This window comes from Candidatus Marinarcus aquaticus (assembly GCF_004116335.1).
GTDB lineage: Bacteria > Campylobacterota > Campylobacteria > Campylobacterales > Arcobacteraceae > Marinarcus > Marinarcus aquaticus.
Map to the genome: position 1 here is coordinate 402,748 of NZ_PDKN01000001.1, position 57,671 is coordinate 460,418.

Genomic DNA, 57,671 nt, shown 5'->3' on the forward strand with positions numbered 1-57,671 from the left:
AACTTTTTGTTTAAATAGGCTTCTCTTAAAAGCTGTGATTGCAAAGCAAACACCGCAGCACCTGTAAAGACTTTTTCACTCTCTCCATCAATTTTTACACAGTAGTGGTTTTGCTCTTTTATAATATGTTTCCCCTTGACCATTACACCTTCTGGAAAAATCATCCAATCTTTTCTTGCAGTTAAAATATCACTTAAAATAATATTGTTTCTGTTGGGTGTGGATTTGGGCAAAGCTCCCAAATCTTTTAAAATATCACCAAAATATTCAAAAATAGAATCATCGGCAATGACTCCCACTTTTTTTTTGGTTAAGTGATACAAAGCATACGGGACAATAAGTGCTTCAACGCGGGTAAAGTGATTGGCCACAAAGATTTTTGGGTTATTCATAGGAATATTCTCAATCCCTTTTATCTCTATATTGGTTGAGAGAATTTTCTCAACCAATTTGAGCATATACCCACCCGAATCTATGAGCAGATCATTCTCTTCTTCACGCATGGCTATTTTTGGTTTTTATAATCTTGGGCATCAAAGGCATCCACATTGATGACCTCTTGTTTGGCTTCATAAGCAACGCTGAGTTGTTCAAACTCCTCTTGAGAAATCAGTTCTTTATCTAAAGCTTCTTGCAGTACCATTTCAAAAGGAGCATGTTTTAACTCTCCTTTTTTAAGCGCTGTTTTCACCTTTTTAAACAGAGCTTGAGCGTGTTTGTTCAGTTGTACGGCATTGAGCAGTTTATACATGATGTCATCTCGGTTATTTGATACAAAAAGTCCACTGCACAGTGAATCAAGAATGCTTTCATCTTGAAGTTTTTCAACGATTTTTGCATTCAAAGCATCTTGTGGTTCCGCTGAAAAAGGGTTGACTTTAATCACAGGCAATAAGTATTTAAACAGTGGCATATTGCTTACAATATGCTCTTTAGCTGTTTGAATTTGTGAAAACCCATAATCACACACATACTCAACAAGCTCTTTGTGTGATGAGTTTGGATTTTTATCATACTCACGAAGTGTTGCTGTGATTAAATAACACCATGAAAGAATATCTCCAAAACGTGCACTCATGCTCTCTTTTTTCTTAATATTCGCACCAAACAGTGCTAAAGAGAGGTTACTTAAAAATGTAAAGTCACTGCTTACCCACAATAGTTTTTGCTTTTGTCGTTTAAAATGCCCCGTTGGTTGTGCAATATATCCTCGAGTTAAATAATATGCCATCTTTTTTAAAAAGGCTTTTAAAACCAAACCTATGTGTGAAAAGAATAAGTCATCGAACTCTTTGGTGTTGTCACTTTGCAATGCTTGGACTTGTTTATATAAATAAGGGTGGCACTTGATTAATCCTTGTCCAAACTGCATCAAGTTACGAGTAAGGATATTGGCACCTTCGACTGTGATTGAAATAGGTACGGCCATGTAAGCATGTGCTAAAAGGTTTTTTTCACCACGAATAATGCCTGCACCCCCTAAAATATCCATGGCATCATTAATCACTTCTCTGAATTTTTCTGTGGCATGGTACTTCATGATAGAGTTGACTACTGCTGGTTTTTGCCCATTGTCAATGGCATCAAGCGTGAAGTTTCGTGCGGCATTTTGTAGATACGTCAATGCTGCAATTTTGGCAATTTTTTCTTCTACTCCTTCAAAAGAGGCGATGTTTAAACCAAACTGCTCTCTTAGTTGTGTATATGAAGCTACGGTTTGAAGAGCTAATTTACTGCCACCCAGACTCACACTCGGAAGTGAGATACCTCGACCAATAGAGAGTGACTCAACAAGCATTTGCCAGCCATGACCAATGCCTGCTTCTCCACCAATGATATCCTCAATTGAAATTACCACATCTTTTCCATACAGCGGTGAGTTGATAAATGGGATGCCTAATGGGTCATGACGTTTTGAGTTGTCCACACTTTTGAGTTTGGCATTGACCAAAGCAAATGTGATACCCAAATCCTCTTTTTCTCCTAAGATGTGTTCAGGGTCTTTGAGTTGAAATGCTAAACCAAGCAGTGTTGCAATGTTTCCTAAAGTGATGTATCGTTTCTCAAAATTGAGTTTGATTTTTACTTTGCCTGATTTATCTTTAAACAGTGTTCCATAAGAGGTGATTGAGGTTGCATCACTGCCCGCATTGGGTTCAGTCAATGCAAAACAAGGCACCTCTTTTCCTACTGCTAGGTTTTTAAGATATTTCTCTTTTTGTTTGTCTGTACCGTGTTTTAAAATCAGCTCTGCAGGTCCCAATGAGTTTGGCACCATGACAGTTATGGCCAATACTTGTGAACGAGAAACCAGTTTTTCAATCACTTTTGAGTGTGCTGTGGCACTGAAACCTAAACCACCAAACTCTTTTGGAATGATCATACCAAAGAATTTTTTGCTTTTAATATATTCCCACACCTTTTCACTTAAATCACGGTTTTGGAAGATTTCCCAATCAGTGGTCATGTTGCACAGTGTTTCAACTTCATTGTCTAAAAAGGCTTGCTCTTCATCTGTAAGTTGTGTTACTTTTTCGTCGTTGATACGTTTAAAGTCCACGGTGGCGTTAAAAAAGTTTGACTCTACCCATGAAGTCCCTGCTTGAAGTGCTTGTTCTTCAGTGGGTGAGATTTTAGGTAAAAGACCTCTCTTTTTGACCATATCGACCAGTTTTTGAGTGATGAGCCGTACTCGAATCTCTTTGTTTAAAAGCACAAAGGCAATGGCAATAAATGGTATAAAGAAAAGAATGCCAGCATCAAAAAAGAAGAAGCTGTATAAACCAATGATAATGACCCATCCAATAAGAGGAAGGGTTGTAAATGCCAAGGCAAAAAGTATGAGTATAAAAATCAGTGTTTCCATAATGCTTCTCCTGTGTAAAATGTTTTTTTATTTTTCTGTAAATCTAAAAGCAGTTGACTTGGTCTGAATCGTTCACCATGTCGTTTTTCAAACTCTAAAAGTTTAGAGACAATGTAATCGATCCCGAGTTCATCGGCGTATTTGAGCAATCCACCTCTGAATGCAGGGAAGCCTGTTCCTGCAATCATTGCATAATCTAAATAGGCCACATTATCAATGATCCCTTCTTCTAAACAACGGCTTGCTTCATTGACCATGATTAAAATGGCTCGATCAATCATATCTGAACTGGTGACAACTTTGATGGACTTTTGTGTGTTTTCAAGGGTATGATTCACACGCATGGACTCTTTGGTATGAATGTAAAATCCGATACCAGTTTTTTTACCCAGCAGTTTTTTGTTATAAATTTCTGTTAAAAGTTCGCACACTTTCATTCTGCTTCCATATGACTCTTCTAAAATAGTAGCCACTTTATACCCCACATCAATTCCCACCGTATCAGCCAATTCAAAAGCCCCCATAGGAAGACCAAACTCTTTGAGTGTTTTATCAATTTTTTCGATGCCATTGCCCTCTTGAAGCATGAAGCCTGCTTCATTGATAAATGGAAGCAACACACGATTGACCAAGAAACCAGCACAATCATGTACGAGTACAGGCGTTTTGCCGCACTGTTTTAAAAATGCAAAGACTCTTTCAATGCTCTCTTGTGAAGTTTTTGAGTTGGGAATGACTTCTACTAATGGCATCTTATTGACGGGATTAAAGAAGTGTACCCCTAAAAAGTTCTTTTTATTTTTGACTTTTGCTGAGAGTGTTTCAATGGAGATCGAAGAGGTGTTGGTTGCTAATATGGCTTGCTCATTGAGCTCTTTTTCAAGCTCTTTATAGGTTTTGATTTTTTCCTCTTTATTTTCAATGATGGCTTCCAATGCAAAATCAATGAGTTTAAAGCCTTTATACTCTTGGGTATAACTCAAACGGTTGAGTTTGAAATCAACCTGTTTCTTTGTCATTTTATGGGTTTTAATAAAGTAGTCATAGAGGTTGCTCACCCCTTGAAGGATCTCTTGGGTTTGGTCAAGTCGTCGCAGTTTAATACGCACCCCTTTAGCAAATTTACTAAAAAGCCAAATAATGCCTTTACCCATTACGCCACTTCCAACCACGGCTGTTTGTTCAATAGCAGGCAATTCATGCTCTGTTTTATACTCTTTTTTCAATGCTTGTTGCGTGAAGAAAAGATTAATAAGATGTTTAGACTCTTTGGTTACGGCCACTTCACTGAATGTTTGAGCTTCTACTTTAATACCAATATGATGTCTGCTTTTATAAGTGTGTCGTATGACATCTAAAGCTCTATAAGGTCCAAAATATTTAGGATGTACTTTTTTCTCTAAATTTTCAAATGCTTTATTGTAAATATACTCTTGAGTTACTTTAAAATACTCCATGAGGTTAAAGCGTTTTTTATTTTTCACTTTTTTCTTGATTGCTTTTTGTATGAATGCTTCAACTCTGTCTTTACTTTGTCCTTGTGCAAAAAACTCATTGACCAAACCTAATTTGTATGCTTTTTTTGCATCAATGGTTTTGCCTGTAAGAATCAAATCCAAAGAAGGAATGAGTCCAATGAGTTTTGGAAGTCTTTGTGTACCTCCAAATCCTGGAAAGAAACCCAGTTTCACTTCAGGAAATGCAATTTTAGTTGCCTCTTCACTGGTTGCTATACGGTAAGAGCACGCTAAAGCTAACTCTAAACCACCTCCCATACACGAACCATTGATATACGCAATAGAAGGAAACTTCAGACGTTCAAGTTTTAAAAAGATCTCATTGACTCTCATTAAATAATCAAAGATGACTTTCTCATCGTTCATGGGTTCAATCTCTTTAATGTTTGCACCTGCTATGAAAATAGAGGGTTTCGCACTTTGTATGAGCAGTGCTTGAATACCACTTTGCTGTTTAAGCTCGTCCAATTTTTTATCAAACTCTTCTAAAACTTCACTGCCAAGGGTATTGGCATTGGAATCTTTCATATCAAAAGTAAGCGTGGCAATGTTATTGTTAATATCCAGTTTTATATGGTTTGTTTTCATACTAGTTGGCCTCCAATACAAAAGATGCACCTTGACCACCACCTACACATAAGGTTGCTAAGGCTGTCTGTTTTTTACGTCTTTTTAACTCTTTAAGTGCTGCTAAAACAATACGTGCACCACTCATCCCTACAGGATGTCCTAATGCAATTGCTCCACCATTGACATTAAGAATATTTTGGTTTATTTCACCTAAGGGTTCAGAATTAAATGTTTTTTTACAAAACTCTTTTGAGTTAAAGGCTTTAATGTTGGCTAAAACTTGTGCTGCAAATGCTTCATTCATTTCAATCAAATCAAACTCTTTTAAACTCATGCCTGTTTTGTCAAAAAGTTTTTTAGTTGCATATATAGGACCTAATCCCATTCTATGTGCTTCAAGTCCGGCATAGGCAAACTCTTTGATGTATCCTAATGGTTTGATCCCTATGCTTTTTGCATAAGTTTCAGAACATACTGCAAGCATACAAGCCCCATCGGAGATTTGTGAAGAGTTTCCAGCGGTTACTGTACCATTTTGTTTATCAAAGAATGGATGTAGTTTCTCTAAGGCTTTCATATTTTGATTGTAACGAATACCGTCATCGTCATACATGATGGACTCATTGCTTGTTACTATAGGATAAATTTCGTCCTTTAAAAGGCCTTTTTCAATTGCTGCTTGTGCACGTTTGTGAGACAGCAGTGCATACTCATCTTGTTCATATCGTGTGATTTTAAATTCGTTGGCTAAAATTTCAGCCGTTAATCCCATGATTTGACCACTGATAGGATCGGTTAGTCCAGAGACCAAACCAATCACGGGTTTTAAAAAGTTGGGTCGAAAGTTTTTTAATACGGTGAGTTTTTGTAACAGTGTTTTACTGTTGTTCACACTGATCATTAAATCACGAAGGTTATCACTGTATAAAATAGGAATATTACTCATGGATTCTACTCCACCTACTAAGTAAAGCTGTCCTTCATTGGAACGTATAGAAGCCATTGCAGAACTGATTGCTTGCATACCTGAGGCACAGTTTCGGTGTACTGTGTATGCAGGTGTGGAGATAGGGAAACCAGCTCGTGAGGCTAAGACACGTGCCATATTCGCTGCATTAGTCGGCTGGGCTACGTTTCCAATGATGACTTCATTGTACTGTTTGTAATCAATTCCAATTTGTAAAATCAGCTCTTTTGCAATGATTGAACCTAAAGTATCTGCTTGGATATGTTTAAGTTTACCGTATGCTTTGGCAACGGGGCTTCTTAGTCCATCTATAATTGCAATTCGTTCACTCATGTGGATCCTTTAATTGGATTTATTTATACATATTATCTATAATCTTCTTATATTTGCTCTCAATTTCATTTCGTCGTATTTTCATTGATGGCGTAAGCTCTCCTCCATCAATGGAGATTTTATTCGTTATAATAGCGTATTTTACCACTTTTTCCCATTGGTCTAAAGTGGCATTCACTCTTTTAATGTGTGCAATGATTTGACTTTTTATATCACTTTGTTTATAAAATGTCTCTGCATTTATATCTTTTGGTACTAATTCTGGGTTCATAAAAAGCAATGCGGTGACAAATTGTCGGTCATTACCAACGACAATGGCGTAATCAATATATTTGCTTTGTGTAATGGCTTGTTCAATTGCCACTGCACTGATGTATTTGCCTGTAGAGGTTTTTAACAGCTCTTTTTTTCTGCTTTGAATGGTAATATAACCTTCTTCATCAATGCTTGCTAAATCTCCTGTGTGTAACCAACCATCTTGGTCAATGGTCTCTTGCGTCATGCCTTCTTGGTTACGGTATCCTCTCATGACATGTTGCCCTTTAGTAAGCAGTTCATTATCTTTATTGAGTTTCACTTTCACATTTGGAAGCGGTTTCCCACAGGTTCCTGCTTTATTGTTGCCTGGATAATTCACACTGATCACAGGAGAGGTCTCTGTTAAGCCATACCCTTGATATAAAGGCAATCCAATATTTAAAAAGAAGTTATATAACTCTTTATCTAAATTGGCGCCACCGCTGACAAGCACTTCTAATTCACCACCAAAACTCTCCAAAAATTTGTTATACACCAGTTTTGAAAAGAGTTTGTCAATAAGGGTAGGCTTACTGTATTTTTTTTGCCGAGCTCGTTGAAATGCTAAGCGTGCAACCAAACCTTCAAAGCCCTTCTTCTCATACACTTTCTCTTCAATTTTTAGATATATTTTTTCCAAAAGACGAGGCACGACTGTCATGATATTGGGTTTAACTTTTTTCATCAGAGGTGCCACATTGTGCACATCATCTACAAAATAAATACTGATACCACAACTGAGATAATAACTCATGACTGTACGTTCAAAAATGTGTGCCAATGGAAGCAACGTCAATGCTTTAGCACCTTTTTTTAAAGGATAGAGTTGATGTATTGCATGCAATTGTGAAACAATATTACTTTGTGTAAGCTCCACCCCTTTTGGAATACCGGTATTCCCACTGGTATAGACCACACTGAAAAGGTAATCGGGACCTACTGAGTGAATCATATTTTCTATTTCATCAGATTTGGTTTTATACAGAAGTTTTCCTCTCTCCATGAGTTCGGATACCGTGATAAACTTTTTGTTTTTGGCCACAATATTACAGCCAATGATGGTGATTTCATCATCAATGTCGTAAATGTATTTGGTGTGATCCGTAAAGATATATTTGATTTGCGAGTCATGCAGTTCAAAATCCAAATTTTTTTGAGATATATCTTCAAAAATGGGCACAGATACTGCTTTTACAAGTTGCAAGGCAAAGTCAAAAATAAGCCAACAAGGACTGGGTTTAGCAAAGAGTGCAACACTGTCATACTCTTTGACGCCAAACTCTTCTAAAGCAAGAGCTAAATAAGAGACACGCTGTTTAAAATCAGCAGTACTGATAGATTCATATTCACCATCTTTTAAGTAGTTTAAAAAAGTAGGATTATCATAATGGGTGGTAATATACTTAAACAGTTGTGTGTATGTGTCAAAGCTATAGGCATCCATCTTAATCCTTACTTTATAGTTTAAGTATTAATTATACCATTAAAAGATAAAAAGATAAGGTTATTTTTTTATATCTGTTTTTTTATTCTATAAAAGCTCTCCTAATTTATACAGTTTTTAAAAAAGGTAAAAATTATTTTTCTTAAAAAGTTGTCTGTTGTGAAAATTTATTGTAAGATAAAACAACAGAATTTATGAGGAGTGAATGATGCAATATCGAATGGAACATGACACGATGGGTGAAGTTCAAGTAGAGAATTCTAAACTGTGGGCAGCACAAACCCAACGAAGTTTGGAAAACTTTAAAATAGGCATTGAAAAGATGCCCAAAGAACTTATACATGCATTTGCACATTTAAAATCTGCATGCGCCAAAGCCAACTGTGATTTAGGAAAACTCTCAAATGAGAAAGCCATCGCAATACAAAAGGCATGTGAAGATATACTAAAAGGTAAATACCCTCATGAATTTCCACTTTCAGTTTGGCAAACAGGAAGTGGGACTCAAAGTAATATGAATTTAAATGAGGTTATCTCTTCCATTGCTACGGTATATTTAGGTGAAGATTTCAGAGTGAATCGATTGATTCATCCCAATGATGATGTGAACATGTCTCAAAGTTCCAATGATACTTTCCCAACAGCCATGCGCATTGCATTTTTACTTCAAGTACAAAATGAACTATTGCCCAGTATTGACAAACTACATGACACGCTTCAATCAAAATCAAAAACGTTTGAAAGTGTTGTAAAAATTGGTCGAACTCATTTGCAAGATGCTACACCGTTGAGTTTGGGACAAGAGTTCAGTGGTTATGTGGAGATGCTTAAAAAAAGTAAAGAGCAGATTTTAGATGCATTAAAATATATTAAAGAGCTCGCCATTGGCGGAACGGCAGTGGGTACAGGGATCAATTGCCATTGTGAATTTTCAAACAGAGTATGTGCTGTTTTAAATGATGCAACCAAAACAGGTATACCCTTCGTCTCTCATCCCAATAAATTTCATGGTCTGACCTCTCATGATGCAGAGGTCTTTTTAAGTGGGGCATTGAATGGCTTGGCAGCAAATGCCATGAAAATAGCCAATGACATTCGTTGGTTAAGCAGTGGACCAAGGTGTGGAATAGGGGAGTTAACCATACCTGCCAATGAACCAGGAAGTTCTATTATGCCAGGGAAAGTCAATCCCACACAATCTGAAGCATTGACCATGGTAGCTGTTCAAGTCATGGGTAACCATGCTACAATAGGTATAGCTGCCAGTCAAGGAAACTTTGAACTTAATGTTTTTAAACCTGTGATTGCTTATAACCTTATACAATCAATACAACTCTTAGCCGATGCAATTCGTTCATTTAATGAGCATTGTGCGGTCGGAATTGAGGCAAATGAAACAAAAATCAATGAGTATTTAAATGACTCTTTGATGCTTGTAACGGCACTCAATCCTTATATTGGATATGAAAAAGCCGCACTCATTGCTAAAGAAGCGTACAAAAATTGTACAACACTCAAAGAAGAAGCACAAAAATTGGGCATTTTGTCCAGTGAAGATTTTGATAAATTTGTACAGCCTCTCAATATGATATATCCCGAAAAATGACAAATCAGGCTCTTTTAACTCTATAAAGAGCCTGATTTTGTAACCAATTTAAACATCAAAAAAAACTTGTGCAACTTTTACAAGAATTGTACATCTATAATAATGTCAATATGCTATACTACAAAGACTTAAAATAAACAGGAGATATATATGAGTTTACTAGCTGATTATAGAGCACATACTGAAGAGAGAGCGAAAGAGGGTAACTTACCTCCGTTAGCTTTAACAGCTGAACAAACTGCACAATTAGTAGAGTTATTAAAAGCTTCTACTGTTGAAGATGCAGAGTATGCATTAGAATTATTCAAAAACAAAGTTAACCCTGGTGTTGACGATGCAGCATATGTTAAAGCAGCATTTTTAAATGATGTCGTTCAAGGTAACGTATCATGTTCTGTAATTTCTAAAATCGAAGCAATCGAAATTTTAGGAACAATGATGGGTGGATTCAATGTAACACCATTGGTTGAGGCTCTTAAAATTGATGAAGTGGCTGAAGCTGCAGCAAAACAATTAAAAAACACTATTTTAGTTTACGATTCATTCAATGACGTAAAAGAGTTAGCAGATGGTGGAAATGTAAAAGCAAAAGAAGTGATTGAGTCTTGGGCAAATGCTGAATGGTTTACAAATAAACCCGCTTTAGAAGAAGAGATTACTTTAACAGTATATAAAATCCCTGGTGAAACAAATACAGATGATTTATCTCCTGCAACAGTAGCATTTACAAGAGCAGATATTCCATTACATGCAACTGCAATGTTACAATCAAGAATGGAAGATCCATTAAATACAATGGATAAATTGAAAGAAAAAGGTCATCCTTTAGCATACGTTGGTGATGTTGTGGGTACAGGAAGTTCTCGAAAATCAGGGATCAACTCTGTTCAATGGCACATGGGTAGAGATATTCCAGGTGTACCAAATAAAAGAACAGGTGGAGTTGTTATTGGTTCAATCATTGCTCCAATTTTCTTCAACACTGCTGAAGATTCAGGATGTTTACCAATCCAAGCGCCAGTTGATGAGTTAGAAACGGGTGATGTTATTGTTCTTAAACCATATGCGGGTGTAATTGAAAAGAATGGTTCAGTTGTTTCTGAATTTAATCTTGCTCCAAACACTTTAACAGATGAAATGAGAGCAGGTGGACGAATTCCATTAATCATTGGTAAAGGTTTAACTGCAAAAGCAAGAGAGGCTTTAGGATTAGGTGCATCTGATATTTTTATTGCTCCAACTCAACCAGAAGATAATGGTAAAGGGTATACTCAAGCACAAAAAATGGTGGGTAGAGCGTGTGGTCTTGAAGGTGTTAAACCAGGTATGTATGTTGAGCCAGTTTGTACAACTGTTGGTTCCCAAGATACAACAGGACCTATGACAAGAGATGAGATTAAAGAGCTTGCAGCACTTAGCTTTGGTGCAGATATGGTAATGCAATCATTCTGTCACACTGCTGCTTATCCAAAACCAGCAGACATCAACTTACAACACACATTGCCAGAGTTCATTACTTCAAGAAGTGGTGTTACTTTAAGACCAGGTGACGGTGTTATTCACTCGTGGTTAAACAGACTTTGTTTACCAGATACAGTTGGTACGGGTGGAGATTCACACACAAGATTCCCAATTGGTATCTCTTTCCCTGCAGGTTCTGGACTTGTAGCATTCGCAGGTGTTACTGGTATGATGCCTTTAACTATGCCTGAATCAGTTCACGTTAAATTTACAGGTGAATTACAACCAGGTATCACTTTAAGAGACTTAGTTAATGCTATTCCTTACCAAGCGATTAAAGATGGTCTTTTAACAGTTCCTAAGAAAAACAAAAAGAATATCTTTGCTGGTAACGTAATTGAGATTTCTGGTCTTCCACAACTTAAAGTTGAACAAGCATTTGAGCTTTCAGATGCAGCAGCAGAGAGATCAGCAGCAGCTTGTTCTGTTCAATTAGATAAAGAACCAATCATTGAGTACTTATCTTCTAACATCGCTTTAATTGAGAAAATGATTGAAGAGGGTTATCAAGATGCTAGAACGCTTCAAAGAAGAGCGGATAAAATGAAAGAGTGGATTGCTAATCCTGAGTTATTAACTCCAGATGCAGACGCAGAGTATTTAGCAACTATCGAAATCAACTTAAATGAAATCACTGAGCCATTATTAGCTTGTCCTAACGATCCAGATGATGTTGATACATTATCAAACATCTTAGCTGATCCAAACAGACCAACTGAGAAAATTGACGAAGTATTTGTTGGTTCTTGTATGACAAATATCGGTCTATTTAGAGCTTTAGGTGAAGTTCTTAAAGGTGAAGGTCCAGTTCCAGCTAAATTATGGATTGCTCCTCCAACAAAAATGGATCAACAACAATTAACTGAAGAGGGTTACTATGCAGTATTTGGTGCTGCTGGTGCACGACTTGAAATCCCAGGATGTTCTTTATGTATGGGTAACCAAGCAAACGTTGGTCAAGGTGCAGTTGTATTCTCAACAAGTACTAGAAACTTTGACAACAGACTTGGTAAAGACTCTAAAGTTTACTTAGGTTCTGCAGAAGTTGCAGCGCTTGCAGCTTTACTTGGACGACTTCCAACTAAAGAAGAGTACTTAAACATGGTACCTAAGAAAATCACTCCTGAAAAAAGAGATGATATTTATAAATACTTAAACTTCCACACTATCAGTGATGCGGAATTAACAAACCTAGTACACTCTTAATAGTAACACTTAAGCCCATTTTATGGGCTTAAGCTCTATTTCTTCTCTCTTTTTAATCTCTCTTAAAAATTTTTTCATTATAATGTGGGTAATTTTAAATATAAGGTAAGACCTTGTCAGCTAAAGAGACAAAAAAAATTTCAATTATCGAAAAATCACTTAAACTTTTTTCTAAAAAAGGGTTTTACAATACCACTATTCCGGACATTGCTAAAGCAATGAAGATGAGTGTGGGAAATATGTACAACTATTTTCCTTCTAAAGAAGAGCTTGCAAAATGTGCCATTAAATATTCTACCAATGTATTAGCACAAGATTTACGTGAAGTGAACAATATGGACATTTCTTCAAAAGAGAAAATTTATGAATTTACACGAAAATATTTTAAACGCGTTAAAAAAACACCTGAAATCATAGAGTATTTTTTACGAGTCTACCTCTCAAACAGAGAGGTATTTAACCAAGGATGCGAAGGTTTTCTTTGCGTTGGAGAGTTTGTAACAGAAGTGATGATTCTGCTTGATGAGGGTGCGGCTAAAAAAGAGTTTCGAGACCAAGACTTCTTTGCTGCCTTTGGTATGTTTATGGGAAGCTTAGGTGGTTTTGCATTTTTAAGCGGTGAAAAAGTACTGGAAAAAGACCTCTTAGATTACAGCGATTTGATTGCTGAAAACATCTATCGAGCACTGAAGTATGAGGAATAAACCAAAAGTTGTTTGGATTCAAGCCCTTACATGTAATGGCAATACACAATCACTTTTAAGTTCAAACGCCTCGCGTTTTGAACAGTTCCTTAATCAGTTTGAGCTTGTTTATCACCCCAGCTTAACACACCATACAACTTTAAATGATGTTCTTCAATCCAATGCCTCGTATGATTTTTTACTCATAGAGGGTGCTTTAACTTCAAATACTCAATTTTTAACCTTAAGTGACCAAAGCAGTACGGCAATTGTAGAAAAACTCATCAAACGTTCACATTATGTGATTGCAGTGGGAAGTTGTGCGTCATACGGAGGGGTGCATGCCAAGTTTGAACACAATGATGACGTGGTAGGTGTTCAGTCTGTTGTGGGTAAAAAAAGTGCATGTAAATCGGGTCACGATACGATTAACCTTACAGGTTGCCCTGTACATCCAGAGTGGATTTTACAAACACTTTATACGCTTAAAGCAAAAGGGAACATTGCTTTAGATGATGAGCAACGTCCCATTGAACTATACTCTCATTTAGCGCACCATGGGTGTACGAGAAATGAGTATTTTGAATGGAAAGTAGAGAGCAAAAGTTTTGGTTTAAAAGAGGGGTGTCTGTTTTATGAACAAGGGTGTCGAGGGCCCATGACACACAGCAGTTGTAATAAAATATTGTGGAATGATACCAGCTCAAAAACCCGAGTGGGCATGCCTTGTATTGGCTGTACTGAAACAGACTTTCCTCGTGAAAATATGCTTGAAACGAAGAAAAATATAGGTATTCCTGCAGAGGTGCCATTGGGTATCTCTAAACGTGCCTATCTTTCACTTACAGGGATTGCAAAAACTTTTAAAATAGAACGATTAATAGGAAAACTCATAGATGAAAACCGTTGATATAATTGAAAGAATAGAAGGCGAAGCAAAACTTAATCTCCATTGGAAAAATAACAGAGTCAATGATGCCTATATTGAATTTCTCAATTTCAGAGGTTTTGAGTATATGTTGGAAGGAAAAGCACCTTTGGACGCTCTTGTGTATACCCCAAGAATGTGTGGTATTTGCGGACAAGCGCATCTGCTTGCTACTGTGAATGCTTTGGAGGATTGTTATAAAAATGCCAACATAGAATTGCACGTCACTGCAAAAGCAAAAATTTTAAGAGAGTTGGGATTGATTATTGAAATTGTACAAAGCCATATTAAATGGTTTTACTTTTTTATTATGCCAGATATCAATGCTGCATCAATGACTCCACGAAAAGAGTTTGAACCTTTAAAAGGTCAACAGTGGTTAAAAGCTCAACGTGCCAGCAGTGAGATCACAAAAGCCTTGGCTCTTTTTGCTGGACAGTGGCCACATACATCCTATATGGTTCCAGGAGGAGTGATGTGTGATCCAACGCACATGGATATGATTTTAGTTGAAAACTATATTGACCAAACCATTGCATACTTTGAAAAAGAGCTGGTGGGAATGGAGATGCAAAACTATCTTACTCTTTCACAAACAGATGATTTAAAGCTTTTAAAAGGGGATATAAAATCTTTTCTTAAGATGAGTTTTGAACAATCTTTAGAAAAAATAGGTCAAAGCTATAATCGATTTTTTGTAATATCGGATGCGTGTGGTTTTCATAAAGGAAAAATCAGACTAAAAAATGTCAGTAAATTTGAGATGAATAAAATCAAAGAACATGATGATTTTACGTTTGAACTCAACAGTAAAATACAAAAAAAAGAGAAGTATGGTTGGGCAAAAACGGTGAAATATGATAACCTTTTTTATGAAACGGGACCCTTAGCAAGAGCCATGACCCAAAACAGACGTTTTATTAAGCAACTTCATAAAACCTATGATGACTCGGTGTTAACTCGCGTGATGGCCAGAGTCGATGAGATTGCTTATTTACTTCAAACAGCAAAAACAATGTTGCACACTTTGGACATTTCAGAAGAGTCTTATATCGCTCCTAAAACGGCACTTAAGGAGATAAACTCAACCTTTGGTACGGGTTTTATTGAAGCTACTAGAGGGGCACTTAAACATGAACTTATCATACACGAAGGTAAAATAAAATCTTATGATGTGGTTACTCCAACAGTATGGAATTTAGGACCTGGAGAAAAGCCTGATTATGGTGTAGCACAAAAGGCTTTAATTGGATTAAATTCACTGCAAGAAGCAACCATCGTTTTACGAAGCTTCGACGTTTGTTCTGTATGCACGACTCATTAGTCGTGTAAAATTGAAACACTTTAACAAATTTTTCAAAAAAAAACATATTTGTTACATAATTGACGCGTCTGTTAAATTTTTTTTATTGAACAAAAAATAGAAAATGAATATTCATTTACTGAATAACTATTCAATCGGAGTTTTCTTCAGTTTTTGATTTTTATACAATAAATGTGATAAACTAATTAGTTACATTATTGTTATTCCAATGCTATGTTAATGCTATGTATTATGGTGAATCAATATTCATTCTTAAGTTTCGTATAAGTGTTATGTAGGTACTTTTTTAAAAGTTAATGAACATTCTGTATAGGAGGGAAAGATGGTTGCAGATTCGCAAGAGATGGTAAAAAAGATGTTTACACAAAAATCGGCGCGTGTAGAGACGAATAAGGGTGAAGAGTATTACAATAACCTTTATTCAAAAATGAGAGCCAGATTGGATTCATTAAAAGCTCAACCAAAGCTTAAAGAGATGGATATGATGGAAATCATTGAGAGTGAAGGCGTGAACAGACGGGATTTTATGAAGTGGGTCAGTGCTACGACGGCAACACTTATGCTTCCTCCTATGTTTGCTCCATTGGTCGCTGAAGCAACAGAATTAATGAACAGAGTACCTGTTATTTGGATTGAGTTACAAGATTGTGCTGGTAACTCAGAAGCACTTTTACGAAGCAGTGCTCCTACAGTAGATGATTTACTTTTTGATGTATTAAGTCTGGAATTCCACGAAACAATCATGGCAGCATCAGGGCATCAAGCAGATGCACAACTTGAAGATGCAATGCATCACTTTAAAGGGAAATATTTACTGTTTGTTGAAGGAGCCATTCCAACAGCAATGAATGGTCAATATGGAACGATTGGTGCAAGCGGTGAGACATTTAAAGAGCATTTAGAGAGATTAGCAAAAGATTCAGCTGCAGTTGTTGCAGTTGGTACCTGTGCTACCTTTGGTGGTATTCCTGCAGCTGCTCCAAATCCAACAGGTGCCGTTGGTGTTATGGACATTGTTAAAGGAAAACCACTGATTAATATTCCAGCCTGTCCAGCAAATCCAGCAAACATGGTGGGTGTTGTTTTACACTTTATTTTAAGCGGTCAAGTACCAGAGTTAGACTCATTATTACGACCAAAATTCGCATTTGGTTATAGAATCCACGATAACTGTGAAAGAAGAGCTCACTTCGATGCTGGTGAGTTCGTAGAAGAGTGGGGTGATGAAGGTGCTAAAAACAACTGGTGTTTATATAAAGTGGGTTGTAAAGGTCCTATGACATTTAATAACTGTTCTATTATTCGATACAACGAAGGGACAAACTGGCCTATTGGTGTTGGTCGAGGATGTATTGGATGTAGTGAGCCAGACTTCTGGGATAAATATGCATACGAAAGACCAATGGCAGATGCTAATATTAAAGCACCTACTGGTGGAGTTGAAAAAACAGTTGATGAGTTCGGTTTAGGACTATTAACAGCAACAACAGTTGGTATTGCAGCACACGCAGTTGTAAGTGCAGTAGCAGGTAAAAAATCAGAGCATGGAGAAGATAATGAGTAAGAAACATTTAGTCATTGACCCAATTACGAGAATTGAAGGTCACTTAAGAATCGAGGCAGTGATTGATGAGAACAATGTTATCACAGATGCATACAGTTCATCAACAATGTTCAGAGGGATTGAAGAGATTTTAAAAGGAAGAGACCCTAGAGACTGTGGTCTACTTGCAATGAGAATCTGTGGAGTTTGTACAGGTACACATTATCAAAGAAGTATTGAAGCGGTTGAGCATGCATTTGGTGTAACGATTCCTAAAAATGCAAGATTGGTTCGAAACTTAATGCAAGGTGGATTGTATGTACATGACCACATTGTTCATTTCTATCACCTGCATGCACTTGATTTTGTTGATATCACTAAAGCATTAGAAGCAGATCCTAAAAAAGCTGTAGCTGAAGCACACAAATGGGCAGAAATTGCTAAAACTAATCCTTGGAATGCAAGTGAAAGTGTGTATAAACAAGTTCAAGAAAGAGTGACTAAATATGTAAAACAAGGTCGACTTGGAATCTTCGGTAATGCTTACTGGGGAAGCAAAGCATATAAACTCACACCTGAGCAAAACTTGATTGCACTTTCTCACTATTTAGATGCATTAGAGTTACAAAGAGAGTTAGCTAAAGCATTGGCAATCTTTGGTGGTAAAAACCCACACCCGCAATCATTAGTTGTTGGTGGTGTAACGTGTGTTCAGGATATTAAAAATCCTTCACGAATTGCAGAGTATAAACAAATCATGAAAAAAGCTCAAAAGTTTACTAAAGAGGCTTATTTACCAGATGTTTACATGGCAGGAACAATGTATGCGGATGAAGCACTTGCTGGTGTTGGTGGTGGTTTAGGTAACTTCATGTCTTATGGGGACTTTAACTTAGATGACTTACCATTCTATGACTCTAAAAAACTTTTTCCTTCAGGGGTTGTTTTAAATAAAGATATCTCTAAAGTGTTTGAATTAGATCAGTCTAAGATTACTGAAGACGTTACTCACGCTTGGTATGAGGGAACAACAAACCTTCACCCATATGATGGTGTAACCAACCCTAACTATACAGGATTTGGTAAAAAAGAGGATGGAATTGCATATTTAGATACGAAGAAAAAATACTCTTGGATTAAATCTCCACTGTACGATGATGAGAGAATGGAAGTGGGGCCATTAGCAAGAATGGTGATTGGTGTTGCTAAAGGGGATGAACTTATCAGCAAATATGTTACTACATTCTTGAAGAACGGTAACTTACCAACTAAAGTTCTTTTCTCAACCATTGGACGAACAGCTGCAAGAGCTATTGAGACTGAACTAATGGCAGACAAATGTATCGAGTGGTCTGATGAGTTAGCTGTAAACGTAGCAAACGGTGATTTATCAACATGGACTGAGTTTGATTTTGACAAAGTAGCTAAAGATGCAAAAGGTTATGGTATGGCTGAAGCTCCACGTGGAGGTTTGGGTCACTGGGTTAAAATCAAAGACGGTAAAGTAGAAAACTATCAAGCGGTTGTTCCATCAACATGGAATGCAGCGCCAAGAGATTACAAAGAGCGATTAGGAGCTTATGAAGCCTCTTTAGTGGGAACTAAAGTGGTGAATCCTGATGAGCCTTTAGAAATCATCCGAACAGTTCACAGCTTCGACCCTTGTATTGCTTGTGCGGTTCACATTGTAGATACAAACGGTAAAGAGCTGAGTGTTTATAAAGTAGATCCACTAGGAGCAAGCCGTGCCTAAATATAAAAAGGTTGAGCGTATGACGCCAATCATGCGAACCATTCACTGGGTGAATGCGATTTGCATGGTTGCAGCAGTCGCAACCGGGTTATACATAGGTCATCCATATTATCAAACATTTATTGCAGACCCTGCAGTGGATAAATATGTGATGGCATGGAATAGATGGGGGCACTTTATTGTAGCCATCATCTTTGATGTAACAGCAATCTTAATTGGGTATTTATACCTATTTTCAAGATTTGAAAAACCATACAAAAAGATTTTGCCAACGAAGAAAAATTTTGTTGAGTTTTGTGAAGTCTTCTTTAACTTAATTACCTTTAACCGAAGAAAGAAGTTTGATTCAACGCACAGTGACAGTTATAACATCATGTTCTTTACGCTGTTTCACATTCTTTTAGTGTTCATGTTATTAACAGGACTTCAACTCTATGTACATGGTTTAGCTTCAGGACAGAGTTCAATTGGAGCTTGGTGGCCATGGCTACTTCACTTTTCTACAGATTGGACATTGAGCCTCTTTGGTGGAAACATGGGTGTAAGAATTGCTCACCACACTGCAATGTACTTGATTTTAATGTGGGTGATGTCTCATATTTATTATCAAATTTGGAGAACCATCTTCTGGCAAGAGGGTGATATTAACATTGTTTTAGGTGGATATAAATTTGCACCAAAACAGAAAAAAGAGCAAGAGTAATCATTTAGATTACCTCTTTTTAATTGAATATAAAAGGGTTGTAGTATAAACTCTACAACCCTTTTTTAGTTTAAAAGCAGTGTAAAGAGCAAGAGACTTTTTTCAGTGCTTTTATGGTGAAAGCTTCAAGGGAGAATAGAATGAAAAATATTGTAGTGGGTGTTGGTAATTTACTCTTTAAAGATGAGGGTATAGGAATCTATGCTGCAAAATATATAGAAGAGAACTATACGTTTGAACCAGAAATTGAAATCATTGATGGGGGAACACTGGGGTTTAAACTCATGAGTTATTTTCAAGAGTATGATAATGTCATTATCTTAGACACCGTTTCCATAGAGGACAAAGCAGGTGAGATTTTCAGACTGCCATCTGATGTTTTACTTGGATTAGGAAACTATCGAAAAACAGCGCATGAAGTTGAGATTGTAGAGATGCTGGAAATTTGTTCAGTGTTGGATAAACATGCTGCAGTTACTATTATGGGAATCATTCCTGAAGACATTGAAAAAGTAGAAATTGGTTTAACTCAAAGCATTGAAAACAGATTTGAAGAGTATATTGCACATGTGATTAAAGAGATTGAATCAATTGGATGCAGTGCTAACAAGAAAAATGATAAAACCATCAAACAAATTGCACAAGAACTTATTGGAAGTTACAACGGCGAACACTTAAGCAGAATACCAAATGAGGAAGATACGACATGGAATTAATCTATAAAATTGATTTTAAGACGACTAATTTTTATTATGTCAATATCATCAATCGCTTAATCAGTGAATTTAAAATCACAGCAACTGCAAAGTTGTATCGAGGGTTTATTCTTTTAAGAGTGGATGATGATGCACAAGTGATTGAAGAGTTTTTTAAATATCTTGAAAATAAACTTCCTATTTCTGTATTTGTGGGTGAGAGTCAAGTTCTGAACAGTTTTGATGAAAGTATCATACCTTTGGAAGATAAAGGAGTGGAAGTATCGGTTTCATGCACCAACGAAGCCATTTTAGAGCTTTTAAAAGAGCAGAAAAAAGAGGTTGCACTCAATGAGGGTCAAATTGTCATTGAGAACCGACTCTATACTTCACAAAGCAAAGAGGAAGAAGAGGTCCTTCTTATGACCGATATCATGAAAATCAGTGAGTACTTCTCTTTAAATCAAAAACAGATGCAACTGCTAAGTGCCATTGAACGCCCTTTTATCAAACTGCAAATCAACTTTGCACACAACAGAAACAATGAATTTGGAAACAGACGCTCAATTTATGTTCGGTTTGCGAAAACCAAAGAGGAGATTTTAATAACTCATGCATTAAAAGAGCAGGGCATAGATTACCTCTTTACACAAGATTCTCCTGAACTTTTAAAAATGACGTATAATGAAAATGAGAATATCATTTTAAGTGGAGAAGAGGGAGTTTATCCACGATACGATTATGAATTGGATAAAACTTTCTATCACTTCAGTGAGTATATTCAAGAAGTTGGCTCACTCTTTAAAGCCTGTATCATTGAAAAGAACAAACGAACCACACCTGTTATTGGTGTGAATTTCTTTAAAAAAGGTTCTAACAATGATATTGCAGTGTATATGCCAACTTCAGGTGTAAAATCAATTATTAAAGTTCCAAATATCCATCTTGATTTAGAACATATGTTTGAAGAAATAGCTGAAATCGATGAGAATTGCGCACGATTGATTGGAAACTATCAAAAGAAATTCAGCATTGAAAACCGAGTATTAAGAGAGTGCAATGGTTTTGAAGCAATCTTTGCGATGATTGCGTTGATTATTGGACTTAAAAGTGCCAAAGCGCTTGAAGAGTTGGCATTGTCTGCTAACGTTCAAAGTGGATTAAAAATTGATATGGTGGTTGAAAAAATTGATGGGGTGAACTATTTGGATTATCGACGTATCGTTCAATCTATCATGAGTTATAAAATGGCCGATGTGGATAACAGTATGTTGTGCTTTTCACTCTATGAATCACTGGTTGATTTAGTTACTGAAAATATCACTAAAATAGAAAATGATGTCAAAACAAAAGAGGTGGTCATTACAGGAGATTTTTGGGAAAATAAAATTTACTGCGATAAACTCAAAAAAGCACTTAAGAACTACAATATTCTTATTTCAAACTCAAACCCAATTTCTTTATAACGATTATAAGAAGAGAACTCTTCTTATAATTAACACAAAAATCACATAAGTACTACATATAATTAACATAATTTGAGAAAATTCAAAAATTCCTTAAATAAGTAAAATAGTTTTAACTATTAATATACTACAATTTCTAATAATAAATGAATACTCATTCAGATAAGGAATAAAATTGAAAGATAATAACCTTTATGAAAAGCTGAGTTTACGACTATTAGAGCTCGAAAAACTTCCAGGCTTAAAAAATAATGAAAATATAAAAAGTCATTTAGATAAAAATGGTGTCTCAAGAAGAGATTTTATGAAGTGGGCAGGAGCAATGACAGCAACATTGGGTTTATCTGCAAATTTTACTCCTCTGGTTGCAAAAGCGGCGACACTCAGCGATAAGTTACCTATTATTTGGTTGCATATGGCAGAGTGTACAGGCTGTTCTGAATCACTTCTTAGAACAGATGCACCCACCATTGACTCTTTAATCTTTGATTACATCAGTTTAGAGTATCACGAAACGTTAATGGCAGCAGCAGGTTGGCAAGCAGAACACAATCTTGAACATGCCATTGAAACACACAAAGGCAAATATATCCTTATGGTTGAAGGTGGGATTCCAAGTGGCAATAACAGCTTTTACCTTACTGTAGGTGGTCATGGAAATACAGGTGAAACGATTGCTCAAAATGCCAGTGAACATGCAGCTGCTATTTTTGCAATTGGTACGTGTTCTGCATTTGGTGGTGTACAAGCAGCTCATCCGAATCCTACTGGAGCAGTGGCACTTTCAAAAGTTACGAATAAAACAGTGATTAACGTACCAGGGTGCCCTCCAAGTGAAAAGAATATTGTGGGAACTTTGTTCCACTATATTTTATATGGAACACTTCCAGCTTTAGATGCTTATAATCGACCCAAATGGGCATATGGACTTCGAGTACATGATTTATGTGAACGAAGAGGACGATTTGATGCAGGTGAATTTGTGGAAGAGTTTGGAGATGAAGGTGCTAAAAAAGGGTATTGCTTATATAAAGTAGGGTGTAAAGGACCTTATACATTTAATAATTGTGGTAAAAACCGATTTAACTCTCATACGTCATGGCCAATTCAAGCAGGTCATGGGTGCATTGGGTGCAGTGAACCTGACTTTTGGGACAAAATGGGACCCTTTGAAGAACCCGTTGCAAACAGACTCTTTAACACACCATTTAATGGCTTAGGAGCAGATGCCACAGCAGATAAAATTGGTGTGGGACTGTTGACTGCTACGGGAATTGGTATTGCAGCACACGCAATGATTTCAAAATTTAAAAACCCAAAAAGTGATGAGGAGTAGGCATGGCAAATAAAAGAGTAGTAATTGATCCTATTACAAGAATAGAAGGACACTTGCGTATTGAAGTTGAAGTGGATGATAACAATGTCATTCAAAAAGCTTACTCAACGGCAACACTTTGGAGAGGGTTAGAGACCATTGTTAAAAACAGAGACCCAAGAGATGCAGGATTTTTAATGCAACGTATTTGTGGGGTATGTACTTTTTCTCACTATCGAGCAGGGATTGAAGCAGTTGAAGATGCCTTGGGTATCATTCCTCCTTTAAATGCTAAACTCACGCGAACACTGATGAACCAAGCTCTGTTTATGCATGACCATGTGGTGCACTTTTACCATCTTCATGGATTGGATTGGGTGGATGTGGTGAGTGCATTGGATGCCAATCCTGCTAAAGCCAGCAAAGAGGCATTTAAATACACTGACCTGCCAATTGCAACGGGTGAAGATGAACTTAAAGCGGTGAAAACAAGAGTAAAAGAGTTTGTCCAAAGAGGACAACTTGGGCCTTTTGCCAATGCTTATTGGGGACATAAAACTTATCGATTCACTCCTGAACAAAATTTAATTTTGTTAAGCCACTACTTAAAAGCTTTAGAGGTTCAACGAGATTTAGCCAAACTGATGGCACTTTTTGGTGGAAAACAACCGCACCCACAAAGTTTAACTGTGGGTGGTGTAACGTGTGTGATGGACTTGTTAGATCCTTCACGAATGGGTGAGTATTTGACACTCTTTAAAAAAGGGGCAGAGTTTATAGAACGTGCTTATAGTGCAGATGTATTGATGGCAGCAGATGTTTATAAAGATGAAGCCAGTGTTACAAGTAAAGCGGCAGTTATGAACTTTATGTCTCACCAAAGCATGCAATTAGGAAGAAATGAGCACCTATTTGATGCAGGGATTATTTTAAATGGAGATTTAACTCAAGTGCATGAGGTGAATGAGGATTTAATTACTGAGGAAGCAACACATGCTTGGTACAGTGATAATGAACCGCTTCATCCATATGATGGAAAAACAAATCCAAATTATACAGGCATGAAAGCAATGAAAACTGTAGGTGCCAATGGTGAGATGGTGGATTCAAAAGTCATTGATGAAAAAGGAAAATATACGTGGATTAAATCCCCACGTTATGACGGTAAAGCCATGGAAGTGGGACCTCTTTCATCCATCTTGATTTCATATGCAAAAGGGAACAAACGTATTGTTCCTTTAGTGGATGCATTCTTAAAAAAATCAGGGCTTCCATTAGAAGCACTCTTCTCAACTTTAGGAAGAACAGCCGCTCGTATGATTCAAGCGCAAGCCATTGCAAAGCATGGACTGGAAACGTTTAATAACTTGATTGAAAACCTCAAAGTTGACCAAGAGACCTACAGTTCATATAAAATCGACCAAGACAAAGAGTACAAAGGGCGATTTATTGGGGATGTTCCAAGAGGGATGCTTTCTCACTGGATTCGTATTAAAAATGGAGTTGTGGAGAACTATCAAGCGGTGGTTCCTTCAACTTGGAATGCAGGACCTGTGGATGCCAATGGGGTGTATGGTCCATATGAAGCCAACTTGGTAGGATTAAAAGTTCAAGATATTTCACAACCACTGGAAATCATACGTGTGATTCACAGTTTTGACCCATGTATTGCGTGTGCAGTTCATGTAATGGACACAAAAGGGAATGACTTAGGTACATACAAGGTAGAACACAGCTTTAGAAAAGTGTGTTAGGAGGAAATCATGATTAAGAAACATTATGAGTTTTCAGTGTGGCTTCGAATCACTCACTGGGTGAGAGCCTTGGCCATTGTTATATTGACTTTTACAGGGTTTTATTTGGGGTATCCTTTTATTGCACCTGCATTAAATATGGGTGAACCCACCAATTTTTTTAATGCACTGATGAGAAGTTGGCATCAGATTTTTGGATTTTTATTGATTTGTGTGACCATTGGAAAATCTTATCTTTTTATTCTTGATAAAGAGAGTAAAATTGAGCGCGTCTCTGTCAAAGACTTTTTAAGTTTGAAAATATGGATTAACCAAATTAAATATTATCTGTTTATAGGGAAACACCCACACTTAAAAGGGGTCTATAACCCACTGCAATTTGTTGCTTACGTGGGAGTGTATGCTGCACTTTTTGTGATTTGTCTGACAGGTGTGATTCTTTATGTACATGTATATCATGAAGGGTTAGGTGGTTTGCTTTATCCTTTGATGCGACCAATTGAGGTTCTTCTAGGTGGTTTAGCAATGGTTCGAGAGATTCACCATATTGCCATGTGGTTCTTTATCATCTTCTTACCAATTCATATCTATTTGGCCGTGTTTAACTCTATTTTTGGAGAAGAGGGTTCAATGGATTCAATTATATCAGGTTACAAATGGGAAAAAGAGGATTAAATGTCCTTCTTCTTGGAATTGGGAATATCCTTTTTCAAGATGAAGGTATGGGCGCACACTTTATTCACTATATGGATGAGAAGTTTGAGTTCAGAAGCAAAGAGAACAACACCTTGAGTATTGTCGATGGTGGAACCTTGGCACAAAGGCTTATTCCAGAGATTGTCAAGTATGATGAAGTGATTATTGTGGATTGTGTGGATGCCATTAACTCAAAACCAGGAGATGTCTATTTCTTTGATTATAACAATACGCCTTTGGAAGTGAACTGGCAAGGCAGTGCACATGAAGTGGAGATGCTACAAACGTTAAACATGATTGATATGAGTAGAGATTTGCCTTCTACCAATGTGTTAGGCATCATACCAAAACGGGTGGCGGATGATACCACTTTTGAATTGAGTACTGAAATCATTGATGCGGTTGAAACCATGCAAAATTGTGTGATTGAACACTTAAAAAAATTGGGCATTGAATCACATGTGCGAAATGAGCACATTACGATTAAACAAATGGCACAGATGTCTTACAAAAGAGAGATAATAAACAATCCTGTAGTATAATAAGGTATGATTACAAAAAAGATAACAGTGCACGGAGTGGTGCAAGGAGTAGGGTTTCGTCCCTACGTCTACCAATTAGCGACACAACACAATCTATATGGTTGGGTGAACAATGATGACCAAGGGGTGAATATTGTCCTTACCACCACACCTGAGAAACATGAAACGTTTCTTTATGCATTACAAGAAAACCCACCCCCACTCTCTAAAATCAGTAATATTACGATTCATGAGTTAGCACTGGAATCTTTCTCAAACTTTCAAATTCTACACAGTCATGAAAGTGGCAGTAAAAGTACCCTTATCTCTGCAGATATTGGCATATGTGAAGCTTGTATAGAAGATATTCAAAATACACAAGACAGACGCTATAAATATGCTTTTACGAACTGCACAAACTGTGGGCCTCGATACACGATTATAAAAACAGTACCTTATGACAGAGCGCATACTTCAATGAAAAACTTTACGATGTGTAAAGAGTGTAAAACAGAGTATGAAGACCCGATGAACCGACGATATCACGCGCAACCTATTTGTTGTCCCAATTGTGGACCAACCATCACTTTATATGATAATAAAAACAGTGAAATTGCTCAAGGGAAAAAAGCGTTAGAGAAAGTGACTCAATCTCTTCAATTGGGAGATATTGTTGCCATAAAAGGCTTAGGTGGTTTTCACTTGGTGTGTGATGCTACAAGCAATTATGCGGTTAAAAAACTGAGACAACGAAAAAACAGACCCTCTAAACCTTTTGCTGTGATGTGTAAGGACAGTGTACAAGCTCAAAGCATTGCTTTAATGAATGAAGAGGAGCATCGGGTCTTAAACTCAAAAGAGAAACCTATTGTATTGCTTCATAAAGAAAAAATAAACATGCTTGCAGACGCAGTGGCTCCCAACATTGACAGAATTGGTCTGTTTTTACCCTATACTCCTTTACACCTTTTACTCTTTGAACATTTTGATAAGCCTATCGTGGCAACCAGTGCGAACTTAAGTGATGAACCCATTATTCGAAAAAAAGATGAACTCATGCGTAAGTTGGGCTTTGTGGCAGATTATGTTTTGGATTTTGACCGTGAGATTATCAATGCGTGTGATGACAGTGTGGTACAAGTTTGTAATAACCAACTTTTTAAACTGCGAAACGCAAGAGGGTATGCACCTACAGCTATAACACATAAGAAAGAGAAACCCAAAGCCATTTTGGCCATTGGTGCCAATCAAAAAAACAGTATTGCCTTGGCATTAGATAAGGACATCTTGCTCTCGCCTCATATTGGAGATTTAAACTCCATTGAGGCCATGGAGTATTTTGACCGTACGGTAGAGACCTTTTGTCGTTTTTATGATTTTAAACCTGAATTGATTGTGTGTGATAAACACCCCAATTATGAAACCACTAAGTGGGCAAAATCTCAAGAGATACCAGTGGTGCAAATACAACACCATTATGCACATGTGCTTTCATGTATGGCTGAGTATGGTTTAGATGAAAAGGTTTTGGCCTTTGCTTTTGATGGTACAGGCTATGGTGATGATGGAAATATTTGGGGTGGAGAGGTATTTATTGCCTCTAAAAAAGAGTATATACGAATTAAGCACTTTAAATATTTTAAACTCTTAGGCGGTGAGATTGCCATTAAACAAATTAAACGGTTGGGACTTTCACTGCTGTTTGATAACTACACACTTGAAGAGTTGGTTTGTATGGATAATCCTACACTTAAAGCGTTCAGTTCCAAAGAGATCGAGTTGTTGCACACGGTTTGGAACAATGGTTTAAATGCGGCATTGACCTCTTCAGTGGGGCGTCTTTTTGACGCGGTGTGCTCTTTAGCTGGTATTGAACAACATGTCAGTTATGAAGGAGAAGCAGGATTACTGATTGAACAAGCGTATGATGCTTCTAGCAAAGAGTATTTTGAGTTTGATATTTCGCACAATGAGATAGATATACATAAAGCCATTCAAGCCATGGTTAAAGAGAGAAGTGCTCAAGTGATTTGTACAAAGTTTATCAATATGCTTGTAGAGGTTATTATCACCATTTCTCAAAAGAACTCAACGCTTCCAGTGGTATTAACGGGTGGGGTATTTCAAAACAAAACATTGCTTGAAGCAGTAACGAAACGGTTGGATGAATTACAAAGACAATACTACTACTCAAAAGAGGTGCCTTTAAATGATGCAGGTATTGCAGTGGGACAACTCTACTCTCAACTATAATCACAATAAAGTAATAATTTAGAGTTCTTTTTTTATAATACACCATCATATATTAAAGGAAAAAGAATGATGGAAAAGAAAGGAGTATATTTAGTTGCAGTGTTGAGCCTCTTCTTTCTAAGTGGTTGTGCATTTAATGTGGCTAATATTAATAATATATCCAAAAAAAAAGAGTATAAAACATTGGATGAAGTATCGATTATTGGAGCTTACAAAGAGACAAAAATTCAGTATCGTAAAGGAATGGTTCTTCCCCAGTGTCAAAATCGATATAAAAAAATTTCAAATGCAGTGATGAAGGTACCTAACCTAGTTGAAGAATTAAAAAGACGAAATATTCAAATTAAATACATAGAAGACAAGAGTTTACCTATTAAACGACAACTTGTAGTTAAGCCTATTTTCTTCGATTGTATTGGCAATACTGTAAATGTAGAAGTCTCTTTATACGATATAGAAGAGATTTCACAAGATTGGTTTAAAAAAGAAAAAAAAGAGATAATTAAAGAGTTAACTGCTTTATGCGAGAGTCAATTGATTTATAGAAAAATATTGACATTGAATTATTTTGATGTCTATAAATATAAAGCAGATAAGAAGATAGAAGATGTGACTGAAGAGTTAACGCCAATGATTATAGATGATTTGGATTCAGTCTTATCTTTACCTCCAATAACCAGAGACTTAAAAACAGTACAACAAGAAGAGTCATTGCGATGGGTTAATATCTGTGAAAAACAGAGTAAAGTATTTGGCTTATGGGTAAATAACAATAAGGTATTATGCGTGGGTAAAGTTGGTCTTGAAAAAGCGACTGCAAAGGTGGCAGTTAAATCACTCAATATTTTAAATGCCAGTACTGGAACAACGGACTATACTTTGGAAAATAGTAGTTGTCGTAACTTAAAAGTATCGTTTGCTCAAGCTGAAAAAAATGATACTTCTGCAGAGTTTAAATATACATTTAAAAAGCAAGTACTCTCTTATTATGATAATCAGTGTAAGGTATCTCAATTTGATGATATTAATTTGATAGATTGTACTAAAAATGGTAAGCATGAGTATTATATTGAAAACTCTAAAGTTAATGATAACAGAGTGTATGAAAAAAACTTAGTACAAATGGATAACGTATGTTTCGAACAGTTTAAGAAAACATATCAAGATAAACAAAAAGATCAGCTTTGGCAGACAGTACACGGTGCTAATAGACTTGGCTGGGATAGTTTTGGTTTTAACCATATTACACAAAGTAAGTATGATACAAAAGGTTTTGATATTGAAGGCTGGAATAAAGAAGGAATTCATAAAGCTACAGGTACTAAATATAACCCCGATGGTTTTACTGTAACAGGAGAAAATAAAGATGGTATTGATTCTGATGGATGGAATCCAAAACTAAAAAAATTTGTCAAAGTAAAAAAAGGCAAAATAAACAGTGCTCCTTCTTTTGTTGCTCGAGAATATAAAACAAGAGCAGTTGATGAGCTTTTTAATAGAGATAACTATGATAAAGTTTCTTATATAAAAGAGAAGGATGGATTTAAACTTTTAGCTGAGAAACGAAATAAAAACACAATAAAAAAATACTACTTTAAATCAAAAGAGGGTGTTTTACTTGATTTTGATCAACCTAAAAAGTCTGTTATTAAACCTATTGAATTGGAAAGAACAGAAACAGTGAATATAAAATAATCTGTTGGTTATATCTTTCAATAAATTCTAAAGTGTACAAACAATCAATATAAGTAAAAGTTAAACAGCTTGACTTATATTGATGATACGCTGTTTATTTAATTTTGGTAATTCTCCATGAATATTGATAAAAGAGTTGAGCAATAACATTTCATAACTTTTGCAGTCTTTTATTTTCAAATACCTGAAATAGATTTGATGAGCATTATCTTGTAAAAACTTTTTCATATTGGGCGTATGCCCTTTTTGTGTTGTATACGTTGAGAGTCTTTTTTTGATATTGTTTGAAGAGCCAATGTACAGTATTTTATTTTTTGCATAAGGATAGTGTTCTAAAGTATTTAATGAAAGTTCATAAATACCTTCAATATTTTTTTCTACGGATTTAATATTGTCTTTATTGAGTTTTTGTTTATAACCATACTGTTTATCAAGACAATAAAAAATACTTCGGTCTTGTCTTTTATAAGAAGTAGAAATCAAGTATTTTTTTCTGATATAACAGACATTGCGTCTGGATATTTTAATATTATATTTCTCTTCTAAATAAGCGGCAATATGCGTATCTCCTTTAATCTTACCTTGCGGTCTGTACTCATTGATAATTTTGTGAATATAAAATGAACAGACATAGTTTTTATTGGGCAACAGATAGTTTAATGTATTAATTTGCCTATTACTTAATAACGTAATGTGGTTGAGTATTTTTGAGAGTATGGAACTGTCCAAATAGGAGTTATACGTATGAATATATTCTAAGATAAACTCTTTTCTTTCCACAATATTAATATCATCATAGTTCTTTGTTTCAAGAAATGTTTTTTGAATTTTAAGCAATAAAGAGGCCACTTTAAAGACTGTTTCATTTTTTATATTGATATTGAGTAGTTTTAAATGATTATTATCGGGCAGTGTTTCACAGGTAAAATAGAGTGACATAGGCTTATATAAAAAGAGTTGTTGGTTTTTATAATATAAATAGGGTGTTTTAGACGATTTTGTATAAATGTTTTTTTGTAAGGTACGTAACTGTTACTTTCTTCTCTTTACACGCTTTTTTAAACCATGTTTGAGAAAGGACAGAATAGATATGTTTACGATAATTGTGTGTACTTAAAATATACAAATCATTGGTCAGTTTATAAAAAAGTTTATTTCTCATGGACAAGCGTATCATACAAATATAAAAATAAAATGAAAATTAAATGGCTGATTAATTGTAAGATAAGATAAGATAAGATAAGCACATTTGAGTGATAATAAAATAATATTTTTGATGATAACATGAGTTTAAATAAATGAGTAATCAAATATCTTATAAAGTAAAAATTTTAAATTTAGAAGTTACAACTGTGCAACCACATATAAACAAAAATAATATTTTGCAAAATATATACTATCTTTTATATCTTTTTAATACAAGCATCTATTATAACTTTACGTAAAACTTTAATCATAATAAAACAGATTGAAAAAGATTAAATACAGATCAGTTTATTAATATAAAGTAGTTGTATATGCAATTAAATAGAGTTTAATATTATTTAAATACCAACGAGGAGGTTCCCTACATATATGAACAATAAGAAATAAGTTGTGTGATAAAGCAATTCGTATCACATTGTTTGATAAAAATTAAAGGAAAAAAGATGTTGAAAAAATTAACAATAAAAATGAAATTGATATTGTCATTTTCTATTATGGTCGTTTTGATTCTCTTCCTTGCTGTTTACAGTATTCATGGGATTGATAAATCAAGTGATGGCTTTTCAAACTACAGAACAATGGCAAAAAATAGCCTTATAGCAAGTCGTGTTCAAGCCAATGTTTTAACGATGAGACTCAATGTATTAAATTATCTTAATCAAAAATCTCAACAAGATATTGATGGGTTTAATACATATTATGAAAGAAGTTTGGAGTTTGTTGAAACAGCAAAAAAGGATATTTTTGACACTCAACAACAAGCAAATTTATTAAAAATAGAAAAAGACTTAAATGTTTATCGAGATAACTTTGCTAAAGTGGTTGAGTATATGAAACAAAGAGACGAACTCAAAGAGAATATTTTAGATGTTGAAGGCAAACAAATCGAACAAAATTTAACCTCTATTGTTAAAAGTGCTCAACAAAGTAATCAGCTTGCATCAGGCTTAAAGGTGGCAGAGTCGCTTAGAACCTTTTTGCTTACACGATTATATACGATGAAATTTTTAGAATCCAACGATAAAATCGATTATGAGCGTGTGCATGAAGAGTTTAAAATATTGCATGATGAGCTTTTAACAGTAGAAAAAATGCTTGTTTCAAAAGAACATAAAACAATGATACAGGAGTCTATGAATAGCATTAAAACCTATCAAAAAGCAGTTCAATCAATTTATGAAACGATTAATGCACGCAATAAAATCATTGATGAATCATTGTCTGTCATTGGTACGACAATAGCTGACTTAAGTGAAGATATAAAACTCTCTATTAAAAAAGAACAAGATCAAATTGGGCCACAAATAGCCAAAGATAATGCTCAATTAGAGTTGCTTATTATGATTATTTCTGTGATTGTATTGCTCTTTGCTGTTACCTTATCAATTGCATTACCTCGCAATATATCGCATTTATTAAGTACATTTCAAAATGGATTAATGAACTTCTTCAAATATTTAAATCGTGAAAATGCAACTGCTGAAATGATTCCTCTTGAAGGAGAGGATGAGTTCAGTAAAATGTCAGCTGTTGTTAATGAGAACATAGAAAAAACAAAAAAAGGTATTGAAGAGGACAGAAAACTGATTGATGAAACCATTGCGGTGTTATCTGAGTTTGAACAAGGGGATCTGTGTCAGCGACTGAATTTAAGTGTTGCGAATCCTGCCTTGATGCAACTTAAAGATGTGTTGAATAAGATGGCCGATAATTTAGAGAATAATATTGAGAATGTACTGAATATTCTAGAACAGTATTCACAATACAACTATCTAAATAAGATATCAACCGGTCATTTAAAAGAACACCTATTAAAATTGGCAAGTGGGGTGAACTCTTTAGGAGACTCTATTACACAAATGCTTGTTGAAAACAAACAAAATGGATTGACGTTGGATGACAGTTCGCATGTTTTATTAAGCAATGTGGATAAACTCAACGCCAGTTCCAATGAGGCCGCTTCTTCACTTGAAGAGACGGCAGCTGCTCTTGAACAAATTACAAGTAATGTTCGTTTAAATACAGAAAACATCGCACAAATGTCAACACTCTCTGAAGGTGTGACCTCGTCTGCAAAACAGGGTGAAAAATTGGCTAACCAAACCAATACTTCAATGGATGAAATCAATGAGCAAGTTGAATTGATTAATGAAGCGATATCGGTCATAGATCAAATCGCATTTCAAACCAATATTCTCTCGCTTAATGCAGCCGTTGAAGCAGCCACTGCAGGTGAAGCAGGAAAAGGGTTTGCAGTGGTTGCACAAGAGGTTCGTAATCTTGCTTCAAGAAGTGCTGAAGCTGCTGATGAAATTAAATCACTTGTAGAGAGTGCTACTTCAAAAGCAAATCATGGTAAGAGCATGGCGGGAAATATGATTGAAGGGTATAAAACACTCAATGATAATATCATGAAAACCATTGGTTTAATCTCTGATATTGAAAATGCTTCTAAAGAGCAACTTGCAGGTATTGAACAAATCAATGATGCCGTTAATGAGTTGGATCAACAAACACAACAAAATGCGATGGTCGCTTCACAAACCAGAGATATTGCGGTATTAACCGATGAGATTGCAAAACTCATTGTTAATGATGCTAATGCCAAAGAGTTTGGTGGAAAAAATGAAGTGAAAGCTCGATCCATTCAAAAAAACAATGAACAACTAGAGTCCCAGAAAAGTCAACCTGAACAACGACAAACCAATAGTGAGAAACTTGAGAGTAAAAAAGTCTCTTCTGGCTCAAAAGAGGAATGGGAGAGCTTTTAAAGCTCTTCTGTTTAGAACTATTGTATCTGATACTATCTATTACTTATTTGTAATCAAACTGTCTCTTAACTGACTCTTTTTTGTAACTATCACACTTTATGATTTCATGCAAATAGATCAAAAGGAAAAAGATGGCAAAAAGAGTATTCATCATTGAGTATGCAAAAGGGAGTGATAAAGGCTTTGATGGTTTTAGACCAGATAGCAAACCAATATTGCAAGCAATTGAACAAGAGACGAAGTATAAAACGGAGATTGTTTTTTACAAACCCAATAAGAAGTATGAATTGCTTGATTACTTAAAAGAGAATGCTCACTCAGTAATAAGCCGTATTAATCCAGGTAACTTAAAAGAGGTAGACGAGTACTTTCAGTTTTTAAAAGCATTAGGGAACTATGGCGTGATTGTACATACGCACCCTGATGTGATGATCAATTTAGACTTTAAAGATATATTAGCCAAACTCAAAGATACGAAGTTGGGAGATAAACAAACAGAGTTCTATCATACGTATGGTGAGTTTGTTACACGTTTTCCTTCATTGTTAAAAGAGTATGGTATACGTGTATTAAAAACAAACTATGGTTCAACAGGAGAAGGCGTATATTTAGTCAGTCTGAAAGATGATGGTTCAATTGTATCTACTGAAGCTGTAAACAATGATAAGTACTACTATGAGAACATGCAAGAGTTTTTAACGGCTTTTGAAAGAAAGTTTGAAGAAGAGAGTGAAAACGCTGCCTACTTTAAAGGAAAAGTAGGGTTTGTAAACTGTCGTTACCTTCCAAGAATTTGTGAAGGAGAGGTTCGAGTATTATTGGTCAATGATAAGATTATCTCAGTGGTACATAAAAAACCTCAAGAAGGACAATTTTCTGCCACACTCTTTTCAGGTGCAAAGTATAAGTATGAATCTCCTGATGAACCAAAGTGGAAAGATGTGGTTAAGCTGACACAAAAAGGTCTTAAAGATATCAAACCATTTTTACATGGACAAAACTACCCAATACTTTGGACCATGGATTATATTTTAGATTATGATAAAGAGGGGAATGATGTCTATGTCTTGTCTGAAATTAACTGTTCATGTGTGGGAATCTCTACAGAGCTACAATATGCTAAAGAGGTGGCAAAAGTCTTTAAAAAGTAGTGTTTAAAATATTTTAAAAAAAGCTATTGTACAATACTTGCATAAGATAAGGATTGATAATGAATGACAGATTACATGAAATTATTGGGCAAGTAGCTATTTTACATGAACATTTTGAAAACAGAAAAGAACTGCACAATTTAGAGCTCATTGAGAAGCGTCTTGAAGAGGTAGATGAAGATGTTAAAGAGCACTATCTTACGCTTCTTATGCAGTACTATTTTCAAAGCAATGACTTGGTCAACCTGCAAGCACTCTTGTTGCAAGGATTTAAATTTGATATGCGTTTTGAAGATATTAAAGAGGCATTTATCCACATTCAAAGTGAAGAGAATGTCATAGAGTTTTTTGAAGACCAAGTCGTGATGTTAAAAGATGAGATCGATGAGGTGCAACTTGAACAGATGTACAACTATTACCATAAGCACCCTTTGTATCAAATCTTTTTAAAAACACCACTGAATTTAATTAAACGTAATCGTTATGTGTGTGCAAAAGCTTATAAAAGCCAACAAGGTTTTGCAAAGTTTTTTCTCAATAAAGACCTGCTGGAATCTTTACAAAAAGATATGCCATTTTTATTAAAATAACTCACAACTTGAAGTAGAGATTTTTTAAAATCTCTATTTGCTGATGTAGTACATAATTGTATTTAAACTCACACTCTTTTAAGTAATAAAAGAAGTTCTCTTCGCTGATCCCTTTGTATTTTTTTAGATTCTGCTCCAAATAGGCCCAAAAGACTTTCAACGGTGTTTTGTAGGCATTTTGTGATTGCAATTTGTGCCAAGATAAATAACGTTCAAAACTGTCATCATGCTCTTGTAATGCACTTTTTGAAAGCTTGGGCATTAAAAGTGTGAAGATGGTTTGATTGCTGTAAAAGCCAATGATATTAACTGCTTCATACAACGATTTTCTTTTTCTGTTTTTTTGACGTTGTGTAAAGTAGTAGTGCTCCTCATAGGAGTTTTCGGTGTGGATTTGTTGTTCGTAAACCTCTTGTGCATGCTTGGCGATGAGTTTGCGAAAGAGTGCATAGCGGTTTGCTACGGTGCGATAATTAACTTTTAATAGTTGAGCACTTTGTTGGGCATTGATATTACTGCAAAAGAGATGTATCACTTCACAATCCATGTTCTGTTTTTTAAGTGAAAACTTCGTTTTGCAAGAGGCACATTTAAAGTAATCATTGCTTAGAGAATAGAGATGGGTCATGTTACATTTTGGGCAGTTCATAAATGATTATACCATTTTAGTTCTAAAAATACATAAGCGTAAAGAAAAATAATATCTTTTTTAAGTAAGTTGTTCTACACTTTTACAAAATGAATTCATATATACAAAAGGAAGACACATGTGCAAAGATTGCGGTTGCAGTATTACTGACCATCATCACCACGACCATGACCATGAACACCATCATCATGACCATGACCATCACTCTCATGAGCACCAAAATGCTCACGAAACCTTACACCATAATCCACAACTGAATGACTCAAAAACCATCTCAGTGATTAAGAAGATTTTGGATAAAAATGACCATGAAGCAGCACATAACCGTGCACATTTCGATAACCATAAAGTTTTGGGTATTAACCTGATGTCCAGTCCAGGAAGTGGAAAGACAACCCTACTTGAACATTTAGCTGATATTGCTGATTTTAAGTTTGGTGTGGTTGAAGGGGATTTAGAGACAAATAAAGACGCCGACAGATTGATTAAAAAAGGCATCAAAGCTGTACAAATTCAAACAGGAAGTGCCTGTCACTTGGATGCTTTTATGGTGCATAAAGGTCTGCATGATATGCCTTTAGATGATTTGGATGTATGTTTTGTTGAGAATGTTGGAAACTTAGTTTGTCCTGCAAGTTATGATGTGGGAACACATTTGAATATTGTACTAGTAAGCATCCCTGAAGGTGAAGATAAAATCATCAAATACCCAGTTATGTTCAGAAGTGCTGATTTGATTTTAATCACTAAAACCGATTTATTGCCTCATTTTGATTATGACATTGAAGCAGAGAAAGCCAATGCCAGAAAACTCAAACCCAATGTGGATATCTTAGAAGTATCAACCAAAGATGAAAAAAGTCTTCAACGTGTAGTTGACTGGATTAAATTTAAAATGAATCATCGAGGATAGAGTATGTGCCTTTCAATACCTTCAAAAATTACTAAGATTGATAAAGAGACCAATATTGCTACTGTTGATACCATGGGAGTAGAGAGAGAAGCCAGCTTGGATTTGATTGACCAAGAGGTTCAAATTGGGGATTATGTTTTGATTCACATTGGATTTGCCATGAATAAAATCGATGAAGAGGATGCATTAGAGAGTCTGAAAATCTATCGTGAAATCATTGATAAAATGGAAGAAGAAGACCGTCTGGCTGCCATAGCTGAGTCGGACAACTGCCCAAGCAGAGCATAACGTATGAGCGAATTAAAGTTAAAAGATCTCTATGATGGTTTCAGAGACCCGCAAGCCATTCAAGCCTTGGCGAAACTCATTGACCAAGAGGCACAAAAACTCAACAAATCGATTGGCATTATGGAGGTATGTGGCGGGCATACGCACTCTATTATGAAGTTTGGTTTAAACCAACTCTTGCCTAAAAGCATACGTTTTATTCATGGTCCGGGGTGTCCTGTTTGTGTGATGCCAAAAGAGAGAATTGACCATGCGTATGCACTTTCGATGCAAGATGGCGTGATTTTAGTTACATTGGGTGATATGATAAAAGTACCAGGAAGTAAAGGAAGTCTTCAAGATGCCAGGGCCAATGGTGCAGATGTTCGATTTGTTTACTCTCCGATGGAGTGTATTAAAATTGCTTTAGAAAACCCCGATAAAAAAGTCATCTTTTTTGCCATTGGATTTGAGACCACGACTCCTATGACCAGTGCATTGATTCATCAAGTATTGAATAAAAAAATCACTAATATTCTCTTTCATATCAATCACATCACCGTACCTGAGCCTATGAGAGTCTTGCTGGATGATGAAAACAGTATTGATGCTTTTATAGGGCCCAGTCATGTCAGTGTAATCACTGGAAGTAAAATCTATGAAGAGTTTCCACGAGATTATGGCAAACCTGTTGTTGTAAGTGGCTTTGAACCTGTGGATGTGATGCAATCGGTGTTGATGATTTTAAAACAGTTCAATGAAAACCGATGCGAACTGGAAACGCAATATACAAGAAGTGTGACACGTGATGGAAACTTTCAAGCACAAAAACTCAATGAACTTTACTTTACAAAGCGTGAGCATTTCAGATGGAGGGGTATCGGAGATATCCCAAGCAGTGCTTACAGACTAAAAGATGAGTTTTCCAACATTGATGCAGAAGTCATTTATAAAGATATCTTACCCAATGAGAGTATTGATGACCATAAACTTTGTATTTGTGGCGATATTTTAAAAGGCAAAGCCAATCCCAAAGATTGTAAAGTTTTTGGAAAAGGGTGCAATCCAAGTAATCCATTGGGAAGCTGTATGGTGAGTAGTGAAGGGGCTTGCAGTGCTTATTATAAATACGGAAATCTCATCTAAAGTGCATCTTTGAATAGGTTCTGTTTTTTGATACAATTAAAAAAAAATATTGAGGTGTAAAATGGCTGACTTAATAAAAACTATTGGATTTATAGGCGTTGGTGTAATGGGAAAATCAATGGTGAGAAACCTTATGAAAAAAGGTTACCGTGTCACTATTTATGCTCGAACTAAAGAGAAAGTTCAAGATGTTATTGATGATGGAGCGCTGTTTTGTGAAAGCATCAAAGCATGTGTAAAGAACAAAGATGCTGTGATTACGATTGTTGGATATCCTAAAGATGTGGAGGAGGTTTATTTTTCACAAGAGGGTGTACTCAACAGTGCAGCAAAGGGTACCTATTTGATTGATATGACCACAACAACTCCAAGTCTCTCTGTTAAAATCAGTGAAGAGGCACAAACAAAAGGATTAAAAGCTTTAGATGCGCCTGTTTCAGGTGGAGATACGGGTGCTTTAAATGCCACTCTTTCTATCATGGTAGGTGGAGATAAAACGGACTTTGAAACGTGTAAACCTGTGTTTGAAGCCATGGGTACAACCATCATTTATGAAGGTCAAGCAGGAAGTGGTCAACACACCAAAATGGCCAATCAAATTGCTATTGCAGGCATTATGGCAGGTGTGAGTGAAGCCATTGCTTATGGAAACAAAGTTGGTTTAGATATTCCAACCATGATAGACAGCATTAAAAATGGTGCAGCACAAAGTTGGCATATGACAAACAATGCTCCAAAGATGCACAAAAGAGAGTTTGAACCGGGATTTTATATCAAGCACATGGTGAAAGATTTAAAAATTGCCAATGAAGAGGTAGCAAATCTCAAAGTCTTAGAGGACGTTTTAGAGATGTATGAGACCTTAGAAAAAAAAGGTGATGGTGATTTAGGGACACAAGCACTCTGTAAATATTATGAAAAGTAAAGTAGGAAAAGAATGACAAAAACAATCACACTTGCGCATGGTAATGGTGGACAAGAGAACAATGAACTCATTGGCTCAATTTTTTATAAAGCATTTAAAAATGATATTTTAGCCAAAAGCGAAGATGCAGCAGTAATTGAAAATGGCAAATTGGCGTTTTCAACGGACTCTTTTACGGTAAGTCCTCTTGAGTTTCCAGGGGCTGATATTGGAAAATTAGCTGTATGTGGTACATGTAATGATTTAGCCATGATGGGCGCACAACCTAAATACATGACCTGTTCAGTCATTATTGAAGAGGGGTTTGAAGTTGAAACACTCAATCGAATCGTTCAATCCATGAAAGAGGAGCTTGCTAAAAATGGTGCTAAGGTTGTAAGTGGGGATACAAAAGTAGTACCCAAAGGCAGTGTGGATAAAATCTTTATCAATACCACGGGTATTGGTGAAATCAAAAAATCAGGTATCTCTTCAAACAGTATTACAAGCGGTGATGTGATTTTAGTCTCAAACTCTATTGGTCAACATGGGGCGACTATTTTTGCTGCACGAGAAGGGATTGATATGAGCTCTAACTTACAATCTGATTGTGCTTCATTGTGGCCAGTGGTTGAAAAACTTATTGATAGTGGGGTTCAAATAACAGCTTTACGAGATGCCACACGAGGTGGAGTGAATGCAGTTTTAAATGAGTGGGCAAATCAGTCCAATGTTTGTATAGAAGTTGAAGAGACAAAAGTGCCTGTGTGTGATGAAGTGAATGGTATTTGTGAACTGCTTGGTTTTGAAGCCATGAGTTTGGCTAATGAGGGTACGTTTGTTTTAGCCATACCCAAAGAGGATGCTCAAAAAGCTTTAGAGGTTCTTCACAGTTGTGAAGTTGCTAAAGAGGCGGCAATGATTGGAACGGTCACACACCAATATGATAAAAAAGTGGTACTGCACTCAGCGTGGGGAACAAAACGATTTTTAGAGACACCTACGGGAGAACTCTTGCCACGAATTTGCTGATAGAATTTGTACGTTTAAAAAAGGATAAGAATGCATGAATACTCAATTGTTCAATCGCTCTTAGAGAGTTGTGAAGAGCATGCTAAAGCCAATGATGCGCAATCAATCTCAAAAGTGGTGGTAAAAATCGGCGTATTAAGTGGAGTTGAACCCGATTTACTTGAAACTGCTTTTAACACGTTTAAAGAAAAGACCATTTGTCATAATGCTGATTTTATTATAAATGTCCAAGATATTGTCATAAAATGCCATGATTGTAATACCACCTCGACCTTGAAAAAACGAGAGTTTCATTGTCCCAAATGTCAAAGTATTAATATAGATGTCACGGATGGGGAAGAGATGTATTTAATGTCCTTAGAGATGGAGTAAAGTTTTAAATAATTTTTGGCTATAGTTCTCTAAAATTTTATATGCAAAGGAAGCTAATGTTGCCTATTGAAGAATACACAAAAATATTTTTTGGTGTGTTGGCCATTATGGGACCTTTTTCTGCTTTGCCAATATTTGTGAATTTAACCGTTGGAAAATCAACTCAAGAGAAAAATCAATTGGCATTGCACGCCTCTTTTGCAGGTTGGATCATTGCGTTATGTTCTGTTTGGTTAGGAAATTCAATTTTAAATTTTTTCAATATCTCCATTCCCGCGTTTAAAGTTGCAGGGGGAATACTGCTTTTGACCTTGGCAATTAATATGATCAATGCAAAAATCCCTGGAGCCAAACAGACCCCAGAAGAGCTAAGTGAAGCGAAAATATCCAATCGAGACTTAGCAATTGTTCCTTTAGCAATTCCTTTGATGATGGGCCCAGGTGCTATTTCTACTGTGATTGTTTTTTCTCATTATGGAAAAGCTATTGGACACTTATTTATGATGAGTGCTATTGTGAGTGTTTTGGTTTTGTACATATTCATATCACTCAGAGCGGCGGCTTACTTATCGGCAAAATTGGGACTCATTGGTATTAATGTGATTTCAAGAATCATGGGATTGATTTTGGCTTCTATAGCCGTGGAGTTTATGGCAAGTGGTTTAATACAACTTTTTCCCGTTTTAGCAGGTTGATTTACATTTGATTAACCCTTGCCAACTATAATTAAGGCAAAAATTTAAAAACTATTTATAGGAAAACAACATATGTTATTAATGCAATTACGATCAAATGAGAAGTTTGCCTTTTTAGAATTGGCACATCATTTGGCCAGAGTAGATGGCAATTATGGAGAGAATGAGTACGATATTATCCAAGAGTATTGTGCAGAGATGGGTATTGATGACATGATAGAGTATGATGAAGAGTCATTTGAATTAGAATCACTGTTAAAAGAGTTTAAAGCCAAAAAGAGTCAAAAAATACTGCTTTTAGAGTTGATGATTTTGGTGCATGCGGATGATAAATTTCATTTCAAAGAGGATGAATTGGTCAATAAAATTGCAGAGTTTTATAAAATGGACAAACAAATTTTAGAACACTACTCTTCTTGGGGAAAAGCAGTCACGGCACTTTATAATCAAGGAAAACTTTTCTTAGAAGAGTAGAGTCAAAAAATTATTTTTTTAAATTATATCTTATTTATGTGATGATTTATGCTATTTTAGGTAGAATATCGAATGGATATAATACAAAAGTTAAACGCACAAGTTGAAAAAATCAATAAAGAATTTGAAGCATTAAAGTATGAAAACGACTCTTTAAAACGGCAAGTAGAAGAGTTGAAAAATAGAAATGATGAACATGTGCGTAACAGTCAAGATTTGCTTTTAAAAATCGACAGTACACTTGCGTTAAAAGGTAAAGGCAATTGAAAAAGAAAATGACATTTCACATCAATAATATGGCGTATACCATCAACGTAGATGAAACCTTAGAACCAGATATCATTAAATTTTTATCGCAAGAGACTCATATCAATACACAAGAACTTCTTTTAGCCTATATCCGACGTACACAAGAGTTTTATAATTTTAAAAAAGAGATTGAAACCATTTCAGAAAAACTGCCTAAAGTGTGATGAAAAAAGCCTTTTCCCTACTTGAAATCATCTTTGTATTGGTTATCATTGCTTTGATATTCACTTTTGCCATTCGAAACAATCAAGCATTTTTTTCCAATTCAACCATGATAAAAATTAAAAGCGATGTGGCACTGATTCGAAGTGCCATCGCTTCAAAAGTGCATGCACGTATGCTCAAAGCACAAGAGCAGTTTCCTCAACGCTTGGATGATGCAGCACTCAATACAGAAGGTGCACTTTTGTTTAGTGGCATAAAAGGTGAAAAGTTGTTAGATTATCCCTTGGTATCCACCAGTTCTTATGAGAGACAAATAGGGCAGTGGAGCAAAAAAACTCAAAAGAGTTATGAGGTATGGATCAATAAAGAGGAGTCAGTGCAGTTTACTTATGACTCCAATAAAGGAACGTTTGAGTGCGACTACACTCAAAACAGTTGCAAGGAAGTTGATTGAGTCAAATATTTTATTATGAAATTGCACTGTTAAAATCCCCGCTAGAACCTTTAACGTATGAGTTTAACGAACCTTTGAACTTGGGACAAAAAGTAAGAGTGAAATTAGCACGTCGTAAAAACCTTATGGATGGAGTTGTTGTAAAAGAGGTGCCACAACCTGATTTTAAATGCTCAATTATTGAAGAGGTGAGTGAAGCGTATTATGATACTACGATGCTTCAAACAGCTAAGTTTATTGCTTCTTATTATATTTGTTCATTGGGCGAAGCATTGAGTCTTTATACGCCATTTAACCAAACACCTAGTGTGGTATCAAAAACGTTTGAAAGTAAGATTGAACTCTCAAATGAACAAGAAAAAGCCTTTGAGTTTTTAGAACAAAATAAACAGGCACTTCTGTTTGCAAACACCGGAAGTGGTAAGACTGAAATTTACATCAAAACCATTGAAAAACATCTCAATGAGAACCAACAAGCCATCTTACTTATGCCTGAAATCTCTTTAACACCTCAAATGCAAAAACGTTTGGAGAAGGTTTTTGGAGATGCCGTTGCGATTTGGCACTCCAAAGTAACCAAAAAACGAAAAGAACAGATCATTGAAGGGTTGCATAATGGAGAAATCAAGCTCATTGCTGGTGCACGTTCAGCTCTTTTTTTGCCTTACAGTCGTTTGGGTTTGATTATGGTGGATGAAGAGCATGATGAGTCCTATAAATCCGATCAAAAACCGCGACTCAATGTCAAGGATTTAACGATTTACATGGCCAAACAGTTTGGCTATCAGTTGATTTTAGGAAGTGCAACGCCTTCGATCTCCTCTTTTCATAAGTTGCCTTATATCAGAATCACTAAGACCTATTTTCAAAGCCAAAAAGTGTTGACTTTTTATGATTCACAGTTTGCACTCAATGATGAAGTCAAAGATAAAATCACGCGAGTTTTACAACAAAACCAACAGGTGATTGTTTTTTTGCCAACGCGTGCAAACTATAAGTATCAAGTCTGCTCTTCATGTGGGAAAAGTGTGGAGTGTCCCTATTGTTCTGTCTCTATGAGTTTGCATAAAAATGCTTTAGCCTTGAAGTGTCATTATTGTGGTTATACCCAACAAATACCACAAAGCTGCCCTTCTTGTGGTACAGGTATTATCCACAATCTGCGTGTGGGTACAGCACAAATTGAAGAGGAGTTGCAAACCCTTTTTGCAAGCAAGACGGTTATGCGGTTTGACCGTGACTCAATTACGACTGACAGTAAACTCAAAGCCGTACTCAATGATTTTAATGATGAAAAAATTGATATTTTAGTGGGAACACAAATGCTCTCTAAAGGGCACGATTATCATAACGTAACCCTTGCAATTGTTTTGGGCATTGATTCCATTTTAAATATGAATTCGTATAAAGCCAGAGAACGAGCATTGTCTTTGCTCATACAGATTGCAGGACGAAGTGGACGTAAAGGGTTTGGCGAGGTGATGGTACAAACCAAAAATGCAGATTTCTTTGAGTATTACATGCAAGAGAATGATTATGAACAGTTCTTAAAAGATGAATTAGTGTTTCGTGAAGATTTGTACCCTCCCTTTTTTAAAATGGCCAAAGTAGTGTTTGCGCATACCAATGGCTTAAAAGCGAAAGAAGAAATGCAGTATTATGTGAAACAGTTTGCAGTCATTAAAGAGGTTGAAGTGGTGGGTTCAGGTGAGAGCGCGGTGTTTAAAATTGCCAATAAGTACCGTTATGAAATTATTTTACGCTCATCTAATATCAAAGCCTTAATCCAGACACTGCACAGTGTCACTTCGGCAATGGCTGTCATTGATATGGACACCATAAAATAAAAATATTTTATAAACCATTTGAGTTTATATTCTCTTAAAAGAGAATTGGATAAAATTCGCAAAATCTATAAAGGAAACTTATGATATTTACTAAAGAAGAATTCAAAGCAAAAGTAGAAGAGATTCAATCTCAAAGCTGGTACAGAAACCCTATTGGGTTTGGTTTAGCAAGAGTTGATCGAGGACAAAAAAATCCTGAAAAAATTTTACAAGCTACTTTTCCTGTTGTAAACTGGGAAGAAAATTATGGAAGTGCAGCAGTGTTTTTAAATGCACTTAAAGAAGCAGGTGCAGCTGTCGATACAACAAAAACAGAACTTGTATGTGAAGTGAGTGATGCATTTGTAGAGAGTTGTATCGAAACATTCAGACCATATATTCCTGAAGCAAAAGGTGAAGAGCATAAAAATGTTCAAGTACTTTCTCAATTGGCTTCATTGCCTTTATCATCTGGTTTGAATGCTGACAATTTCAAAGTGGTATTTATTTTTGAAGATGCGGTGGTTGAATCAGTTGAAGCAGCATACTTAAAACTGTATGCACTTTCATCTGGAAAAGCAAAATTAAGAAGTTTAAACCTCAATGGTATTTTTGGTGCACTTCATAACTGCGCATGGACTGGTTCAACTCCAATTGAGTTAGATTGGTTAAGAGAGAATGAAATTGCTCTTAAATTGTCAAACAAATACCCTGAAATCACAATGGTAGATAAATTCCCAAGATTCCTATCTCACGTTATTCCTGCAGATAACACAAGAATTTTAGAGACATCAAAAGTACGATTTGGTGCACAATTAGCTGCAGGAACTACGGTAATGCCAGGTGCTGCATATATCAACTTTAATGCGGGTACTGAAGGTGTTGTTATGGTTGAAGGACGAATCTCTTCTTCAGCTGTTGTGGGTGCTGGATCAGACGTTGGTGGTGGAGCATCTATTCTTGGTGTTCTTTCAGGAACAGACGGAGTGCCTGTATCAATTGGTGAAAACACACTTCTTGGAGCTAACTCTTGTACAGGTACAGCAATCGGTGATGGTTGTATTTTAGATGCGGGTGTAACTATTTTACCAGGAACAAAAATCACACTTTCTGAAAAAGCAGTGGCTGCTATTCAAGAGATTAATCCAGACAAAGAGATCAAACCATTGATGAGAGGTATGGATTTCTTAGGTGTGAATGGGGTTCACTTCAGACAAAACTCTGTAAATGGTCAAATCATTGCAATGAGAAGTACGCGAGAAATAAAACTCAACGCTGATTTACACTAATCACTCTTAGTTATGCTGTTTTAAAAGGTACTGCTTTGGCAGTGCCTTTTTTTATATCTAAAAAATTATGTAACAAAATAATGGATTAGGTTATATCCATTCTTTAGCTAACTTGCATTATAATATAACTAAATTTGTGACAAAAAATGAAAGGGTTTATTTATGAGAATGATTCTATTTGGAGTATCATGTGCAGCACTTTTACTCACTGGTTGCAGTAATAAAAATTTGGAACAAGGCAGCGCACAACAAATAGCCAATATCAATCAATCGGATGAAAAAAATAATTTGGCTTTACACGATGCCATTCGAGCCAAAGATGCAAAGAGTGCGCAACTGTTGATTCAAGCCAATGCCAACATTGATATAAAAGATGAATTTGGAAATACCCCTTTACATTTAACGGCTGTTTATAACCAAGAAGAGATTGCAAAAGCTTTGATTCAAAAGAGCGCAACGGTGAACACTCAAGACAATTATGGGGATACACCACTCATTGATGCTACACGAAACAATTATTTTAAAATAGCACGTCTTTTAGTCTGTAATGATGCACAAAGAGGTGCCCAAGATAAAAACGGTCTGACTCCTTTACATTACGCTTCACAAGTAAAAAATGCCGATATGGTTGAGTTGCTTTTGAGTTCAAACTTGGATGTTTTTTGTCAAGATACACTTATAATTGAGATGAACGCGTTAGAAGACTCTACACAAAAAAGTGTTCAAATTTGTGGAACGCTTAAAGAAGGAGTAGCATCTAAGATTACAGTGGATATTACCACCGCCATGAATGAACCCGTACAAACATTGGATGCAACCATCAACAGTGAAGAGAAGTTATGGTGTACTCCTATGAGCAATGAATTGCCTTTAGAAACATACAACATCAAAGCAGTTGCAGTGGATAAAGCCGAACACAGCAGTGAAGTAACAAGCACGCTTAATATTATTGAGAATATTTCACTGCCAGAAGCCTTCAATGAACCCGCAATGGATGTCTCAAATGAAGCAAACACCGATATTACAAATGAAACTGCAAACACGACTCTTTCAGATGAGATATATGTTTCGTTAAACACGGCATTGGCTGAGGATTTAAAAACGTGGGATGCTTCATTTGATAAAGAGAGTTTGAGTATTGTATTTAATGCAAAAAATACCTTCTTTGAGAGAGGATACTCGCAAATTCCTGCAGTGTATCAAGAGTTACTTGCTGAGTTCTTCCCCAAACTCATTGCTGGGTTAAAACCCTTTGAAGGAAGAGTAAAAGTGCTTATACAAGGACACAGTTCTTCGACATTTGATTCAACCAATGATGAAAACATTAAATTCATGAAAAATGAAATTCTTTCACAAAAAAGAGCACAAAATGTGTATGATTATCTGAAAGCTTTACAGAATGATGTGATCATCAACAATCAAGCATTTATTGAAAAAGATGTTACCCCTATTGCCAAATCATCACTGCAAACGGCTAAAAATGAAGATTTAAGTGAAAATTTTGAGCATTCTAGACGAGTTGATTTTAAAATTGAAGTTTTAAACGAAGAGACAAAACTTCCTGAAGGTTTTGAACCAGTCGCTCCTTCAAAAGCTGATGAAGCCACGGGTATTGAGGAGATTGATCTGCTTCAATAATCAGTTAAAGAGGTCTTGTGGATTGATATGAGCGCTGTTTTTGGTTGCTTGGAATGTTAAGCTGTCATCTACTCGCCCAACCACATACCCTTTTTGAATCCATTTTCCCACTTTAATCGTTGGAGAGATTTGGTCTAAGTGTGAGTAAATAGTATGCAGACCATTTTTGTGTTGAACAATCACCACATTTTCCAACATCCCTGAATCTTTTTTAGCATAGACCACTTTTCCATTAAGTACACTGAAAACTTTCGCTTTGGGTTGTTTTGATTTCATCACCACAGATTCATTAAAGAGTTTGATTTTATAGACTGGATCATAATACTTTCCAAACTTCTTTGTGATGGTATATGATTTCAAAGGTGCGATGGTTTTACTGCCTCGATAGTGACCAATTTTAACCCCTGCCGTGGATGAACCAATCATTCTTACATCTAAATCAATATTATTGGCAAATCGTTTTTGTGAGGAAGCAGAAGATTTGGCCATCTCTTGTTCTCGTTTTCTTTTTTCCAATGCCAGTTTTCGTTCACGCTCTTTTTGTTTGGCAATCTCCTCTTTTTTAAGAATGTTCAATTTTCCCAAAAGGTTTGAAAGAGATTGTTGCTTTTTGATGCTTTTTTTAAGTTCATATTGATACGCTGTGTGTTTCTTTTGTAAAGAGGCAATTGCATTTTCTTGTTTGGCTTGTAGGTTGGACAAGTTCTTTTTTCGTTTGGTTTCAATGGCAATAAACTGTTGCAGTTTATCAATGGCTTTTTCATTTTTAACTTTATCTTGTGAAACTTGCAGATACTCTTTATTGAGTTGGATAATCTCATCTTTAGAGTTTTCTGAAAGCACTTGATACAACTCAGCATCAATGAGTTCATTAAGAGATTTTTTTGAAGCCAGATTTAAAGCAAAAGCCCAAGAGAAATCTTCTGTAATGAGGTTGATAATGCGCTCTTCTTTTCGTGCTTTCTCTTTTTTTAACTCTTCGGCTTTGACTTCAAGATGGCTCAGTTCATTTTTAGTTTTTTCAAGTTTATCTTTTTGTTGTACGATGATACGAGAAATGACACTCATTTTTTTTTCAAGTTTTTTAAGACTGTTGGTTTGTGTACGAATCTCATTTGAGAGTTTTCTGATTTGATACTCGGTTTGCTTTTTATGTTGAGAATTTTTTTCAAGTATTTTTTTATTGTTGTCAATTTTTTTCTCTATATTTGATACAGAGGCATTCGATATTTGAAAGGCAATCAGCGGTAATAGGAACAACAGTCTCATGATTTCTTTAACTTATATTTAAATAACACCCCAATAATTGTGGTTAAGGAGATGACCATTGACATGACAAACAACAGTGCAATCTCTTTATCCAATGTTGGATCAATATCAATGATTGATGCCAGCTCTGGCGGAAAGATAACATTCAGATTGTTAAACGCAAAAATCAGCAGACCTGTTACAATAAAAAAGGCAATCAAGGCACCAATAAGGGCATGTTTAATTACCATTGAAGCACTGTAGATAATTGAAGCTCCATGAAGTTGCATGATGCTGATTTTCTCTTGATGTTCATAAAACCATATTTGTATCTGCTTCGAAAATAAAATTATAGCAAACAGCAGTGAAATAACAAAGAAAACAATGATAATATTTTGATTTAACACCAACAATGAAAAGATTTTATTATGGTCTTTTGAGAAGATTTCAATCTTTTTAATGTTGGGAATTTCTCCCAGCTCTTTTTTTATGGTTTCTAACTCTGAGGTTGTGGGAAAGGTTTCTAAGTGAATTGTGTAAAAGAATGGCAGTCGTTGTTTGAGTAAAAACATAGAGTTATCTGAAAGCGAATCTTTGACTTTATCTATGATTTTGCTTTTATCTAAAGTTACAATCTTTTTAACATCAATGCCTGCAAGTGAGTTGATGTCATCTTTAACTAAAGGTGTGTTGGTAATAACCACAATGGAGTAGTCATCTGATATTTTGGTTTTATAGTTGGTGATGACCTCTTCGGTGAACATGTACATTGAAAAGGTGACCAACATCACCGTCAATGGAATGACAAAAGAGAAGATATTTTTAACAGACTTCATAAATCACTCCATCTTCAATTGAGAGTTGTCGAAAGGCTATTCCAAAGTTTTTAGGCACGCGGTGCGTTACAACTACAATGGTAATTCCAAGTTGTTCATTGGCATTTTTAAGCAAATTCCAGACCAAATCTGCTGAGTAGTCATCCAAATTTCCTGTTGGTTCATCGGCGATGATGATTTTTGGATTGTGTGCTAAAGCCCTTGCAACGGCAACTCGTTGTTGTTCACCCCCACTTAATTCACTTGGGTAAAAGCCTTCACGGTGTGAGAGTTTAACGTGAGAGAGAAGCTTGATGGCTTGTTGTTTTGAAACATCATTGGAGTAACCATTGATTTTCAAGGGCAACATGATGTTTTCTTCAATGGTCCACTCTTTTACCAATTTATAATCTTGGAAAATAACCCCAATATTTTTACGAACATCACGAAGTATTTTACTTCGAGGTGAAGACATATCATGACCATCAATGATCAGTTTACCATGTTTTAAAGCGATATCTCCATAAAACGATTTTAACAGAGTAGATTTGCCACTACCACTGGCTCCTCCAATAAAAACGAACTCTTTTGGTCGAATATGGAAAGCACCTTTTTTGATAATAAAACGGTTTTCATCGTATGAAAGATAAATCTCTTTAGCATTAATCATGGGTCAATATCTCTTTTATTTTTTTATGTGCATGAATATTGGCACTGCTTGGCACGGGATTGCCTTGGAAATAGTACGCTTTTCCATTGTCTATTTTGATATATTTGGTCAAAGGACGGTTAAAACTTCCTAGCGTTAATTGAATTAAACCACTCTTTTCATCGATTTCAAAGATATCTTCGACATGCACCACATAATCCTCTTCAACAATTGCTTTAGAAGGAATGTTGTTTTTGATGTAGTTAAAATCAAGCTCTTTATCAAAATTGAAATCTTTATCGATGGTAATTTCTTCATCCATTTGTTGACACTCTAAGACCACATCATAGATATGTTTGCCTTGTTTTTTCCATCGATCTTCATATTTACTTGAAACTTTCAGATCTTTATTAATATCAATGGTGATTCTGCCTTTAGGAAGATGCGTGAGCAAGTCAGTACAGTAATCAAAATATTTACGACTATCGGTTCTTAGTTCCAGTGTTCCACCTATATTGAGTATTCGTAAGGCTTCATTGATGAACTCAGTACTATAAACACGGCGGTGTGGCTTCTTATCCCAAGGTACAGGGAAGTGTACAAAGATTTTGCTCACTGAGTTTGATTTGATAAACTCCATGAACAATCGCGCATCATAGTTCACGGCTAAGATGTTGGTTAAGCCTTGAATTTTTACTTGCTTAAGCATCTGCTCTATGGAGGGTGTATGAATCTCTAAACCAATAAATTGCACATCGAGGTTCTCTTTTGCTTGGTGTAAAAGGTGTCGACCGCTTCCAAATCCAATCTCAATTTGAATCTCTTTTGTTGTATCAAACTCATTGACAAAGTAGTCAATCTCTTTAAGATACTCTTTTTGTGGTTCAACTTTTTGAGAGAAGTTTTGCGTGTTTGCAAACTCTATGTGCGCTTCTGTGGCTTTTGCATAAGCATTGATGGCATCTTTTACAATGGTTACGGGTGTAACACGGGTTACTTTATCGGCTTTTAAAAGTTGATGCTCTTTTTTCTCTTTGAGTGTAAGTAAAAACTCTTTGTTGTCATGGGTAATACCGATTTTGTATTCGGTTTTTCTTGGTTTTTGGGTGAAATTATATGATGCAGCAATAAAGTTAAAAGCAACCCCATCACATTGTGATGGGAGCTCTAACGTTTTGCTTTTACTGAAAACTATATGGGGCATTGGTTGTACTATTTCTCACTTAATTTTGGAAGTGTCAATGAAACAGCTTCTGTTTTATCAGATGGAATACCGTTTTCATCGATTGATTGTAATGCATAGGTATATTCGATACCTCGTACAATATCCCTGTCTTCAAATCGTAAATCATTGACCCCAGAGATTTTAATGGTTTTAGAGCTCATAAAGCCTTCCTTAACTGTTTTATATACGGTGTATGAGACTGCTCTGCTGTCACCGCTTTGCCAGTTTAAAATCGCTTTTTCACCTTGGATTTGTGCTAAAGTAATGATGGGTTTATTCAACTTTGGAAGTGTACTACCCATCGTTGAGTTCATTAAAAGAGCACTCTCTAAGTTATCTTTATCCACAGCTGTTACTTTATAGAATCGGTGTTTTCCATCTTCATTGATCACATCTTCATAGGTTGTTGCGGTATTAGGGAATTTTTTAAGAATATCAAAACTTCCATCCGCACTGTTGTTATAGTACAAATTGTAACCAATCACATCTTCTGTTGGTGATGGCTCCCAAGTTACAATGATTTTTCTTGGTAAATCATTGGTGGCGTGTACTTTGTTTGCTGGAAGTGGCAGAGGTTTTGTTTGTGCTCGTACAATTTCACTTGGCATGGATTTAATGCCATCAAAAGTAACCGCCGTTAATCGGTACATATAGACCACATTGTCTTTGAGTTTTGTATCAATATACTCCACTTGAAGTCGTCCATCAAGTGTCGCTATCTCTTCCCATTTGGCTGTTGTAGGAGTGGTTCTCTCTAAAATATAGGCTTTAATTCGTTCACTTTCATGTGGTCGCCACAATATTTTCACTTGTCGTGGCATGTTACTGATCGCTTGAATAAAAGAGACAGGTGCTGGTACAGGAAGTGTTTGTGCACTGTATGCTGTGGTTGGTTTTGATTCACTGGATTGTGGCGTTGCACTGGCAATGGCATAAAGGTATCGTGAGTTAGGCTCTAACTTTGTGTCCACGTAGTGTGTGGCGTATCGGTTGGGTACAAATGTGATTCGTTTGAGTTTTTGTCCCTCTTCATTCATGTTTGCTCTGTAAACATAATATCCATTTACACGTAGGTCATCCACTTTTTGCCACTCAAAGGCAATGGCTGTAATATCAGGAATCGTTCGAATAGAGTTTGAATCTACAGCTTCTAAAGTGTTATCAATTCGTGGTTTTGATGGCTCAGTTAAATTGGTTGTTGTACACCCACTAATGAGCAGAACTAAAAGAATTGATGATGTAAGTTTGATTAATTTTGTCACAAATTTCCTCCGTGTTAAAGTTATTTTCTAAAAATGTGGTCATGTCATTTTCTAATGGAGCTGTAAAGTTCATCTCTCTTTTTGTCAATGGATGAATCAAATACAGAGAATATGCATGCAAGTATACTCTATTTATTTTATTGAATTCACCCTTAAAACCATATAAATTATCCCCTAAAATATGCCTATTTATAGAGCTTAGATGCACTCTTATTTGATGTGTTCTGCCTGTAAAAAGTTTGGCACTGATAAGTTCATATTTTTCATTTTTTGAAAGCGCCATTTTATTAAAGGCAGACTTTGCAAATCGTCCGTTTTCAACCACACCCATTTTTAATCGGTTATGAGGATTTCTTCCTATGGGTTTTTCAATAATCACATTTTCTTTGAGTGGTAAATCAATGATGGCTAAATAGTATCGACCCATCGATTTGTCTTGAAGTTGCTCACTTAAAAACTGGTGGGCTTCATTGGTTTTTGCTACCACCATCACACCACTGGTACCTTTATCTAAACGATGCACAATTCCGTGTCGCTCTTCTCCACTGATGGTAGAAAGAGAGATGTTTTGATGTTTGAGCCAATCCACAAGTGTGGGTTCACTGACACTTGGGGCATCATGCACAATCAGATTGGATGGTTTATTGATGACCAGTATTGAGTCATCTTCATAGAGTATTTCAACATCAAAGTCAATTGCTTGGGCCTCTTTTTTCTCTACTTGCGGAAATGTTACATCTACACTTTGTTCCTCTTTGAGTTTGAGTCCTGTTTTGGTGCAGATTTTGCCATCAACTTTGACACACTCTTTTTTAATAAGTTGTTCAATTTGATTTCGTGTTTCATCCAATTGTAAAGAAAGAAACTTATCCAGTCGATTGGGGCTTGAAACAATAAAGTTTTTATTCATATTTTGCTACTCTTTCACTATGCGATTATTTGATAAAAGAATTATTTCACATTTTGATCATATTTTAGTATTTTTAGTATTGCCACTGATTTTTTTGTCACATCATTTAATCAATGAAACAAATGAAATCTTAGCACAAAAACAGTTAATATACTTTTCGATATCGGCGATACTGTTTATATTTGTATTTTTTTTGCCCATACGAAATAACTTACGAATCATCCCCTTTTTTTATTGGATAGGAATTATTCTTTTGTTGGCTGTTGAGTTTGTGGGAGTCACTAAACTTGGAGCTACACGTTGGTTGCCCATACCCTTTGTGAATGCCACCTTGCAACCCTCAGAGTTAATCAAACCCATTTTTCTTCTTATGATTGGGTATTTGGTCTATCAAAACCCACCACCCAAAGGGGGGTATAAACTTAAAGAGTTTATTCATATTTCGTTTTATATTCTGCTTCCCTTTGTATTGATTGCCAAAGAGCCAGATTTGGGAACGGCACTTGTTCTTTTATTAGTGGGGTATGGTACGCTTTTTGTCGTGGGTGTGCGTTGGAAGATTTGGGCGACTATTTTTATTGTGATAGCATTGGCATCCCCTTTAATTTACACCTATTTAATCAAAGATTATCAGAAAAAAAGAATCACTGATTTTATTTCAGATGAACCCAGTTATCACGTACAGCAATCGATCATTGCCATTGGTTCAGGTGGATTGTTTGGGAAAGACCAAGAAGATGCCACACAAACGCAGTTGAAGTTTTTGCCTATTGCAACGAGTGATTTTATCTTTGCGTATTATGTTGAACGATATGGTTTTATAGGAGCATTGGGATTGATTCTGATTTATTTGTTGCTCATAACACACCTGCTTTCTATGAACTACTCCTCCAAAGATGACTATCTTGTACGGGCCTTTGCTTCAGGTTTAGGGCTACTGATATTTTTTAATATGAGCATCAATATTTTAATGGTCTTAGGGTTTGCTCCTGTAGTAGGGCTTCCTTTGCCTATTTTTTCTTATGGAGGAAGTTCGTTTATCACCTTTATTGTAATTATGGCAATTTTAGAAAACTTGTTGGCATTCAGATATAAAGATTTGTATAACTACGAACGAAAGTTATAACTCTAACCAAAGCATCGCTTCTGAGATATCTTCAAAATATTGCATATCTGCACATGTAAACCAGTTGGATATTTTAATTAAGCGCTCTTCCCACTCTTTACTTCCAACATAAGCTACTTTAATAAACTCTTTGTTGTGTTTTAATCCCAGTTTTAAATCATCCCATGCAGCATGTAAATCCCAACCATCAAAATCACGTGCATCAATCAAGGCTTTAATTTGAGCTTGCTGAACGCCTTGTACAGCATTATCCAACAATGGTGTTATGATTTCATAATCCTCGTGTGTCAGTCTACCTTTAATGACCAATTTCATATAAAACTCATTGTTGAGACGATGTAAACCAATACTTAAACCGTGTTCTAGTACAGAATTGCTCATCATAACTCCTTTTTTGTGTTAATAAAAGTTTCCAAAATAGTTGACATAAATTTTTATTTTTGTGGGTTCTTTAGGTCTTGGATAATCTTTATACGCAATTTTTATGGTCTCAATCGTGTTTTCATCCAGTGAAGTGGAACCAGAAGAACTGCTCAATCTTAAATCTGAGATATCTCCATTGGGATAGAGTATGAACTCTACGATATTGGTTCCTTGTTGTTTTAAACGTATGGCCAAATAGGGGTATCGTAAATAGTGCTCTGTGATGCGCCCAATATCCCGTAAGTTGTTTTTTAAAAATATTTTCTGAACTTCTGTAAAAGAGTTGTACTCTTCTCCATAGAGTTTAAGATAACTTTTAGTGATTTGATCGAGCATATTATAGTCCATATTGGGTGCAACCATGTAATCAGAGAGATTCTCTTTTTGAAGTTTTTTTTGAGCTTTTTGCAAATCAGTTTGGGCTTTGTTAGGCAGTGGCTTCATGTAGTTTGGAATGGCTTCAGATTTAACCGTGGGTTTAGGTACCGTTTTTTTTGCCTCTTTAACCACCGGTCGTTTGGGCTGTGGTTTTTGTTCTTTTACTTTTTTAAGTGGCTTTGGAGGTTCTTTTTTTTCAACTGCTTTTTTAGGTTCAGGCTCTTTTTTGGCTTGTTGCAGTTTGACAAAACGTACATTGGAAGCTTGAACTTTTTTATCTGCTTTATTTTGTGCAGAGTCTTTATTGACTGGTGTCACTTTATAGTTGGATAAAAAAAGAATATGAATAATTATTGATAAAATAAGTGCATATATGAGGTTTTTCATGGGTAGATTATAGTACAATGTTGCTTTTAAATTACTCCAAGACACAAAGAAAATTCTTAAAGTGATGGAGAGAAAAACTATTAATAGGATTAAAATGATGTATGATAAATCGCTCAAAGCATATGAAGAAGCACAATCAGTTATTCCAGGTGGAGTTGACTCACCTGTAAGAGCATTCAAAAGTGTAGGAGGAGTACCTCCTTTTATTGACCGAGGTGAAGGATCATATTTAGTTGATATTGATGGAAACAGATATTTGGATTTTGTTCAAAGTTGGGGACCTCTTATTTTTGGACACTGTGATAAAGATATTGAAGAAGCTGTTTTAAACACAGTGAAAAAAGGGTTGAGTTTTGGTGCACCCACAGAACTTGAAACAAAGCTTGCAGCTGAAATTGTTGAGATGTATGAGAACATCGATAAAGTTCGATTTGTAAGTTCTGGAACAGAAGCAACCATGTCTGCTATCAGACTTGCTCGTGGGGTAACAGGGAAAAATGACATCATTAAATTTGAAGGGTGTTATCACGGGCACTCGGATTCACTTTTAGTACAAGCAGGTTCAGGTCTTGCGACCTTTGGAGCACCAAGCTCTCCAGGTGTGCCAGCAGACTTAACCAAACACACCCTTTTATGTGAGTACAACAACATTGAGAATTTAAAAAAATGTTTTAAAGACTCAAACGATATTGCGTGTATCATCATTGAACCCATTGCAGGAAACATGGGATTAGTTCCAGCAACTAAAGAGTTTTTACAAACGTGTCGAGAGCTGTGTGATGCCCATGGTGCATTGTTGATTTTTGATGAAGTCATGTCAGGCTTCAGAGCTTCATTAACTGGAGCACATGGATTAGTTGAGCAAAATGCAGATATCATTACTTTTGGTAAAGTGATTGGTGCCGGGATGCCTGTTGGAGCGTTTGCAGCTTCTAAAGCCATCATGTCTCACTTAAGCCCAGAAGGTACGGTGTATCAAGCAGGGACACTCAGCGGTAATCCAGTAGCCATGGCGGCAGGACTTGTGAGTTTACGAAAACTAAAAAGTAACCCATCTGTTTACACTGAGCTAGAAGCGAAATCTCAACGATTGGTCAATGGACTTAAAGAAGCAGCAACAAAACACAATATTCCTTTACAAGTTGGAACACGAGGAAGCATGTTTGGCTTTTTCTTTTGTGAGAAGATGCCCAATAACTTCAAAGAAGTAGGGGAGTGTGACTTCGAACGATTTGCAACTTTCCACCAAGAGATGTTAAAACGAGGTTTCTATTTTGCGTGCAGTCAGTATGAAGTTGGATTTATGTGTACAACCATTACCAATGATGAAATTGATGCATGCATCACTGCAGCCGATGAAATTATGGAGACTTTATGAGTAACGAAGAAGTAAACAAAAAACCCAAACACCAAGATAAGATTCAAGCCCTTGACTCTTTGTCTTTAGGTATTTCTATGGTTGTAGCCGTTGCTATGGGTGTAGGTATTGGAATGCTTTTAAAAGATTGGACGGGACAAACTTGGACGTTGTGGCTGGGAGTATTTTGGGGATTGGCAGCTGCGGGATTAAATATCTACAAAGCCTATAAACGAGCTCAAAAAACCTATGAAGGTTTAGAAAATGATCCTCGATATGCCCACCGAGCTAAATATGGTGATAACGATAAAGATGACGACGACGATTATTAAGCAATTTGTAAAAATTTACCTTATCTTAGATGTGGCAGTGATACTTGTTTGT

The 57,671-nt window shown here is 36.0% G+C and carries 53 protein-coding genes (2 of these 53 only partly in view); 37 read left to right on the plus strand and 16 right to left on the minus strand.

The window, feature by feature from the left end; translation table 11 throughout:
* The 5 genes in view from CRV04_RS02070 to CRV04_RS02090 are tightly spaced (at most 19 nt apart) and all read right to left on the minus strand, a layout consistent with a single transcriptional unit that may run on beyond the window.
* A protein-coding gene (locus CRV04_RS02070) for an alpha/beta fold hydrolase (protein ID WP_128994958.1) crosses the window boundary here: on the minus strand, positions 1-503 show its start. Its footprint begins 1,627 nt before the window's first position; 503 of the gene's 2,130 nt are visible here — the first part of the coding sequence; it begins with the start codon at positions 501-503; its stop codon lies off the left edge, out of view.
* Between the two features lie 2 nt (positions 504-505).
* The gene (locus tag CRV04_RS02075) at positions 506-2,866 is read right to left on the minus strand and encodes an acyl-CoA dehydrogenase (RefSeq protein WP_128994959.1); all 2,361 of its coding nucleotides are present in this window, start codon (positions 2,864-2,866) and stop codon (positions 506-508) included.
* Positions 2,854-4,971 (minus strand): 3-hydroxyacyl-CoA dehydrogenase NAD-binding domain-containing protein, encoded by a 2,118-nt coding sequence (locus tag CRV04_RS02080; RefSeq protein WP_128994960.1) that lies wholly within the window; start codon positions 4,969-4,971, stop codon positions 2,854-2,856. Before CRV04_RS02080 ends, CRV04_RS02075 begins: the two co-directional genes overlap by 13 nt.
* A 1-nt stretch (position 4,972) precedes the next feature.
* A complete protein-coding gene (locus CRV04_RS02085) occupies positions 4,973-6,253 on the minus strand; it encodes a thiolase family protein (RefSeq protein ID WP_128994961.1) in 1,281 nt (426 codons plus the stop codon).
* Between the two features lie 19 nt (positions 6,254-6,272).
* Entirely contained in the window at positions 6,273-7,994 is a 1,722-nt protein-coding gene (locus CRV04_RS02090; protein WP_128994962.1) for an AMP-dependent synthetase/ligase, read from the minus strand.
* 208 nt (positions 7,995-8,202) lie between these two features.
* Between CRV04_RS02090 and fumC the strand changes: the two genes are divergently transcribed.
* The 16 genes from fumC (at position 8,203) to CRV04_RS02170 (ending at position 29,656) form a co-directional block, all read left to right on the plus strand.
* Positions 8,203-9,600, plus strand: coding sequence for a class II fumarate hydratase (gene fumC / locus CRV04_RS02095; RefSeq protein ID WP_128994963.1), 1,398 nt, complete (start codon positions 8,203-8,205; stop codon positions 9,598-9,600).
* A gap of 150 nt (positions 9,601-9,750) precedes the next feature.
* The gene (locus tag CRV04_RS02100) at positions 9,751-12,327 is read left to right on the plus strand and encodes a bifunctional aconitate hydratase 2/2-methylisocitrate dehydratase (RefSeq protein WP_128994964.1); all 2,577 of its coding nucleotides are present in this window, start codon (positions 9,751-9,753) and stop codon (positions 12,325-12,327) included.
* Between the two features lie 113 nt (positions 12,328-12,440).
* A complete protein-coding gene (locus CRV04_RS02105; protein WP_128994965.1) occupies positions 12,441-13,031 on the plus strand; it encodes a TetR/AcrR family transcriptional regulator in 591 nt (196 codons plus the stop codon).
* The gene (locus CRV04_RS02110; protein WP_128994966.1) at positions 13,021-13,920 is read left to right on the plus strand and encodes an NADH-quinone oxidoreductase subunit B family protein; all 900 of its coding nucleotides are present in this window, start codon (positions 13,021-13,023) and stop codon (positions 13,918-13,920) included. The genes CRV04_RS02105 and CRV04_RS02110 overlap by 11 nt, the downstream gene beginning before the upstream one ends.
* Positions 13,907-15,262, plus strand: a complete 1,356-nt coding sequence (locus CRV04_RS02115; RefSeq protein WP_128994967.1) for a nickel-dependent hydrogenase large subunit — start codon at positions 13,907-13,909, stop codon at positions 15,260-15,262. Before CRV04_RS02110 ends, CRV04_RS02115 begins: the two co-directional genes overlap by 14 nt.
* 322 nt (positions 15,263-15,584) lie before the next feature.
* Complete coding sequence (locus CRV04_RS02120) at positions 15,585-16,826, plus strand: hydrogenase small subunit (RefSeq protein ID WP_128994968.1); 1,242 nt, start codon at positions 15,585-15,587, stop codon at positions 16,824-16,826.
* Positions 16,819-18,558: a nickel-dependent hydrogenase large subunit gene (locus CRV04_RS02125; RefSeq protein WP_128994969.1), complete on the plus strand. Its 1,740-nt coding sequence runs from the start codon at positions 16,819-16,821 to the stop codon at positions 18,556-18,558. Before CRV04_RS02120 ends, CRV04_RS02125 begins: the two co-directional genes overlap by 8 nt.
* A gap of 19 nt (positions 18,559-18,577) precedes the next feature.
* Positions 18,578-19,261 carry a cytochrome b/b6 domain-containing protein gene (locus CRV04_RS02130; RefSeq protein ID WP_128994970.1) on the plus strand — a complete coding sequence of 228 codons (684 nt, stop codon included), beginning with the start codon at positions 18,578-18,580 and terminating at the stop codon, positions 19,259-19,261.
* Positions 19,262-19,401: 140 nt separating this feature from the next.
* A complete protein-coding gene (locus CRV04_RS02135; protein ID WP_128994971.1) occupies positions 19,402-19,977 on the plus strand; it encodes a HyaD/HybD family hydrogenase maturation endopeptidase in 576 nt (191 codons plus the stop codon).
* Positions 19,968-21,422: a Kae1-like domain-containing protein gene (locus tag CRV04_RS02140; RefSeq protein ID WP_128994972.1), complete on the plus strand. Its 1,455-nt coding sequence runs from the start codon at positions 19,968-19,970 to the stop codon at positions 21,420-21,422. The genes CRV04_RS02135 and CRV04_RS02140 overlap by 10 nt, the downstream gene beginning before the upstream one ends.
* A gap of 175 nt (positions 21,423-21,597) precedes the next feature.
* On the plus strand, positions 21,598-22,758 hold the full coding sequence (locus tag CRV04_RS02145) for a hydrogenase small subunit (RefSeq protein WP_128994973.1): 1,161 nt from the start codon (positions 21,598-21,600) through the stop codon (positions 22,756-22,758).
* A gap of 2 nt (positions 22,759-22,760) precedes the next feature.
* Complete coding sequence (locus tag CRV04_RS02150; RefSeq protein ID WP_128994974.1) at positions 22,761-24,491, plus strand: nickel-dependent hydrogenase large subunit; 1,731 nt, start codon at positions 22,761-22,763, stop codon at positions 24,489-24,491.
* Positions 24,492-24,500: 9 nt separating this feature from the next.
* Entirely contained in the window at positions 24,501-25,166 is a 666-nt protein-coding gene (gene cybH, locus CRV04_RS02155; RefSeq protein ID WP_128994975.1) for a Ni/Fe-hydrogenase, b-type cytochrome subunit, read from the plus strand.
* The gene (locus tag CRV04_RS02160) at positions 25,148-25,729 is read left to right on the plus strand and encodes a HyaD/HybD family hydrogenase maturation endopeptidase (RefSeq protein WP_128994976.1); all 582 of its coding nucleotides are present in this window, start codon (positions 25,148-25,150) and stop codon (positions 25,727-25,729) included. Before cybH ends, CRV04_RS02160 begins: the two co-directional genes overlap by 19 nt.
* 6 nt (positions 25,730-25,735) lie before the next feature.
* The gene (gene hypF / locus CRV04_RS02165) at positions 25,736-27,961 is read left to right on the plus strand and encodes a carbamoyltransferase HypF (protein WP_128994977.1); all 2,226 of its coding nucleotides are present in this window, start codon (positions 25,736-25,738) and stop codon (positions 27,959-27,961) included.
* 66 nt (positions 27,962-28,027) lie between these two features.
* A complete protein-coding gene (locus CRV04_RS02170) occupies positions 28,028-29,656 on the plus strand; it encodes a hypothetical protein (protein WP_128994978.1) in 1,629 nt (542 codons plus the stop codon).
* A 60-nt stretch (positions 29,657-29,716) separates the two neighbouring features.
* Here CRV04_RS02170 and CRV04_RS02175 read toward each other — a convergent pair whose 3' ends face one another.
* Both CRV04_RS02175 and CRV04_RS12840 read right to left on the minus strand, forming a co-directional pair.
* Positions 29,717-30,595, minus strand: a complete 879-nt coding sequence (locus tag CRV04_RS02175) for a GIY-YIG nuclease family protein (RefSeq protein WP_128994979.1) — start codon at positions 30,593-30,595, stop codon at positions 29,717-29,719.
* Between the two features lie 49 nt (positions 30,596-30,644).
* Positions 30,645-30,818, minus strand: coding sequence for a hypothetical protein (locus CRV04_RS12840; protein ID WP_164969098.1), 174 nt, complete (start codon positions 30,816-30,818; stop codon positions 30,645-30,647).
* A gap of 487 nt (positions 30,819-31,305) precedes the next feature.
* Between CRV04_RS12840 and CRV04_RS02180 the strand changes: the two genes are divergently transcribed.
* The 3 genes from CRV04_RS02180 (at position 31,306) to CRV04_RS02190 (ending at position 35,374) form a co-directional block, all read left to right on the plus strand.
* Positions 31,306-33,633: a methyl-accepting chemotaxis protein gene (locus CRV04_RS02180; protein WP_128994980.1), complete on the plus strand. Its 2,328-nt coding sequence runs from the start codon at positions 31,306-31,308 to the stop codon at positions 33,631-33,633.
* Between the two features lie 131 nt (positions 33,634-33,764).
* Positions 33,765-34,784 (plus strand): Cj0069 family protein, encoded by a 1,020-nt coding sequence (locus CRV04_RS02185; RefSeq protein WP_128994981.1) that lies wholly within the window; start codon positions 33,765-33,767, stop codon positions 34,782-34,784.
* Positions 34,785-34,843: 59 nt separating this feature from the next.
* The gene (locus CRV04_RS02190; RefSeq protein ID WP_128994982.1) at positions 34,844-35,374 is read left to right on the plus strand and encodes a hypothetical protein; all 531 of its coding nucleotides are present in this window, start codon (positions 34,844-34,846) and stop codon (positions 35,372-35,374) included.
* A 1-nt stretch (position 35,375) separates the two neighbouring features.
* On the opposite strand, the gene CRV04_RS02195 is transcribed toward CRV04_RS02190, so the two are convergent.
* Positions 35,376-36,002 (minus strand): hypothetical protein, encoded by a 627-nt coding sequence (locus tag CRV04_RS02195; protein WP_228126438.1) that lies wholly within the window; start codon positions 36,000-36,002, stop codon positions 35,376-35,378.
* Between the two features lie 139 nt (positions 36,003-36,141).
* Here CRV04_RS02195 and hypB point away from each other — a divergent pair, with 139 nt between their 5' ends.
* The 14 genes from hypB to CRV04_RS02265 all read left to right on the plus strand — a co-directional run bounded on the left by hypB (position 36,142) and on the right by CRV04_RS02265 (position 47,507).
* A complete protein-coding gene (hypB, locus tag CRV04_RS02200; RefSeq protein ID WP_128994984.1) occupies positions 36,142-36,936 on the plus strand; it encodes a hydrogenase nickel incorporation protein HypB in 795 nt (264 codons plus the stop codon).
* Positions 36,937-36,939: 3 nt separating this feature from the next.
* On the plus strand, positions 36,940-37,224 hold the full coding sequence (locus CRV04_RS02205) for a HypC/HybG/HupF family hydrogenase formation chaperone (RefSeq protein WP_128994985.1): 285 nt from the start codon (positions 36,940-36,942) through the stop codon (positions 37,222-37,224).
* A 3-nt stretch (positions 37,225-37,227) separates the two neighbouring features.
* The gene (gene hypD / locus CRV04_RS02210) at positions 37,228-38,349 is read left to right on the plus strand and encodes a hydrogenase formation protein HypD (RefSeq protein ID WP_128994986.1); all 1,122 of its coding nucleotides are present in this window, start codon (positions 37,228-37,230) and stop codon (positions 38,347-38,349) included.
* Between the two features lie 61 nt (positions 38,350-38,410).
* Entirely contained in the window at positions 38,411-39,274 is an 864-nt protein-coding gene (locus CRV04_RS02215; protein ID WP_228126439.1) for an NAD(P)-dependent oxidoreductase, read from the plus strand.
* A 12-nt stretch (positions 39,275-39,286) separates the two neighbouring features.
* Positions 39,287-40,285 carry a hydrogenase expression/formation protein HypE gene (gene hypE, locus CRV04_RS02220; RefSeq protein WP_128994987.1) on the plus strand — a complete coding sequence of 333 codons (999 nt, stop codon included), beginning with the start codon at positions 39,287-39,289 and terminating at the stop codon, positions 40,283-40,285.
* A 30-nt stretch (positions 40,286-40,315) separates the two neighbouring features.
* Positions 40,316-40,657 (plus strand): hydrogenase/urease nickel incorporation protein HypA, encoded by a 342-nt coding sequence (gene hypA, locus CRV04_RS02225; protein ID WP_128994988.1) that lies wholly within the window; start codon positions 40,316-40,318, stop codon positions 40,655-40,657.
* 56 nt (positions 40,658-40,713) lie between these two features.
* The gene (locus CRV04_RS02230) at positions 40,714-41,352 is read left to right on the plus strand and encodes a MarC family protein (RefSeq protein ID WP_164969099.1); all 639 of its coding nucleotides are present in this window, start codon (positions 40,714-40,716) and stop codon (positions 41,350-41,352) included.
* Positions 41,353-41,433: 81 nt separating this feature from the next.
* On the plus strand, positions 41,434-41,826 hold the full coding sequence (locus CRV04_RS02235) for a tellurite resistance TerB family protein (RefSeq protein ID WP_228126440.1): 393 nt from the start codon (positions 41,434-41,436) through the stop codon (positions 41,824-41,826).
* Between the two features lie 72 nt (positions 41,827-41,898).
* Positions 41,899-42,093: a hypothetical protein gene (locus CRV04_RS02240; RefSeq protein WP_128994991.1), complete on the plus strand. Its 195-nt coding sequence runs from the start codon at positions 41,899-41,901 to the stop codon at positions 42,091-42,093.
* Positions 42,090-42,299 (plus strand): hypothetical protein, encoded by a 210-nt coding sequence (locus CRV04_RS02245; RefSeq protein ID WP_228126441.1) that lies wholly within the window; start codon positions 42,090-42,092, stop codon positions 42,297-42,299. The genes CRV04_RS02240 and CRV04_RS02245 overlap by 4 nt, the downstream gene beginning before the upstream one ends.
* On the plus strand, positions 42,299-42,754 hold the full coding sequence (locus CRV04_RS02250; protein ID WP_128994992.1) for a type II secretion system protein: 456 nt from the start codon (positions 42,299-42,301) through the stop codon (positions 42,752-42,754). The genes CRV04_RS02245 and CRV04_RS02250 overlap by 1 nt, the downstream gene beginning before the upstream one ends.
* Complete coding sequence (locus tag CRV04_RS02255; protein ID WP_228126442.1) at positions 42,751-44,601, plus strand: primosomal protein N'; 1,851 nt, start codon at positions 42,751-42,753, stop codon at positions 44,599-44,601. The genes CRV04_RS02250 and CRV04_RS02255 overlap by 4 nt, the downstream gene beginning before the upstream one ends.
* Before the next feature lie 80 nt (positions 44,602-44,681).
* Positions 44,682-45,869 carry a tetrahydrodipicolinate N-succinyltransferase N-terminal domain-containing protein gene (locus tag CRV04_RS02260; protein WP_128994993.1) on the plus strand — a complete coding sequence of 396 codons (1,188 nt, stop codon included), beginning with the start codon at positions 44,682-44,684 and terminating at the stop codon, positions 45,867-45,869.
* Between the two features lie 162 nt (positions 45,870-46,031).
* On the plus strand, positions 46,032-47,507 hold the full coding sequence (locus CRV04_RS02265) for an ankyrin repeat domain-containing protein (RefSeq protein WP_128994994.1): 1,476 nt from the start codon (positions 46,032-46,034) through the stop codon (positions 47,505-47,507).
* Here the strand turns inward: CRV04_RS02265 and CRV04_RS02270 are convergent, their stop codons facing one another.
* The 6 genes from CRV04_RS02270 to CRV04_RS02295 are packed head-to-tail and all read right to left on the minus strand — an operon-like array spanning position 47,508 to position 53,616.
* The gene (locus CRV04_RS02270) at positions 47,508-48,776 is read right to left on the minus strand and encodes a murein hydrolase activator EnvC family protein (protein ID WP_128994995.1); all 1,269 of its coding nucleotides are present in this window, start codon (positions 48,774-48,776) and stop codon (positions 47,508-47,510) included.
* Positions 48,773-49,591, minus strand: a complete 819-nt coding sequence (locus tag CRV04_RS02275; RefSeq protein ID WP_128994996.1) for a cell division FtsX domain-containing protein — start codon at positions 49,589-49,591, stop codon at positions 48,773-48,775. The genes CRV04_RS02270 and CRV04_RS02275 overlap by 4 nt, the downstream gene beginning before the upstream one ends.
* A complete protein-coding gene (locus tag CRV04_RS02280) occupies positions 49,578-50,240 on the minus strand; it encodes a cell division ATP-binding protein FtsE (RefSeq protein WP_128994997.1) in 663 nt (220 codons plus the stop codon). Before CRV04_RS02280 ends, CRV04_RS02275 begins: the two co-directional genes overlap by 14 nt.
* Positions 50,233-51,423, minus strand: coding sequence for a tRNA (guanosine(46)-N7)-methyltransferase TrmB (trmB, locus tag CRV04_RS02285; protein ID WP_128994998.1), 1,191 nt, complete (start codon positions 51,421-51,423; stop codon positions 50,233-50,235). Before trmB ends, CRV04_RS02280 begins: the two co-directional genes overlap by 8 nt.
* Before the next feature lie 8 nt (positions 51,424-51,431).
* Positions 51,432-52,706 (minus strand): fibronectin type III domain-containing protein, encoded by a 1,275-nt coding sequence (locus tag CRV04_RS02290; RefSeq protein WP_128994999.1) that lies wholly within the window; start codon positions 52,704-52,706, stop codon positions 51,432-51,434.
* Complete coding sequence (locus CRV04_RS02295; RefSeq protein WP_128995000.1) at positions 52,654-53,616, minus strand: RluA family pseudouridine synthase; 963 nt, start codon at positions 53,614-53,616, stop codon at positions 52,654-52,656. Before CRV04_RS02295 ends, CRV04_RS02290 begins: the two co-directional genes overlap by 53 nt.
* 19 nt (positions 53,617-53,635) lie before the next feature.
* Between CRV04_RS02295 and CRV04_RS02300 the strand changes: the two genes are divergently transcribed.
* Entirely contained in the window at positions 53,636-54,742 is a 1,107-nt protein-coding gene (locus CRV04_RS02300) for an FtsW/RodA/SpoVE family cell cycle protein (protein WP_128995001.1), read from the plus strand.
* On the opposite strand, the gene CRV04_RS02305 is transcribed toward CRV04_RS02300, so the two are convergent.
* Both CRV04_RS02305 and CRV04_RS02310 read right to left on the minus strand, forming a co-directional pair.
* Positions 54,737-55,123: a SpoIIAA family protein gene (locus tag CRV04_RS02305; protein WP_128995002.1), complete on the minus strand. Its 387-nt coding sequence runs from the start codon at positions 55,121-55,123 to the stop codon at positions 54,737-54,739. The two genes, CRV04_RS02300 and CRV04_RS02305, sit on opposite strands and share 6 nt — an antisense overlap.
* A gap of 18 nt (positions 55,124-55,141) precedes the next feature.
* The gene (locus CRV04_RS02310; protein WP_128995003.1) at positions 55,142-55,930 is read right to left on the minus strand and encodes a TonB family protein; all 789 of its coding nucleotides are present in this window, start codon (positions 55,928-55,930) and stop codon (positions 55,142-55,144) included.
* A 97-nt stretch (positions 55,931-56,027) separates the two neighbouring features.
* Here CRV04_RS02310 and hemL point away from each other — a divergent pair, with 97 nt between their 5' ends.
* The 3 genes in view from hemL to CRV04_RS02325 are tightly spaced (each overlapping or abutting the next) and all read left to right on the plus strand, a layout consistent with a single transcriptional unit that may run on beyond the window.
* A complete protein-coding gene (gene hemL, locus CRV04_RS02315) occupies positions 56,028-57,308 on the plus strand; it encodes a glutamate-1-semialdehyde 2,1-aminomutase (RefSeq protein WP_128995103.1) in 1,281 nt (426 codons plus the stop codon).
* Complete coding sequence (locus CRV04_RS02320) at positions 57,305-57,619, plus strand: AtpZ/AtpI family protein (protein WP_128995004.1); 315 nt, start codon at positions 57,305-57,307, stop codon at positions 57,617-57,619. Before hemL ends, CRV04_RS02320 begins: the two co-directional genes overlap by 4 nt.
* Positions 57,600-57,671 carry the 5' end (the start) of a hypothetical protein gene (locus CRV04_RS02325; RefSeq protein WP_228126443.1) on the plus strand. It continues 483 nt past the right edge of the window, so only the first 72 of its 555 coding nucleotides appear in the window; the start codon lies at positions 57,600-57,602; its stop codon lies off the right edge, out of view. The genes CRV04_RS02320 and CRV04_RS02325 overlap by 20 nt, the downstream gene beginning before the upstream one ends.

Coding starts and splice junctions, on each gene's coding strand:
- CRV04_RS02075 (WP_128994959.1), bottom strand. CDS start 2,866: ATGGAAACACTGATTTTTATACTCATACTTTTTGCCTTGGCATTTACA.
- CRV04_RS02080 (WP_128994960.1), bottom strand. CDS start 4,971: ATGAAAACAAACCATATAAAACTGGATATTAACAATAACATTGCCACG.
- CRV04_RS02085 (WP_128994961.1), bottom strand. CDS start 6,253: ATGAGTGAACGAATTGCAATTATAGATGGACTAAGAAGCCCCGTTGCC.
- CRV04_RS02090 (WP_128994962.1), bottom strand. CDS start 7,994: ATGGATGCCTATAGCTTTGACACATACACACAACTGTTTAAGTATATT.
- fumC (WP_128994963.1), top strand. CDS start 8,203: ATGCAATATCGAATGGAACATGACACGATGGGTGAAGTTCAAGTAGAG.
- CRV04_RS02100 (WP_128994964.1), top strand. CDS start 9,751: ATGAGTTTACTAGCTGATTATAGAGCACATACTGAAGAGAGAGCGAAA.
- CRV04_RS02110 (WP_128994966.1), top strand. CDS start 13,021: ATGAGGAATAAACCAAAAGTTGTTTGGATTCAAGCCCTTACATGTAAT.
- CRV04_RS02115 (WP_128994967.1), top strand. CDS start 13,907: ATGAAAACCGTTGATATAATTGAAAGAATAGAAGGCGAAGCAAAACTT.
- CRV04_RS02120 (WP_128994968.1), top strand. CDS start 15,585: ATGGTTGCAGATTCGCAAGAGATGGTAAAAAAGATGTTTACACAAAAA.
- CRV04_RS02125 (WP_128994969.1), top strand. CDS start 16,819: ATGAGTAAGAAACATTTAGTCATTGACCCAATTACGAGAATTGAAGGT.
- CRV04_RS02130 (WP_128994970.1), top strand. CDS start 18,578: ATGACGCCAATCATGCGAACCATTCACTGGGTGAATGCGATTTGCATG.
- CRV04_RS02135 (WP_128994971.1), top strand. CDS start 19,402: ATGAAAAATATTGTAGTGGGTGTTGGTAATTTACTCTTTAAAGATGAG.
- CRV04_RS02140 (WP_128994972.1), top strand. CDS start 19,968: ATGGAATTAATCTATAAAATTGATTTTAAGACGACTAATTTTTATTAT.
- CRV04_RS02150 (WP_128994974.1), top strand. CDS start 22,761: ATGGCAAATAAAAGAGTAGTAATTGATCCTATTACAAGAATAGAAGGA.
- cybH (WP_128994975.1), top strand. CDS start 24,501: ATGATTAAGAAACATTATGAGTTTTCAGTGTGGCTTCGAATCACTCAC.
- CRV04_RS02160 (WP_128994976.1), top strand. CDS start 25,148: ATGGGAAAAAGAGGATTAAATGTCCTTCTTCTTGGAATTGGGAATATC.
- hypF (WP_128994977.1), top strand. CDS start 25,736: ATGATTACAAAAAAGATAACAGTGCACGGAGTGGTGCAAGGAGTAGGG.
- CRV04_RS02170 (WP_128994978.1), top strand. CDS start 28,028: ATGATGGAAAAGAAAGGAGTATATTTAGTTGCAGTGTTGAGCCTCTTC.
- CRV04_RS02175 (WP_128994979.1), bottom strand. CDS start 30,595: ATGTCACTCTATTTTACCTGTGAAACACTGCCCGATAATAATCATTTA.
- CRV04_RS12840 (WP_164969098.1), bottom strand. CDS start 30,818: ATGAGAAATAAACTTTTTTATAAACTGACCAATGATTTGTATATTTTA.
- CRV04_RS02180 (WP_128994980.1), top strand. CDS start 31,306: ATGTTGAAAAAATTAACAATAAAAATGAAATTGATATTGTCATTTTCT.
- CRV04_RS02185 (WP_128994981.1), top strand. CDS start 33,765: ATGGCAAAAAGAGTATTCATCATTGAGTATGCAAAAGGGAGTGATAAA.
- CRV04_RS02190 (WP_128994982.1), top strand. CDS start 34,844: ATGAATGACAGATTACATGAAATTATTGGGCAAGTAGCTATTTTACAT.
- CRV04_RS02195 (WP_228126438.1), bottom strand. CDS start 36,002: ATGACCCATCTCTATTCTCTAAGCAATGATTACTTTAAATGTGCCTCT.
- hypB (WP_128994984.1), top strand. CDS start 36,142: ATGTGCAAAGATTGCGGTTGCAGTATTACTGACCATCATCACCACGAC.
- CRV04_RS02205 (WP_128994985.1), top strand. CDS start 36,940: ATGTGCCTTTCAATACCTTCAAAAATTACTAAGATTGATAAAGAGACC.
- hypD (WP_128994986.1), top strand. CDS start 37,228: ATGAGCGAATTAAAGTTAAAAGATCTCTATGATGGTTTCAGAGACCCG.
- CRV04_RS02215 (WP_228126439.1), top strand. CDS start 38,411: ATGGCTGACTTAATAAAAACTATTGGATTTATAGGCGTTGGTGTAATG.
- hypE (WP_128994987.1), top strand. CDS start 39,287: ATGACAAAAACAATCACACTTGCGCATGGTAATGGTGGACAAGAGAAC.
- hypA (WP_128994988.1), top strand. CDS start 40,316: ATGCATGAATACTCAATTGTTCAATCGCTCTTAGAGAGTTGTGAAGAG.
- CRV04_RS02230 (WP_164969099.1), top strand. CDS start 40,714: ATGTTGCCTATTGAAGAATACACAAAAATATTTTTTGGTGTGTTGGCC.
- CRV04_RS02235 (WP_228126440.1), top strand. CDS start 41,434: ATGCAATTACGATCAAATGAGAAGTTTGCCTTTTTAGAATTGGCACAT.
- CRV04_RS02240 (WP_128994991.1), top strand. CDS start 41,899: ATGGATATAATACAAAAGTTAAACGCACAAGTTGAAAAAATCAATAAA.
- CRV04_RS02250 (WP_128994992.1), top strand. CDS start 42,299: ATGAAAAAAGCCTTTTCCCTACTTGAAATCATCTTTGTATTGGTTATC.
- CRV04_RS02260 (WP_128994993.1), top strand. CDS start 44,682: ATGATATTTACTAAAGAAGAATTCAAAGCAAAAGTAGAAGAGATTCAA.
- CRV04_RS02265 (WP_128994994.1), top strand. CDS start 46,032: ATGAGAATGATTCTATTTGGAGTATCATGTGCAGCACTTTTACTCACT.
- CRV04_RS02270 (WP_128994995.1), bottom strand. CDS start 48,776: ATGAGACTGTTGTTCCTATTACCGCTGATTGCCTTTCAAATATCGAAT.
- CRV04_RS02275 (WP_128994996.1), bottom strand. CDS start 49,591: ATGAAGTCTGTTAAAAATATCTTCTCTTTTGTCATTCCATTGACGGTG.
- CRV04_RS02280 (WP_128994997.1), bottom strand. CDS start 50,240: ATGATTAATGCTAAAGAGATTTATCTTTCATACGATGAAAACCGTTTT.
- trmB (WP_128994998.1), bottom strand. CDS start 51,423: ATGCCCCATATAGTTTTCAGTAAAAGCAAAACGTTAGAGCTCCCATCA.
- CRV04_RS02295 (WP_128995000.1), bottom strand. CDS start 53,616: ATGAATAAAAACTTTATTGTTTCAAGCCCCAATCGACTGGATAAGTTT.
- CRV04_RS02300 (WP_128995001.1), top strand. CDS start 53,636: ATGCGATTATTTGATAAAAGAATTATTTCACATTTTGATCATATTTTA.
- CRV04_RS02305 (WP_128995002.1), bottom strand. CDS start 55,123: ATGAGCAATTCTGTACTAGAACACGGTTTAAGTATTGGTTTACATCGT.
- CRV04_RS02310 (WP_128995003.1), bottom strand. CDS start 55,930: ATGAAAAACCTCATATATGCACTTATTTTATCAATAATTATTCATATT.
- hemL (WP_128995103.1), top strand. CDS start 56,028: ATGTATGATAAATCGCTCAAAGCATATGAAGAAGCACAATCAGTTATT.
- CRV04_RS02320 (WP_128995004.1), top strand. CDS start 57,305: ATGAGTAACGAAGAAGTAAACAAAAAACCCAAACACCAAGATAAGATT.